Genomic DNA, 57,671 nt, shown 5'->3' with positions numbered 1-57,671 from the left:
TTTTCTGGTGCTTCATTAAAGTAATAACGAATTGCATCGCAAATTCGGCGTGAAGCCTGACCGTCACCATAAGGATTGGACGCGCGAGACATTTTCTTATGTTCGTCAGTATTAGACAACAATAAGTCCGCCATGTTGAAAATGTTGTCTTCATCAGTACCAGCAAGCTTTAGCGTGCCTGCCTCAATGCCTTCTGGACGTTCAGTCGTATCACGCAGCACAAGAACAGGTACACCTAACGAGGGTGCTTCTTCCTGCACGCCTCCTGAATCCGTTAAGATTAAGTGCGCGTTTGATGCGAAGTTATGGAAATCGATAACTTCAAGCGGTTCGATTAGCTGAATGCGGTCGTGATCGCCGAGCCATTTTTTCGCTGCTTCCTGAACAACTGGGTTCAAGTGTACAGGGTAAACGACTTCAACATCTTCATGTGCATCGGCAATGCGGCGTATCGCTCGGAACATTTGGTCCATGTTTTCACCGAGATTTTCACGACGGTGTGCTGTCATCAGGACCAGTCGCTTGCCTTCAGCTTTTTGCAAGACATCATGCTGATAGTCTTCTGAAACCGTTGTTTGAAGCGCATCAATTGCTGTATTACCCGTAATAAAGATATTTTCCTCATCTTTATTTTCTTGCATTAAATTGTTTTTCGATTGAGTTGTTGGTGCGAAGTGTAGGTCAGCAATAACACCAGTTGCCTGACGGTTAATTTCCTCAGGGAACGGCGAATATTTATTCCATGTGCGAAGACCTGCCTCCACATGCCCAACTGGAATCTCATTGTAAAATGCAGCCAGACTGGCAGCGAACGTTGTCGTCGTATCACCATGCACGAGCACGATATCTGGTTTGGCTTCTTTCATTACTTCATCTAAACCTTCAAGCGCACGCGTCGTAATTTGAGCGAGCGACTGTTTTTTCTTCATAATATTTAAATCATGATCAGGTTCAATTCCAAAAATGTTTAAAACTTGATCGAGCATTTCTCGGTGCTGTGCGGTTACTGTTACAATCGGCTCAAATTCTTCCGATCGTTTTTGTAACTCAAGAACAAGCGGCGCCATTTTAATCGCCTCTGGTCTTGTCCCAAATATCGTCATGACTTTAAGTTTTCGCAAGCTATTCACCTCTAGCTCAAATTATTTAGTGCCAAATAAGCGGTCACCTGCGTCACCTAGACCAGGAATGATGTAACCTTTTTCGTTAAGTTTTTCATCAAGACCAGCAACATAGATGTTAATGTCAGGGTGAGCTTCTTTAACAGCTTCAACGCCTTCAGGTGCTGCAATTAAGCACATTAGACTAATCTGTTTTGCTCCACGATTTTTAATCGAGTTGATGGCTTCAATCGCTGAACCACCCGTTGCAAGCATCGGGTCCGTTACAATTAGTTCACGTTCTTCAATATCTGATGGTAATTTAACGTAATACTCAACAGGCTTTAATGTTTCCGGATCACGGTACAGACCGACATGTCCAATTTTAGCAGCTGGAATAAGTTTCACAATTCCATCTACCATACCTAAACCTGCGCGTAAAATCGGAATAACACCTAGTTTTTTACCAGCTAAAACTTTTGATTTAGCAGTTGCTACCGGTGTTTCGACTTCCACATCTTCTAATGGAAGTTCACGAGTGATCTCGTACATCATAAGCGTCGCAACTTCATCCACTAGTTCACGAAACGCCTTTGTTCCTGTGTTTTTATCACGAATGATCGTTAATTTGTGTTGGATTAAAGGATGATCAAATACATATACTTTTCCCACGAGCCAATCTCTCCTTTATTAAATATCTATTGAATTGTAGCGAAATATCTCGTTCGATGCAACAGAAATCGAGCGATTGTTGATGAAATGAAATAAAAGTTTTGTTAAAAGTCCGGAAAACGCTTTAACTTGTCCGGAAAAATGATGTTTTTAAGTTGTTTCGACAAGGTTCGACCCTAGTTAGCGCCTGAAAACGTCCGGAAACATCAGAAAAAGGTCCGGAAAACCGTAAACTAAGTACGGTAAAATTCCTCACCCACTTTAATTTACCCTAATCACATGAAAAAAGTAGCGGGAGTCCGCTACTTTACTTTTATTTGTACATTGGGAATTGATCCGCTAGCTTCTCCACGCGTGCTTTTGCTTCTTCAAGCTTAGCTTCATCTTCATGATTCTTAAGCGTGAACGCGATAATTGAAGCTACTTCGTCCATTTCTTCCGCTCCGAAACCACGAGTCGTAACAGCTGCAGTACCGATGCGGATACCGCTTGTAACGAAAGGACTTTCTGGATCAAAAGGAATCGTGTTTTTATTTGTTGTTACACCGACATCGTCTAATGCTTTTTCAGCCACTTTACCTGTTAAGTTTAGGGGACGAAGGTCGAGTAATAATAGGTGATTGTCTGTTCCACCTGAAACGAGACGAACGCCTTCTTTAGTTAATGACTCGCCTAAGCGCTTAGCATTGTCGATGATTTTTTGTGCGTAATCTTTGAATGATGGTTCGAGTGCTTCTTTAAAAGCAACGCCTTTAGCAGCAATCACGTGCATTAATGGGCCGCCTTGCATACCTGGGAATACGTTACTATTAATTTTCTTCGCAAACTCTTCACCGCATAAAATCATACCACCACGAGGACCGCGTAAAGTTTTATGAGTTGTTGTTGTCACGAAATGCGCATGAGGTACTGGGCTTTGATGAAGACCTGCCGCTACTAGACCTGCGATATGTGCCATGTCGACTAGTAAATACGCGCCAACCTCATCAGCGATTTCACGGAACTTTTTAAAATCAATCGCACGAGGGTACGCTGAAGCACCAGCTACGATTAATTTTGGCTTTACTTCTTTCGCTTTAGCTAAAACTTTTTCATAGTCTAACTGCTCAGAACCTTCTTCAACGCCGTAGTCCACTACGTTATAAAGCTTTCCACTGAAGTTAACTGGGCTACCATGCGTTAAGTGTCCACCGTGGTTTAGGTTCATACCAAGGATCGTGTCACCAGGCTTTAATACTGTAAAATAAACAGCCATGTTCGCCTGAGCGCCAGAGTGCGGTTGAACGTTGGCATGTTCAGCGCCGAAAAGTTTCTTCGCGCGGTCACGAGCTAAATTTTCCGCAATATCAACATATTCACAACCACCGTAGTAACGGCGACCTGGATAACCTTCTGCATATTTGTTCGTTAATACAGAGCCAGCCGCTTCCATAACAGCTTCTGATACGAAGTTTTCTGATGCAATGAGTTCAATTTTATCGTGCTGACGGCCTTTTTCTTTATTGATCGCCTCCAGCATTTCCGAATCGACTTCGTGCAATTGGTTTGATAGATGAGTCATAGAGAAAGCCTCCTTATGTATAAAAATTAATAGATTTACCTAAGCTTGAGCGGTTTATTTTTGATACATCGCACGCTCGCCACCGATTAATTTCGGACGCGTGTATGCAAAATTCGCATGTGCAGCACCGACTGAATTTTGTTTAAATCTGAGTGGAACTGCCACTTGTTTTAAGTGCATGCCGATTAATGTATCGCCAAGGTCCATTCCATAATCCGCTCGAATGGTTTCAACTAGCACCGGGTCATCAAAACTTTTATAAGCATGCCAGGCCATCGAACCTCCAGCTTTAGGGTGCGGAACTGCATTGACCTCGTCCAACCCTATCCGTTCTTGAACATGACGTTCAACGACGATTGCCCGATTCAAATGTTCACAACATTGAAAGGCAAGCTCAACCCCTGTGTCTTTTTGAAACGCTTTCAATTCATCGTAAATAGCTTCAGCAATCTCAGTACTGCCTGAGGTTCCTATTCGTTCACCTGCAATCTCACTCGTGGAGCAGCCAAGGATAAATAGGCGCTTCGGCTTTACGATTTGTTCTTCTTTCCACTGATTCATTATAACATGAATTTCTTCTTGAATCTGCTCGATTTTCAAAATGAATACCCCTTTTTTTATAGTAAAAATTTATTTATACCGATGTGATTTTACTTTCAGTGGTTCAAAAAATACCTGCTCCTCCCCGGAACAGGTATCGTTTTTATTGTTCTTCATATGCAATAATTTTATTTACGCGCTTCTCGTGGCGGCCGCCATCGAATTCAGACTCCAAGAAAGCTTTCGTGATTTCACGAGCCAGGCCAGGTCCGATTACACGCTCACCCATCGCTAGCATGTTAGCGTTGTTGTGTTGACGTGACATTTTGGCACTAAATACATCATGAGCTAAAGCACAACGAATGCCTTTTACTTTATTAGCAGACATCGAAATTCCAATTCCTGTTCCGCAGATTAAAATTCCATAGTCGAATTCACCTTTGGCAACACGCTCTGCTGGAGGAATTCCGAAATCCGGGTAGTCCACTGACTCTTCACAAGTGCAACCCATATCTTCATAATCAATATTCATCTCTTCTAGTAATGATCCAACTTCTTTACGAAGATTCACGCCGCCGTGGTCTGAACTTAAAATAACCTTCATGTTTAACCCTCCTATTTGTCTTTCAAACGATCGATATATATTTCTATCTCTTCAAGTGTTAGTTTATACGTTTCTATTGATGTCCCGATCGGATCCGCAATATCTGGATTAGGATCATCCATTTCTAAACGCGTGTACTCTTTTAAAGTGAAAACTTTATCTCGGTAACGCGGATAGTCCATTTCAATGTTTAGTTTATGATGTGATGTCATCGTTAAAACGACATCCGCCCACTCTAATAACGTTTCAGTTAATGGCTGAGATTTATGATCGAAGCCTTCTACCCCTTTTTCTCTAAGCGCATCAATTGCTTTAGGGTTAGCTTCTTGTCCCATACCTGCCATCAGACCAGCGGATTGAACTTCTAAATCATTACGCTTATGTCTTAAGGTTGCTTCAGCCATAGGGCTTCTACATGTATTCCCTGTACAAACGAATAATACTCGCTCCAATCGCGAACCCTCCTAGTTGCCACATTCATAAGGAAAACTTGACTGCTGCAAGTTCTGAAGGCGACTCTTTCTTTAAAAAAACTTGTCAATTGAACTATATCATAAGAGAGGGTTAAAGTGGTAGTTTTTCACACTCACTTTAGGGGGAAATTCTGTATGTTATATGAGGTTTCGCTCTATAAGGAAATTCAATTATTCTATGAGAAAATTCACTGGTCCTATGAGGGATTGCATGCCAGCTATAAGAACTTTTCAATCTTCTATGAGAACTTTTGCACATGCTACGAGAACTTCCGAGCTTTTTATGGGAACTCTAGCATCTTCTTCAAGGACTTTCAGAATCAGTCAGCATAAAGGCACAAAAAAATGCCTGGCACGCAGGCACTTTAATATTATAAGACCATTTTCAATCCAAGAAAAATTAGCACGATCCCACCGAGGGCTTCGGAATATTTTCCTAAGAGGGTTTGTCCACGTCTGGCTAAAATAATTCCGAGTGACGATAAAAACATACTCATGATGCCGAACATTATGATAATAGCAACTTGGTTTAAGCCGAACATTCCAAGACTTAAACCGACTGAAAAGCTGTCTAAGCTGACTGTAAATGCAAGGATGGTTATGGCTGGTAAGTGTAAATTCCGCGTCATATTTTTCTCTAATAATGTGGCGATGATCATTTGAGCACCGATAAAAATTAAAATCCATCCGCCGACCAGTTGAGCAATCACACCTAATTTGTGTGAGAGGAAGTGGCCGAGCGTTACACCAGCGAGTGGCATGATGACATGGAATAATCCAACTAATAAGATAAATCCTGCAATGATTCGCAACCTTACATTCATAAGGCCAATCGATAAAGCCACAGAAAAGGCGTCCATTCCAATTGCTACGGATAATAACACAATAGGGATAATGCTTTCATAAAAAATAGTCACGAGCGTTCCTCCTATGCCTTGGACATGCTAATTAAATTTATGCATGTCCAACACATATTAGAAGTAACTCGTGACTTTTTATTCGATGATTTCAGTTGCGGCGCGCTCTAATCGATTCATGAGCGCCTCACCGATTCCTTCTTTAGAAAAACTTTCAGCTAAAACAACATCGACATCCATCGTATCGATCTCTCGCAGTAATTCATATAGCTTGCTCGTCATTTCTTCCGGCTGACTTCGAGAGCCCAGAATTAAGGCATCTTTTATACCTAATTCCTGTGCTCGTTCCTTGCTGATGAGGAACTGCACCTTTCTTCCACCGCCTGCAGCCTGTTCTGCCACCTGCCGCATACGGGCCTCTCCACCAAGGACGATCCATATCGGGGCGTCAGGTGCATAGTGTTTGTACTTCATCCCTGGCGATCGGGGGGCTTCCCCTTTTTCCAAAACTGAAGAAGCGACATCGACAGGTCCAATCATTGCTTCAAGCTCTGCTTTCGTTACGCCGCCTGGTCTTAAAATCATTGGGGTGGCGAGCGTGCAATCGAGTACGGTCGACTCAACGCCGACACCGGTTGGACCGCCATCGACGATTCCGGCTATGCGTCCGTTTAAGTCGTGATAGACGTGGTCTGCGGTTGTCGGGCTTGGTTTGCCTGAACGGTTAGCGCTTGGTGCGGCTACTGGCAGCTTAGATGCTTGGAGCAGGGAGAGCGCATGTGGATGATCGGGCATGCGCATCCCCACGGTATCAAGTCCTGCTGTCACATTGGGTGCGAGTGTTCCGTTCGATGGCAGAATAATCGTAAGCGGGCCGGGCCAAAAGGCATCCATGAGCTGATCGGCTTTTGGCGGGACGTCACTTACGTATTGTTTTAGCACATCGCGGGTGCCAATATGTACGATGAGTGGGTTGTCAGATGGTCTTCCTTTAGCGCGAAAGATGTCTTGAACGGCTTGTTCGTTCGTCGCATCGGCACCCAGGCCGTACACGGTTTCTGTTGGAAAAGAGACGAGCTTTCCAAGTTTTAAAAGCTCAGCCGCTTCTTGTATATGTTTATTTGAATTCTTCCATATTTTTGTTTGTTGCTCAGCCATACGTGATCTCCTTTAGTTGTGTTCGTGTCTAAATGTTATTATATCACGCTCTTGGTAAAGTATGTTGCTATAAATGACGAATGAACCAATCGACATCGCTCGGTTCATGAACGGGTGGTTCAAACGTTTCTTCAAAGCGATTCATTTGGAGTAGTGGGGATGTCGATGAGTCTTGGACGTGGACAAATAGTTCTTTGAATTTTTGATCCTTGGCTTTTTCTGCAACCCAGTCGAACACCATTACGAGAATAGCTGGATTGGTTTGTTCGCTCATGACGAGGCGACGCAGCCAGACTTTTTTATCGTTAATCGGGTACAACACAAAAAATCCGAGATGCTTGCCGTCCAGTTCAAGAAAGTATCCGTGATCTTTCACCCAAGGTTCGTTGAAAAGTTCTTCCTTATCCTTCTCCTGTTTAAAAAACGAATCGTAATCTTCTTTAGTCTGTTCTTTAACCGGTGTAATCGTAATCATCGTCTCACTCTCCTCAAATCTAGTTTCTCTATGAATTTATGTGCGAGGATGTGAAAATATGATATTTTTAATAGAAAAATTATTGGAGAGTTTGAGTTAGTGGCCGATTCTTAAATTTTAGTGTCCAATACTGCAGCTTAGTGGCCGATATTTGAAAATTAGTGGCCGATTCTATTAAAATTTCCCATAAAAAATCCCGCACCGGGGGAGACGCGGGTCTATGCTTTAAATACGTTTTTAATCCATTCCCATAAGAAAAATTTCACTTCAACGTCTTCTTCTGTTTCATCTGCTAACGCAGGTTCGGCATTTTCATGGTCGAGCACGGTTGCGCCGTTTGAAAAATCTACGAAACATAATGGCGGGAATAACACGCACCACCAGTTGTCACCCATGCCTTCGCCGATGGTAATGAGGATTGCCTCATATGTTCCAGCTGGATACACGTAGCGATCATAGATTTTGTCCGGAAATTCTACTTCACCATAATTGACCGTGAAGTCTTGGTCACCCACTGTTTCTGCAACAATGTCTTCTATTTGATCCATATTATTGTTAATAATTTTTCGCGCCTCTTCAATTGAAGTGAGGTCTTCTACCCACTTAGTAATCTCAGCGTTCACACGATCACGAACCTCGCGTTTGAGTTCTTGATCTTTATCACTATTTGAGTTCGCTAAAATCCTTAGGCGAATCGCTTCATCTGGTATGACCTGATAACCTTGTTGAGGCTTTGGCTCCGCTACTGCTTGCGAATAAAAAAATTGAACCCCAATTATAAGTGCTAAACTGATTAATACGTATCTCATCTCTATCAACCTTTCTCGTAATCTATTAACTTACAAGCATTATGAACAGAGTTAATAGATTTTATACATGAATTTGTAGAAAAGTTGGTTGAGTTTTTGGAAAGGAATGGTATGATATATTTTAAAACTTAATAAGGGGGAGTTATTATGTTTGTGTACAAAATTGATGAAGAGCTTTCGTTGAAGCTGGTGAATCACAGCGATGCAGAGGAACTTTTTCAGTTAACGGATGGGTCTCGTGACCATTTGCGTGCTTGGCTGCCTTGGATCGATAAAACGACGGAGGTAACGCACACGAAAGACTATATTAAAATGAGTAAAAAAATGTACGCAGAAGATAAAGGGCTGAACTGTGTTGTGCTATATCGCGGTGAGATTTGCGGTGTCGCAGGTTTTAATGAATTGGACTGGACTAATAAAATCGCTTATATTGGGTACTGGCTTGGTGAAGGGTTTACTGGAAAAGGGATTATGACCCGCGCGGCCGGGGCGTTAACTGATTACGCGATTGGTGAGCTTGGCATGAATAAAGTTGATATTCGTGCGGCTGAGGGGAATTCGGCGAGCCGTGGTGTACCTGAGCGACTAGGGTTTACTCAAGAAGGCAGAATTCGTTGTGCTGAATGGCTCTATGACCATTATGTGGATCATATCGTTTATGGCATGCTGAAAAATGAATGGAAGAAATAATAGGTGGAGAGTCCTTTTGGTTGGCAGGGCTCTTTATTTATTGGAAAATTTCATTAATCTGGAGGGCAACTCCATTAATTTGGAACTTAACTCTATTAATATGTTGGGAAACTTCATTAAAAAGAGCTTTAACTTCATTATTCGATGCATCAACTTCATATAAATACAAATGGAAGCGCATGCGTTTAATTCTTAAGAAAACTGCGTTATTCCGCTCGACAACTCCATTAATAAAGAACCCCACTTGATTAATCCGGGGGACAACTCCATTAATACGAATCTGAACTTCATTAATCGTGTCATTTACTTCATTAAACCAAAAATATAGCCCTGCTCTCTTAATTTGAGCAGGGCTTCATTCTAATTTTTCCATAATAGGATGCGGTTTTTGCCGTTGATGTCTTTAATAACTTCAATATTAGCTTTCGGACATACCTCGAGAATTATATTCGGCACGCTTTCGCCTTGATCGTGGCCGATTTCGAAGGCGACTAATCTCGGTAACTTCGCAAACTGCATGACCTGATTAACAATGGCTCGATAGGCTGCAAGGCCATTTTCATCCGCAAATAACGCTGACTCTGGGTCGTGCATCACGGTCTCTGATAAGGCTACACGCTCACGCTCTGGAATGTACGGTGGATTCGAGACGATGATGTCTGGTGACACTTGGCCAAGTACAGGCTTTAAAAAACTGCCTTCTAAAAATTCCACTTCTGTTTCGTGTCGCTGCGCATTACGTGAAGCGGCTTCCAATGCCGCACGACTAATATCCGTTGCCAGCACACGTGTAGATGGCAGCACTTTTTTCAAGGTTACTGCTATAATCCCGCTTCCGGTTCCCACATCAACCACAGTGTCGCCATCACGAACCCATGGGCGTACGGCTTCAATGAGCTCCTCTGTTTCAGGGCGTGGGATTAGCACATTTTTATCCACTAAAAACTCAAGCCCGTAAAACGACGCCACGCCTGTGAAATGCTCAAGAGGCTTGCCTGATTCAGCGTGCTCAACGATCCAGCCTTCAAACTGAGTCCACACTTCGTCACTCAACTTTTCCCGCTGTATCAACAAAAAGTCTGCCAAACCAACATCCAACAAATGTTGAAGCATCAAATCAGCGACGCGTGGTTCTCGATTATGTTTTTTTAAAAAAGAAGAAGCCCAGACACGGGCCTCTTTTACAGTCTTACTCACATTATTCACCGACTTCTTCAAGTTTCTTCGTTTGCTCTTCAATGATTAAGGCATCGATGACTTCTTCAAGTTTACCTTCCATGATTTGGTCTAGTTTGTTAATCGTTAGACCGATACGGTGGTCTGTCACACGGCTCTGTGGATAGTTATACGTACGGATTCGCTCAGAACGGTCACCTGTACCTACCGCTGACTTACGGTTTTCATCGTACTCGGCCTGTGCTTCTTTTTGGAACTTTTCATAAACACGTGCACGTAGTACTTTCATCGCTTTTTCTTTGTTTTTAATCTGTGATTTTTCATCCTGACACGACACGACAACGCCTGTAGGTTCGTGTGTTAAACGAACGGCTGACATCGTCGTATTTACACTCTGCCCACCAGGACCTGATGATGCGAATGTGTCAACACGGATATCTTTTTCATTAATATCGACTTCAACTTCTTCTGCTTCAGGTAAAACGGCTACGGTTGCAGTCGACGTATGGATACGTCCACCTGATTCTGTTTCAGGGACACGTTGCACACGGTGCGCACCATTTTCGTACTTCAGTTTTGAGTAAGCACCTCGACCGTTGATCATGAAGATGATTTCTTTGTAACCACCCATGTCTGCTTCGTGGTACTCAATAACTTCAGTTTTCCAGCCTTGGCTTTCAGCATAACGCGAATACATACGGTATAAGTTTGCAGCGAATAATGCCGCTTCCTCTCCACCAGCAGCTCCACGAATTTCGAAAATAACGTTCTTTTCGTCGTTTGGATCTTTTGGAATTAATAAAAGCTTCATCTCTTGTTCAAGCTCGCTCATTTCCGGCTCAAGCTCTTCTAATTCTTCACGTGCCATTTCGCGTAAATCATTGTCAGATTCATCTTCTAAAATGGCTTTTGCATCTTCAATGGATTCTTTAACTTCTTTATAACGGCGGTATTTTTCAACAACCTCTATTAAGTCAGATTGTTCTTTTGAATACTCGCGTAATTTATTTGAATCGTTGATGACTTCTGGGTCCATCAACAGCTCCGTTAATTTGTTATAACGGTCTTCAATATGTTGTAGTTTATCAAACATTCACGTACACCTCTGCTTTATCTGTCATACTCCACATTATATCATATCACAAATCTTGAATTCATATGAAAAAAGCTTAAATGCTCCAGCATTTAAGCTTTCATTTTTAAATTAATAACTTGCACGTTCGGTATAAACACGCTTTGTTGAACGGGGATGGTTAGGTACTTCATGGTGATGACGGCAACGTGGCTCGTAAGACTCTGAAGCGCCAACTAAAATAATTGGGTCATCATACGACGCTGGTTCGCCATCGATTAATCGCTGTGTTCTGCTTGCCGGCGAGCCGCATACTGGGCAGATTGCGTTTAATTTCGTGACATTCTCACTAAATGCCATTAAAGGAGGCATCGGTCCAAATGGCTCTCCACGAAAATCCTGATCAAGTCCCGCAGCAATCACACGAATACCTCGGTCCGCTAAGTTTTGAGCAACAGTTACAATGTCTTCGTCAAAAAATTGAGCTTCATCAATTCCTACGATGTCAATATCTTCTGTAATGTACTGTTCAATATCGCTTGAATGCTCAATTGGGCGAGCTAAAACGGAATCTCCACTATGTGATACGACCGATTCATCGTCATAACGGTTGTCCAATGCTGGTTTAAAAACGAGTACCTTTTGGTTACCGTAAGTGGCACGGCGTACTCGACGAATGAGTTCTTCTGACTTCCCTGAAAACATGCTTCCACAAATGACTTCTAACCAGCCTTTGTGTTCCATCACATACATCATGAACGGCACCTCTTCTTTTTATATGGTCTATCATCTATTTCGTTATTATAGCAAAATCTTGAAGGGTCATATGTACTATTTTCCCTTGAAACTTAATATACATTTCGAAAACCGCTCCGCTATATCTTACGAGTGTTGTGCTTCCTCGCGCTAGCGACTTTAGGTTTTTCCACTCAACATTTTTCATTGGAGATTTTGCGGATTTCAATCAATATTAATTCAAATTTTTATTAAATTAAAAAAGCTGACCGCACACCCTGAGCCACCAATAGTAAGGTTATATCTTATTATAACGATTACGATGGTGTTCAGCGGGTGTGAACGGCCAGCCTCATTTTTAAAACATCCTAAATTAGTTAAGGTTGTATTTCTTCTTGAATCGGTCTACACGGCCACCAACTTTGTCAGCTTTTTGCTTACCTGTGTAGAACGGGTGAGAAGCTGAACTGATTTCAACACGGATTAATGGGTACGTGTTACCGTCTTCCCATTCGATTGTTTCTTCAGATTCTAAAGTAGAACCAGTTAAGAATTTGAAATCAGAGCTTGTGTCTAAGAATACAACACTACGGTATTCTGGATGGGTGTTTTGTTTCATGTTATTACTCTCCTTCTTGCCCTGAATCCTGTGGAAACAGAGTTAATTTCACCGTCCGTTGACGGGAGCACTTTCTTTTCATACAGAGAGATTATATCAACTGACACAAGTTTTTGCAAGAAGTTTTTCTAAACGGAATCTTGCGTATTACTTGCGGCCGCCTTTCATCTCATCATCCATGACTTTGAAAAATTCTGTGTTCGTTTTCGATTGTCTTAAACGACGTAAGAAGCGTTCTAAGAAATCATTTTGATCCTGCATCGTTTTGCGGATTGCCCACATTTTATCCAGCTGTTCTTTTGGTAGTAAAAGTTCTTCTTTTCGTGTACCGGATTTCAGTACATCGATTGCTGGGAAGATTCGGCGGTTCGCTAAATGACGATCCAAGTGAAGCTCCATGTTACCCGTACCTTTGAACTCTTCATATATCACGTCATCCATACGTGAGCCTGTATCAACTAATGCCGTTGCAAGTACCGTTAAGCTTCCACCTTCTTCAATGTTACGAGCCGCACCGAAGAATCGTTTCGGACGGTGGAATGACGCCGGGTCGATACCACCTGATAATGTACGGCCGCTTGGCGGGATAACTAAGTTGTATGCACGCGCTAGTCGTGTGATTGAATCTAAAAGAATCACAACATCTTGCTTGTGCTCAACAAGGCGCATCGCACGCTCTAATACAAGTTCAGACACTTTGATATGGTTTTCCGGTACTTCATCGAAAGTCGAACTGACTACGTCAACATCATCGGCAACTGAACGTTCGATGTCCGTTACTTCTTCCGGACGCTCATCGATTAATAGGATGATCAGCTTTGTGTCAGGGTGATTTTCAGTAATGCTATTCGCGACCTCTTTAAGTACAGTTGTTTTACCTGCTTTTGGAGGCGCAACAACAAGACCACGCTGACCAAAACCCACCGGTGACATCATATCAATGATCCGCGTTGATAGCATATTACTTTTCGTTTCTAATGTCATTTTACGATCAGGGTAAAGTGCCGTTAGACCAGGGAAGTGAATACGTTCCTTGGCGCTTTCCGGATCGTCACCGTTTACAGCATCTACGTGTAGAAGCCCGAAGTAACGCTCGTTTTCTTTCGGCGGGCGTGCTTTACCTGAGACCAAGTCACCATTTCTTAAGTCAAATCGGCGAATCTGAGATGCCGATATGTAAATATCCTCAGGGCTCGGCGCATAGTTAATCGGGCGTAAAAATCCAAACCCTTCATTCGGGATAATTTCTAATACACCATCGACGAACATTTTGCCGTCTTTTTCAGCCTGCGCTTTTAAGATCGCAAAAATCAATTCTTTTTTATTTAATTTTGCATAATAAGAAACACCAAAATCACGCGCAAGAGCATATAACTCCTTCAACGTCTTTGTTTCTAATTCCGCAATTGTTAACGTTTGTCCAGCCACAAAAACACCACTCTTTTATTTATTTGTTTTCTTTTTGAATTTTTGGATTAAAATTGGAATGTCTCATGAAGTGAGAAAAGGAAACTGAGGTTGGCTTACCCCTTCATTCTATCCTTTTTTGTGGAGAGATACAAGTGAGGATTTGGAATTTGTGGTGGGTAGGTTGATTTTGTTAACTTTCCGGACAAATTTTTCGGCTTTCCGGAGGTTCTTGGATGGATTAGCAGATCGAACCTTGTCGAAACCCCTTAAAGACGGCCTCTTTCCGGAGTTTAGAATTTGTTTTCCGGACGTTTGAAGTGTTTTTCAAGATAATTCAATAGATATTCAAAGTCAGTTTGATAATCGAAGTCTAAATAATATACTAAACTGCGTCCAGTACCCTCTTTTCTAACCGACCACTTATCTAACAGTCTTTTTACATAATCTGCATTATTTTCGTTGAGCCATTGGCGAGCTTGTTCATTCGTAATTTTGGGTCCAAATATAAGAAAGTAGTCTTTTAGCGCTCGAATAGGTGCTTCATGATCGGTAAACCCACATTCAGCGCAAATCCAATGGTGCCTTTGACGTTTAACCGTCTTCTTTAAACATTGAGAGCAGATCACTCCAGGTTTAAAGTCTTCCTTATTCATACCGTACTTTTTGAAAAGTTCTTGGTCCAATGGATTACTTTCTTCAGTCAATTGATTGATTAATTTATTTGTTAGTATTTTTGAAGGATGGTTTTGATATTTCTCTTGTAACTCTTTATATTTTTGAGCTAGCTTATAACCGTATATTATTCTTGGATCTACTGGGCTTTGACCGCGTTCAAGTATCGCATGCTTATTAACAAAACAAACCAAGGTTTCTATAGGTATCTTGTAACCGCGCTCATTTAACCAAATTTCAAGTAAGCGTTTATGTCGATTTACTTGTTCAATAGGATCTTGATAGACCTTTTCTTTACCTTGATATTTCTGATACATGGCTCCAAATTCATGATCAAATCGAATGTTTCCACTAGTATTTTTCACATCTATTATCGATAAGAATTGGTCAGTAATCATTAAAACATCGATTTCAAAATTTTGACCTTTTGTAAATAGTCTAGCGTTATGAAACACTTTATAGTTTTTATTAATAATATTGTACATAAAATACTTAATTGACTTTTCCCCTCTATAGCCTGATATATATTTAGCAAGGTCTTGTTTGATTGATTGTTGGTTAATATGATTGGCGTCCATGTTAAAGTTAAAAGCAATTGTTCGCAGAAGAGATATTGGTACTTCTAATGATTGCCCCATAGTTTCACCATCTTTCAATTATGATACTTTATAGATACCTTAAAACCTAAGAATTGTAAAACAGCAGAAAATAGTCGTATCACTAGTTGAAAATGGGATTTTCAATAAAATTTCTCAACAATCTTTTATGAAATTTCACTGTTTTTAAAATTAGAGTATAATTTTCCGGACAAATTTTTACGCTTTCCGGAGGTTTTTAAAAAGTTTAGCTGGTCGAATCTTGTCGATAAACCTTAAAATGATCTTTTTTCCGGAGCTTATAATTGGTTTTCCGGACATTTTAATCAAAGTTCCGGCACCATTAAAAAAAAACAGGCGCTTCTCCAGCGCCTGTTTTCCTATAATTAATCCGTAAACACTAAGTTTGGTTTTTGTTTTAGGCTGTGTTTGCCGTCGATAAAGCGGACGGTGCCTGATTTTGCTCGCATAACGATGGTTTCTGTGGTTGCTTTGTTGCCTTTGAATTGAACGCCTTTTAATAGCTCGCCGTCTGTGATTCCGGTGGCTGCGAAGATCGCGTCATCGCCGCCGCATAGGTCGTCCATCGTTAAGACTTTATTAACGTCTTCAATCCCCATTTTGTGACAGCGTGCAATTTGTTCATCGTTCTTAGGCATTAAGCGTCCTTGAAGTTCGCCGCCTAGACATTTCAATCCAACCGCAGCTAGAACGCCTTCAGGTGCGCCGCCTTCTCCAAACAGGATATCAACACCAGTATGGTCGAACGCTGTGTTAATCGCACCGGCAACGTCGCCTTCAGGAATTAACTTAATACGGGCACCAGCCGCACGAATTTCATCAATGATTTCTTGGTGACGTGGGCGATTCAATACAACCGCTACTACGTCTTCAACATCTTTACCCTTCGCCTCGGCAACTGCTTTTAAGTTGTCTGTAACAGAAGCGTCAATGTCAATCTTACCAACTGCTTCAGGGCCGACAGCGATTTTCTGCATGTACATGTCTGGTGCGTGGAGCATTTTTCCACGATCAGCTATTGCTACAACAGCTAAAGCGTTCCATGAACCTTCAGCCACGATGTTCGTTCCTTCGACAGGGTCAACTGCAATGTCAACGCTCGGACCGTTTTCACGATCATTCCCCAACTCTTCACCTATGTAAAGCATCGGAGCTTCGTCTCGTTCACCTTCCCCGATTACGACACGACCGTTCATTGGAATCGTATCAAAAACTGTACGCATTGCTTCTGTTGCCGCATTATCTGCCTCTTCTTTTTCCCCACGTCCCATCCAACGTGCTGAAGCAAGTGCTGCCGCTTCAGTAACTCGGACGACTTCCATTGATAAACTTCTTTCCATTGTTCAATGCTCCTCCCCTAGTGTCACCTAAGAATTCTGATATTGTTTAACTTCTTCTTCTGTTAAATCTTCACGCCAAACCTTTGCACCTAAGTTTTTCAATTTATCCATTAAATGCGCATAACCACGGTCAATGTGCTCGACACCTACAATTTCTGTTACGCCGTTTGCCATTAACCCGGCAACGACTAGCGATGCACCAGCTCGTAAATCAGTTGCACGAACTTTTGCACCTTCTAAATCTGCAGGTCCCGTGATGACTGCTGCGCTTCCTTCGACTTTAATTTTTGCATTCATTCGACGGAGCTCATCAACATGCTTAAAGCGTGCTGAATAAATGGTATCCGTCACGATGCTCGTTCCAGTTGCCTGAGTTAAAAGCGCTGTAAACGGCTGCTGCAGGTCTGTTGGAAAACCTGGATAAACAAGCGTCTTTATATCCACACTAGATAATGTTTGGTCGGTCGTTACAATTAAACGATCGTCATCTTCAACAATTTTAACTCCCATTTCACGAAGCTTCGCCGTCAGCGATTCTAAGTGAATTGGAATGACATTATCTATGACAACCTCCCGCCCCATTGAAGCTGCGATAATCGTATAAGTTCCAGCTTCGATTCGGTCAGGAATGATGGTGTGCTGACATCCAGAAAGATGATCGACACCTTCAATACGGATAACATCAGTACCGGCACCTTTAATATTCGCGCCCATGCTGTTCAACAAGGTAGCTACATCGATGATTTCGGGTTCTTTGGCTGCATTTTCAATAACCGTTTTTCCTTTTGCACGAACAGCTGCAAGCATAATATTGATCGTTGCGCCCACACTAACGACATCAAGATAAATTTTTGCTCCTGTTAATTCTTCTGCACGCAAATAAATTGCGCCTTGCTCGTTTGTCACTTGTGCACCTAATGCTTCAAAACCTTTGATGTGCTGGTCAATCGGACGCGGGCCTAAGTTACAACCGCCTGGCATACCAATAACGGCTTTCTTAAAACGTCCAAGCATAGCGCCCATAAAATAATATGACGCTCTTAACTTCTTCACACGACCATTAGGTAATGGCATTGATACCATATTTGATGAGTCGATCGTTACATCTTCACCGTTCTGCTCAACTTTACCCCCGATATCTGACAGCAGGTCTTTCAGTATTTGAATGTCAGAGATATCTGGAAGACCTTCTAACGTCACTTCGCCTTCAGCTAAAATCGTTGCCGGGAGTAGGGCAACTGCACTATTTTTAGCTCCACTTACACGAACTTCGCCACGTAAATTGTGTCCACCTTCGATGAGTAATTTTTCCATTTAGTAATACTCCTCTTAAATTAGTCTATCTTTATTATGTGAAAAACGTCTGAAATCATGCTTTAAAATCCAATCTTACTTGTTCGCTTCTTCCCAATCAGCTAGGAACTTCTCGATACCTTTATCTGTTAAAGGGTGTCGCACTAACTGTTTGATGACTTTCATCGGAATCGTTGCAATGTGTGCACCGTGTAATGCCGCTTCATGAACGTGCATCGGGTGACGTACACTTGCTGCAATAATTTGTGATTCAATACCATGACGGTCGAAAATTTCAGCGATCTCAGCAATTAAATTCATGCCATTTTGACCAATATCATCTAGACGGCCTAAGAATGGTGATACATAAGTTGCTCCAGCACGCGCCGCTAATAATGCTTGGTTTGCTGAGAAGATAAGCGTTACATTTGTTTTAACACCTTGATCAGTTAGTTGCTTACAAGCTTTAAGCCCTTCTAGAGTCATTGGAAGCTTAATTGTAATATTAGGTGCAATCTCCACTAATTGTGCAGCTTCTTTTAACATCCCTTCAGCGTCTTCAGAAATAACTTCAGCACTTACTGAACCTTCTTTTACCACTGATGTAATTTCTTTCAAACGATCATGGAATGATACGTTTTCTTTCGCCACTAATGAAGGGTTTGTTGTAACCCCAGCTAAAATTCCAAGGCTATGAGCCTCTTTAATCTCATCAATATTCGCCGTATCAATAAAAAAATTCATAAATTTTTCCTCCTAATTGTATAATTCTGGCTACAATATACACGAAAAGGCCAACCCAACTAGCAATGGATTAGCCACTTCTATCTTTAATTATGCTTTTTGCGAAGAACCAAATTCGCGCATTTTACCCATGACTGTTTCCTTAATTTTATCGCGACCTGGTCCTAAATACTTACGCGGATCATATAAGTCCGGCTTTTCATTTAAAACTTCACGCACGACTTTCGCTTGTGCGATTTGGCTTTCAGTATTAACATTAATTTTTGCCGTACCTAAAGAAATGGCACGTTGAATATCTTTTGTTGGGATACCTGTTCCACCATGAAGTACTAATGGCAAACCGGTTAGTTGTTGAACTTCTTCCATGCGATCAAAACCTAAGTTGGGTTCCCCTTTATAAGGACCATGAACAGAACCTAGTGCCGGCGCAAAGCAATCAACACCTGTTTCACGAACTAACTGATCACATTCAGATGGAATCGCATACGCTGCTTCTGCATCATCAACAATGATATCATCTTCCTGCCCACCAATTCGGCCTAATTCTGCTTCTACAGAAACTCCGTGAATATGAGCAAGTTCTACAACTTTTTTAGTTAATGCGATATTCTCTTCTAATGGAAAATGAGAACCGTCAATCATAACTGATGTGAATCCAGCATGAATCGCTTCTGCACACTTTTCAAAACTAGAACCATGATCTAAATGAATAGCCACTGGTACTGTTGTGTTATATGCTTCCATTAACGACTTAACGATCGCTACTGTTACCTTAAAACCTCCACAATATTTCGCTGCTCCTTCAGAAACACCGATTATTACTGGAGATTGCTCTTCTTCAGCCGCTTGTAAAATGGCTTGTACATATTCTAAGTTGTTTAAATTAAATTGCCCAACAGCATAGCCTTCATCTTTACCTTTGTTGAGCATTTCTGTCATTGATACTAATGGCACTAATGGTTCCTCCTTTAGTCGAATTCACACCTATTATAAGGATACCAAGTGGCATTAGAATTCGCAACTGTCTCTGTCATTAAAAGTAAAAAATCACTGCTCATGATGAACAGTGATTTTTAAAATCTATTGTTGTACTTTAACGTCATTTAAAATGTCTTTAACTTGATCCACCGTAAATGGTTTTTCTAGAACTTGATAAACCATATTCTCCCCTAAGTTTGACTCAATTTCTTCCTTAGCCATACCGCTGATGAGCACAACAGGAATATCAAGTGAAGCTTCTTTCAACTTTTCAACTACATGATCACCACGAATCGGTTGAATTAAATAATCTAGAAAAATTAATTGTGGCGGTTCATTAATTGCTCGCTTTAAAGCATTTTCCGAGTTATCAAACATTGTGACTTTAAAATCTTCCTGTCCAATAATTTCGGAAAGTAACAACCGGATCCCCACCTCATCATCTACAACAAACACCTCACCCATATCCTTCCCCCCCTCTCCTGTCTGACTTGTTCTTTATAAGTCGTCTACTCTAACTCTAACAAATTAAGGGAGTTAATCAATCGGATATTTTGTCGAATGTGAAAAATTTTCCTCTTTTGTGTCCATTCATGTAAGTTGTTGATGAAAATGGGAAGTCTCGATCACTTAATATTTTTACTTAATGCTATGACCAATAAAATCTCTAAATAATGGCTGCGGACGCGTTGGTCGTGACTTGAACTCAGGGTGGAACTGCGACGCTACAAACCACGGATGATCTGTAAGTTCAATGATTTCGATTAAGCGATCATCAGGGCTTTTTCCTGAGAATACAAAGCCTTGCTCTTCCATTTGTTGACGATATTCATTGTTGAATTCATAACGATGGCGGTGTCGTTCATAAACAACCTCATCTCCATAAGCTTCGTGTGCTTTCGTACCCTCTTGTAAACGGCAAGCATATACGCCAAGGCGAAGTGTACCACCAAGGTCCTCAACATCCTTTTGTTCTGGTAAAAGGTCAATAATTGGATGTGGAGTTGTTGGATTAATTTCTGCCGAATGAGCACCTTCCAGACCCAATACGTTACGGGCAAATTCAACTGTCGCAAGCTGCATGCCAAGACAAATGCCTAAGAATGGAATCTTGTTTTCTCTTGCAAAGGTAATCGCCGCAATTTTTCCTTCAATCGCACGGTCACCGAATCCTCCCGGAACTAAAATCCCATCAACATCGCCTAAAATATCTTCAGCGTTATGTTCATTTAACTCCTCAGAACTCACCCATTTTACATTAACATCAGCATCGTGAGCAAAACCAGCATGTTTTAATGCTTCAACAACTGAAATGTAAGCATCTTGTAAAGCTACATACTTACCTACTAATGCAATTGTTGTTGTTTTAGAAAGGTTTTTCACTTGATTAATAAGCTCGTCCCATTCTTCCATATTGGCATCCTGGCAATTAATGTGGAAGTGGTCACATGCTAATTGATCAAGACCTTGATTTTGCATTTCAAGTGCCACTTCATATAAAACGTCACAATCACGCGCTTCAATAACCGCGTTTTCGTTTATATCACAGAACAAAGCAATTTTTTCTTTCATATCTTTGCTGATCGCCATTTCAGTTCTTAACACTATCACATCTGGTTGAATACCCAATGAACGCAGCTCTTTAACCGAGTGCTGGGTTGGTTTTGTTTTTAATTCACCTGCTGCTTTAATATAAGGAACGAGTGTACAGTGAATGTACATGACATTCTCACGGCCAAGGTCACTTTTCAGCTGACGAATCGCTTCTAAGAACGGTAAGCTTTCGATATCCCCAACTGTACCACCGATTTCTGTAATCACGACATCAGCGTTTGTTTCTTTTCCTGCTTGGAATACTTTATTTTTGATTTCGTTTGTAATGTGAGGGATAACCTGCACTGTTCCACCCAGGTAATCTCCACGGCGTTCTTTACGAATCACTGACGAATAGATTTTACCTGTTGTGATATTGCTGTATTTGTTTAAATTAATATCGATAAAACGCTCATAGTGTCCTAAGTCCAGGTCGGTTTCTGCACCGTCTTCTGTAACGAATACTTCACCGTGCTGATAAGGACTCATTGTACCTGGGTCCACGTTTAAATAAGGGTCAAATTTTTGAATCGTTACATTTAACCCGCGATTTTTAAGTAGTCTTCCTAATGATGCTGCAGTGATTCCTTTTCCCAAAGATGAAACCACTCCACCTGTGACGAAAATGTATTTTGTCATTTGATATCCTGCCTTTCTGATGTGTAATTTATTAGGGGAGTTTTTAAATAGTTTTCCTTATAAGTGCATTAATATTTTTATTTTTGACGCTGTTAAAGTTGAGTGTAATTAATTGCGGCTACAGGCGGACGCTATAGAAGACCTGGACGCTCAAGTGTCGACGTTGGCCACAGGACGTGGCCGTAGTTAGTCGACCAGGAGTCGCCGCCTTTCGCTCAATCAATGTGCTATTTTAAGATACAAAAAGTTTTCAACTTATAGAGTCATTCTTACATATCACAATTTAATACAGAGCTATAAAAACAAAAAAAGCTCCCGAACCAAGTCGGGAGCTTTGGATTTTTTGAGAGCCCACATAAAATCTTAAGGTTTTAACATAAGGAAGTCAAGCGAAACTTTATAAATCTTCCTCATCGTCATCTTCAGCTAGATCATCATCGTCTTCAACGTCATCATCGAATATTTCATCGTCATCTTCTTCGATATCATTGTCGAAATCATCTTCTACTAATTCCGGTTCAACTTCTTCTTCAACCAACTCTTCTTTTTTCTTTTTCTTCTTCTTTTTCTTCTTAGGCTTTTCTTCTGTAAATGAAATCGTATCATCTTCTTGCTGGTCAAATGGATACCATTTTTTTAGTCCCCACATGTTTGAACCAACAGACATGAAACGCCCATCGATGTTTAAGTCAGTATAGAATTGCACGATAAATTCTTCTTTTTGTGCTTGTGTATATTCTTTCGCTTCTGCGATTAAGTCGAATACTTCATTGAAGTTCATCGCTTTCTTTTCTTCGGCTAAAATGTCATAGGCAATCTCAACCATTGAAACTTCTTTTAGCTGATCTTTCGTATAATTTTCCAACGTCACTTCCAGCACTCCTTTACCCAATAAAGGTGTCGCCATTTTTGACTGGCGAAAGCCTTAGATTCTAAAACCAAAATAATTGCTATTTTTCTAGTTTACAGAATACCACAATGGTTAGTCAATTCAAGTATTTTTTTATTTTTTTATAGACGTGTTTCATTCTAGACAAAATTGTTGATTTTTATTCTAAAAGTCCGGATATCGTCAACAAAGGTCCGGAAAAATGCTTTTATTAAGTTGTTTCGACAAGTTTCGACCCTCGATATGTGTGAACAGGGTCCGGAAACTAGAAAAATAACTCCGGAAAACACACATTTGTGTCCGGTTGTGATAACCAAAGAAAAAAGTCTTCGCGCAAAAAACGCGAAGACTTCCTTTCTTACATATTTCTGCGGTATTGTCCGCCAACTTCGTAAAGTGCGTTTGTGATTTGACCAAGACTTGCTACTTTAACAGTCTCCATTAATTCAGCAAAAATATTACCGTTTGAAGCTGCAACTTCTTTTAGTCGTTTAAGTGCCGCTTCTGTTTCGTCACTATTACGACCTTGGAAGTCACGCAGGTTCTTAATCTGTTGTTGTTTTTCCTCTTGAGAGGCACGCGCAATTTCCATTGAGTTGATCTCATCTTCTGATGGCGGGTTAGGGTTCACGTATGTGTTTACCCCAACGATTGGTAAGTCTCCAGAGTGTTTCTTACCTTCATAGTAAAGTGATTCCTCCTGGATTTTACCGCGCTGATATTGACGTTCCATTGCACCTAATACACCACCACGATCATTGATGCGTTCGAACTCCTGAAGAACGGCTTCTTCTACAAGGTCTGTTAATTCTTCTAAAATGAATGAACCTTGTAGTGAGTTTTCGTTCTTCGTTAAGCCGAATTCTTTGTTAATGATCATTTGAATCGCCATCGCACGACGAACGGATTCTTCAGTTGGTGTCGTAATCGCTTCGTCATAAGCATTCGTATGAAGCGAGTTCGTGTTGTCCTGAATCGCAATTAACGCTTGAAGCGTCGTACGGATATCATTAAAGTCCACTTCTTGTGCGTGCAGGGAACGGCCAGAAGTTTGAATGTGATATTTCAGCTTTTGACTGCGTTCGTTTGCACCATACTTATCACGCATTGCAACTGACCATATTCGGCGAGCGACACGGCCAATCACCGTATACTCAGGATCTAGTCCGTTCGAGAAAAAGAACGATAAGTTTGGTGCGAACTTATTAATATCCATGCCACGGCTTAAGTAGTATTCAACATACGTAAAGCCGTTTGCCAGTGTAAATGCCAACTGACTGATTGGGTTCGCACCTGCTTCAGCAATGTGATAACCAGAGATTGAAACTGAGTAATAATTACGCACTTCTTGATTGATGAAGTACTCTTGAATATCACCCATCATACGTAAAGCAAATTCTGTTGAGAAGATACACGTATTCTGACCTTGGTCTTCTTTTAAGATATCTGCTTGAACCGTACCACGAACAACCGAAATCGTTTCTGTTTTGATTTGTTCGTATTCATCACGGTTTGGCTCGCGGCCATTTTCGTCTTTAAACTTCGCCACCTGCTGATCAATTGCTGTGTTAAAGTACATCGCTAATATGATCGGTGCTGGGCCGTTAATCGTCATCGAAACGGATGTCATCGGGTCAACTAAATCGAAACCATCGTAAAGTTTTTTCATATCATCCAGTGTACAAATACTTACACCAGACTCCCCAACTTTTCCGTAAATGTCAGGACGTTCATCCGGGTCTTCCCCATATAATGTTACTGAATCAAACGCTGTACTTAAGCGCTTAGCCGCTTCATTTTTCGATAAATAATGGAAACGGCGATTTGTACGCTCAGGCGTTCCTTCACCGGCAAACTGGCGTGTTGGGTCTTCACCTTTACGCTTGAACGGGAAGACCCCTGCAGTGAATGGGAATGCACCTGGCACGTTTTCCATGAGCATCCAGTGTAATCGATCGCCCCAGTCGCGGTATTTAGGTAACGCGACTTTTGGAATTTTAAGTCCTGATAAACTTTCAGTGTTAAGGTCCACTGTGAATTCTTTATCACGAACCTTGTATGATAATTGATCCTTTGTATACGTTTCTTTTAGTTCATCAAATTTTTCAAGCTTTTCTTTGTTGTCTGGCTCAAGCTCTTTTTCGTACTTTTCGATGAGCTGCTTCAGTTCTTCAACTTCACCAAGCTCTTCCTCAGTTCCTTTTAGCTGATAAAGCTTACGCGCAATGTCACTTTGTTTCTTCGCATCTTCTTTATACCCTTCAACCGTCTGTACAATATCGCGTAAATATTGGCGTCGTTCAGGAGGGATAATTAAGTTCTGCTTTTCAACAATCTTAATTTTCGTATCAAACGGTACTGAAGCATTCCAACCATAACGGTCATTTACCGTTTCAATGATCGACGCAAATAATGTGTTCGTTCCTGGGTCATTGAACTGAGATGCAATCGTTCCGAACACTGGGAATGTCTCCGGATCATCGTGGAACAGCATACGACTGCGGCTGTACTGTTTGCGCACTTGTTGAAATGCATCTTCAGAACCCTTTTGTTCGAACTTGTTAATAACGATAAAGTCCGCAAAATCAATCATGTCGATTTTCTCAAGCTGTGTCGGTGCACCGAATTCAGCTGTCATCACGTACATCGATAGATCTGTGATTTCTGTAATTTCAGCATCACCTTGACCGATCCCGCTCGTTTCAACCACGATAAAGTCAAAGTCAGCCGCTTTCACTACGCGAATCGCATCTAGAATCGCCTGTGACAACTCACTTTTTGACTGACGAGTTGCAAGTGAACGCATATACACTCGTTCATTAAAAATCGCATTCATACGAATACGGTCACCAAGTAGCGCCCCGCCTGTTTTCTTCTTCGTCGGGTCAACTGATAAAATCGCAATCTTCTTATCAGGCACTTCGTTTACAAAACGGCGCACGAGCTCATCAGTTAATGAACTTTTACCTGCACCACCTGTTCCTGTAATCCCTAAAACAGGTACGTCTTCACGCGTGATTTTTAGTAGATCTTGTAGTTTTTCACTTGAAACATCTTCGTTTTCCACATGCGAAATCAGACGCGCAATCGCTTGATAGTCGCCATCTTTAGCTTTTTTCGCATCCGTTTCTAATTCAAGTGGTGTCGGGTGATCACATTCTTCTAACATGTTGTTGATCATCCCTTGTAGACCGATTTCACGACCATCATCTGGTGAGAAAATACGCGCCACACCATGGTCATGGAGCTCTTTAATCTCACGAGGTAAAATAACCCCGCCACCGCCACCATAAACGCGAATGTGACCGGCACCTTTTTCATTTAATAAATCAACCATGTATTTAAAATATTCCACGTGTCCGCCTTGATATGACGAAATCGCAATCCCCTGCACATCCTCTTGAATCGCAGCACTCACGACTTCTTCTACTGAACGGTTATGCCCAAGGTGAATCACTTCCGCACCGCTTGCTTGTAAAATTCGACGCATGATATTAATGGATGCATCATGACCATCAAACAAACTTGACGCCGTCACAAAGCGAACAGGGTGTTTGACTTTGTATGTTTCCTGTTGTTGCATAAGTTTAACCTCCTCTACTGAATGGCTCGTTTGCCGAGCTGTGTTTGTAATAACTCAAATTGTAAATCTGTATATTCTTCTAATGTAAATTCTTTTTGTAAAATCCAACGTCTGAAGCCCCACATCTGGCCCTGAATAAAAATATTATTCGAGATCAGGCTGAGTTCTTTTTCAGTCAAAGATGGATAGCTATCTTGAATCACTCGCTCTAAGAGCTGGAGCATCTCTTTTTCCTTACCTAAAACATACTCCTGCGCATCTTTCGGTAACGCTTTAAGCTCCTGATAAAGCACGAGCACTTCATCCTGCATATCATCCATCAATTGAAAATAAGATTTCACCGCTTCATGGAGAGCTTCACGCGTGGACTCCTGAATGTTAATTACAGACTCCATACGTGCTTTTACTTCATCATAAATCGCATCGCATACTAAAAATAGGACGTCTTCTTTTTTTCGAATATATTCATACAACGTCCCAATCGAAAAACCAGCCGCTTTAGCGATTTCTCTAGTTGTCGCACGGTGAAACCCTTTTTGTTTAAAAAGCGAGACCGCACCTTTTTGCAGTTCTTCACGACGTTGTTTAATCAAATTTTCATCTTTAATTGATGAGTCAATGGGTTTAACCATCCGCTCCACCTACTTTGTACCATTCCGATAGCCATTTTTCAGCTAAATGATAAGGATCATCTACTTGCTTGAGCTCTTCTTTTTTGACCGGGTCTTTTTCGATAAACTGGTGCACATCTTTCCAAAGAGCCTCTTGAATCAACTCATAAACCTCGTATTGCAGCTGCTCGTTCCGTTTCGATTGACCTGCTTCAGTTTCAAGGAGATAGTTACGGTGTTTTTGAAACGATTCAAATAGCTCATCGAAACCAAAATTCTCATTCACACTCGTCTCTAAGATTAATGGCTCAAATCCTCGATGACCAGCAATGTGAATAAGATCTTTTAACGTATTCTTGAGCTTTTTGACTCCTGGAAGATCTGCTTTATTTAAAATGAAAAGATCAGCAATCTCCATAATCCCAGCTTTAAATATTTGTAAAATATCACCGCTATTTGGTGTCAGCATCACGGCTGTCGTATCTGCCACCTTCATAATATCAAGCTCCGACTGACCCACGCCGACTGTCTCAACCAAAATATAATCAAAACCATACGCATCACACGCACGAATCGCATCTTTCGTCGCACGCGCTAGACCGCCGAGACTGCCACGCGTCGCCATGCTTCGGATAAAAACTTCCTGATCCGTAAAATGCTTATGCATCCGAACGCGGTCGCCAAGGAGTGCCCCGCCACTAAAAGGGCTCGTCGGATCAACTGCGATGACCGCAACCGTCTTGCCTTTTTCACGCAACAATGTAATCAAACGGTCAACAAGCGAACTTTTCCCCGCACCCGGCGAACCGGTAATTCCGATATAATGTGCATGTTTTTTACGCGCGTTGAGCTCACTCATCAAGCTAAGCTTCTCTAGATGATCATTTTCAATGAGAGTTATCGCTCGCGCTAGAGCTCGCTGATCCTGATTAGAAATGCGTTCAGCCAGTTGATCCATGTCGAGTTCATCCTTTCTGTGGGTTCTATTGGGCTCTATACCGAATTTATTTGCTTATTCACTGGCTTTATTTGCTTTTTTCGCCAACTTATTTGCTTCTTTTCAAAATTTATTTGCCTATCTCGAAAAAATATTTGCCTCTTCCAAAAATTTATTTGCCTATTTCGTCACCATACGCCCAATGACTAAGCGCTGTATTTCTTGTGTACCTTCGTAAATCTGAGTGATTTTAGCATCACGCATGAAACGCTCAACCGGGTAGTCTTTCGTATAGCCGTAACCGCCGTAAACTTGAACCGCTTCAACCGTTACTTTCATCGCTGTATCACCAGCGTATAACTTAGCCATAGCTGATTCCTTTTGATACGGCAGGCCTTCCGACTCGTTGTAAGCTGCTTGGTATGTCAGTAAACGAGATGCTTCAACCTGAGTCGCCATGTCAGCTAACTTGAATGAAATACCTTGATTCTTCGCGATCGGCTTACCGAACTGTTCACGCTCTTTCGCATAATCAGTTGCCGCATCTAACGCACCTTGCGCAATACCAACTGCTTGAGCAGCGATACCGTTTCGCCCACCATCAAGTGTCGTCATCGCGATTTTGAATCCGTCACCTTCAGCACCAAGCATGTTTTCTTTCGGCACACGGCAGTTTTCAAAAATTAGCTCTGTCGTAGGAGACGAACGGATTCCCAACTTCTGCTCTTTTTTACCGAATGTGAATCCATCCGTACCTTTTTCAACGATAAATGCTGAGATGCCTTTATGTTTCGCATCATGATCCGTTTTGGCGAAAACAACGTATATATCAGCCACGCCACCGTTTGTGATCCATACTTTGCTTCCATTTAAAATATAATCGTCGCCATCTGCCTTCGCAGTTGTACGCATCGAAGCTACGTCACTTCCTGCGCCAGGCTCTGATAATGCATAAGCACCAAGCGCTTCACCAGTTGCTAGACGCTGTAAGAAGTTTTTCTTTTGATCTTCATTACCGTAAGTATAAATCGGCCAGCTCGCTAGTGAAATGTGCGCTGATAAAGTTACACCAGTTGATGCACATACGCGTGATAACTCTTCAACCGCAATCGCGTAGCTGACAAAGTCCGAACCAATCCCGCCATACTCTTCAGGCCAAGGAATTCCTGTCAGACCTAACTCCGCCATTTGGTCAAAAATCACACGGTCAAAACGCTCTTCTTCATCACGCTCTGCCGCTGTCGGTGCGACTTCGTTTTCCGCAAAGTCACGCACCATTTTTCGTAACATCGTTTGTTCTTCTGTTAATTGAAAATTCATGTTTGGTTCCCCCTATTTCAATAGTTGTCGACTAATCACTAGATTTTGAATTTCAGTTGTTCCTTCGTAAATTTGAGTAATCTTCGCATCTCGCATATAGCGCTCAACCGGATAATCTTTCGTATAACCATAACCGCCATAAACTTGAACAGCCTCAATCGAAACATCCATCGCCGTTTGTGACGCGAACTTTTTTGCCATAGATGCTTCTTTCGCACAATCCACACCCGCTTCATGCATAGAAGCTGCGTTATAGATTAATAGTTTCGATCCTTCAACCGTCGTCGCCATATCCGCTAGCTTGAACGAGATCCCCTGATTATGCGCAATCGGCTTACCAAACTGTTCGCGCTCCTTCGCATAACCTGTTGCTGCATCAAGCGCAGCTTCAGCGATACCTAATGCTTGAGCACCAATACCAATTCGGCCAATATTCAAGTTCGCAAGCGCAATTTTGTACCCTTCGCCCTCTTGACCAAGAAGTTGCCCAACCGGTACTCGACAATTATCAAATGTTAAAGGCACAGTCGCCGATCCATGAAGCCCCATTTTCTTTTCAGGCTTACCAACTTCAAAACCAGGCGTATCTTTTTCTACAATAAACGCCGAAACGCCTCTACTACCAGCATCCGCATCAGTTTTCGCAAACACAATATACGTATCCGCATAACCGCCATTGGTAATGAAAATTTTAGAGCCGTTTAACACGTACTCATCGCCATCTTTAACTGCACGTGTTTTAAGCGACCCTGCGTCACTACCTGCACCATGCTCAGTTAACGCAAACGCACCTAAGTACTCGCCAGACGCCAACTTCGGAATGTAATGCTTTTTCTGCTCATCCGTTCCAAATCGTAAAATTGGGAATGTCCCAACCGAAGTGTGAACAGATAATATGACACCTAACGTTGCGCTCACTTTTGACAGCTCATGAATCGCAATAATATAAGACACATAGTCCATCCCAGCGCCACCATACTCTTCTGGCACCGGAATTCCTAATAAACCAAGCTCGCCCATTTTCCCAATCAATTCTTCAGGAAAACGGTCCTCAGTTTCCATTCGTTCAACCGCAGGAGCTACTTCATTCTGCGCAAAGTCACGCACCATTTTACGCATCATATCCTGCTCTTCAGTAAAATTTAAGTTCATCGTGATGCTCCCCCTTATTCGTACACGTAAAAGCCGCGCCCAGATTTCTTACCTAACCAGCCAGCACTTACATACTTCTTCAGTAACGGGCACGGACGATACTTGCTGTCGCCAAACCCTTCATATAACACTTCCATAATGTATAAGCACGTATCAAGGCCGATAAAATCAGCTAACGTCAACGGTCCCATCGGATGATTCATACCGAGCTTCATCACTTCATCAATCGCTTCTGGCTCAGCCACACCCTCGTATACTGTGTAGATTGCTTCGTTAATCATCGGCATTAGAATACGGTTCGAAACGAAACCAGGATAGTCGTTTACTTCAACTGGCGTCTTACCTAAAGCTTTCGCCGCCTCTTCAATCGTTGCATACGTTTCATCCGACGTCTGAATCGCACGAATCACCTCTACAAGCTTCATCACCGGTACCGGATTCATGAAGTGCATCCCGATGACTTGATCCGGACGATCAGTCACCGCCGCAATATCCGTAATTGGTAGCGATGACGTGTTCGTAGCTAGAATCGCATGTTTCGGTGTAATTTGATCAAGCTGCTGGAAGACTTTCGTTTTCACGTCCATGTTCTCAACAACCGCTTCAATCACTAAATCACGATCACTCGCATCGTTTAATGATGAGGTCGTTTGCACGCGGTTAAGCGTCGCCGTTTTCTCATCTTCAGTCATGCGGCCCTTTTCCACGTTACGAGACAGAATTTTTTCCATATGTGCAAGACCTTTTTGCAAAGCCTCTTCAGATAAATCGTTAAGTTTTACATCGAAGCCTGACTGGGCGAAAACCTGTGCGATACCAGATCCCATTTGTCCAGCTCCAATGACCATTACGTTTTTGATTGTCATGTTATTCCTTCCCTTCTTTTCTTTTTATTTGAAAAATTGGTTGAGTTCACGCTCGTTATAGTGTTTGTAATTGATTCGCTTTCCGAAGAACAGGACGTTCAAGTGTCGGCGTTGGCCACAGGACGTGGCTGCCTTTAGCCGACCGCAGACTCGCATTGAGCCTCCTCGGACTTCACTTACGTATGTGCGCCTGCGTCTTCTAGTAACGCTTCGATGCAAGCTTCCTCGGCGCAAGGGTTCAAAGAAGTCTATTCAAGTAGAACCCTTCCTGCGGGGTCTCAATTGTCTCGTTTTTCTGCAGGAGTCTCATCAGTTTCAAACACTTACCAATAACTACTAACCTTCCACGCTTCACATGTCACTTACTAAAACACTAACGAAAGCTGCTAGAGTGCTAGAATTTCGTGACTGCGAGCGGGCCAGTTTGTTACTGCTTCGGTACTTCGATTAATAGTGCGTCACCTTGGCCGCCACCTGAACAAATAGAAGCAATACCAATACCGCCGCCACGTCGTTTTAATTCGTAAGCTAGTGTTAACACGATACGCGCACCACTTGCTCCAATTGGGTGACCAAGTGCTACCGCACCACCGTTCACATTCACTTTTTCTGGGTCTAATCCAGCAATTTTCCCACTCGCTAGAGATACCGCCGCGAATGCTTCATTCACTTCAAATAGATCGATATCATCAATGCTGTAATCCGTTTTTTCTAGTAATTTATTAATCACGATACCAGGAGTCTCTGGGAAGCGTTCAGCCTCAACAGCTACTTCTTCGTGACCGATCACGTAAGCTAACGGCTCTTGACCTGTCGACTTAGCTTTTTTTTCAGACATTAATACCATTGCTGCTGCACCGTCATTCACACCTGGTGCGTTCCCTGCTGTAATCGTTCCATCTTTATCAAATGCCGGACGAAGTTTTGCAAGTTTTTCAGCTGTTGTACCTGCACGAGGTGCTTCATCCGTATCAACAACTACCGGATCACCTTTACGCTGAGGTACTTCAACTGGTACGATTTCTTCTGCTAGTTTTCCATCTTCAATCGCTTTAAGAGCGCGCTCATGACTTGCTGCTGCCCAGTTGTCCTGAGCCTCACGAGATAGCTCAAATTTGTTAGCCGTGCGATTACCATAAGTACCCATGTGTACACTTTCAAATGAGCATGTTAAACCGTCATGAACCATCATATCTACAACTTTATTATCACCCATACGCATGCCCCAACGAGCATTTGGCATGAAGTATGGCGCATTACTCATGCTTTCCATACCACCGGCAACAATAGTATCTTCTTCACCTAAACGAATCATCATGTCGCCTAAAGCAACACTACGCATACCTGATGCACATACTTTATTAATCGTTTCCGTTTTTGTCTCCCAAGGAATATCTGCATAACGCATCGCTTGTCTTGAAGGAAGCTGTCCTTGACCACCTTGAAGAACCGTCCCCATGATTACTTCTTGTACATCCTTACCTTCAACCGACGCACGCTTAAGCGCCTCTTTAATTGCAATGCCCCCTAATTGAGCTGCTGTTAGTGGAGCTAATCCTCCACCAAATTTACCGAAAGGCGTTCTTGCACCTGCTACAATAACTGTTTTACCCACAGTAATTCCTCCCTTTTTCTCGTCTTTGTAAACGCTAACATAATTATAACATATTTCCGACTGAACGCTCGCTCAATAAGTTGAATTTTTCTGATAAAGTGAGGTAAATATTAATCTACAAGAACTTTTCATCAATCTATGGGGACTATCACGTGACCTACAAGGAGTTTTCTTACTTCTATAAGAAATTCTTGTCGTTCTATGAGAAGTTTCCATTATTCTATAAGAACTTTATATCGCTCTACGAGAAATTAGTATTGGTCTACCTGAAATTCTTGTCTCTCTATAGGAGCTTTTTATCAATCTATAAGGTACCCATCTAATAGAAATGCATTTAGAGATTCGTGTTTTTGTTAATAAACCTGTACCTCAATTAATATGATTAACTATAGACATGCATTGAAGAGGTGGAACTATGAGGAGAAGAGGAAATGCCAAAGGGATATTAATTTTAGGCGGGGCTTTAGCAGTTATTATTCTATTAATCATCAGTTTGTTTAATGGTCGAAAGTCCCCTGAAGAGCAAGCAGCTGAGGCTGTCCATCAATTTTACACCTATGAGCAAGACGGTACTTTTTCTGAATCATGGGAGATGTTCCACCCATTAATGCAGCAAAAGTTTGATAAAGGGTACTATATCCAAGATCGAGCACATGTATTTATGAACCATTTTGGTGTGACCACTTATTCATATACATTAAGTGAGCCTACCAAAGTTACGAATTGGGCGATGGAAGACGGTGCCGAACCACTTGAGCAAGCAATTAAATTTGCAATCTATAAAACTTATAAAGGTAAATATGGTAATTTTACTATCGTTCAGGATGTGTATGCTACCGAACTACAAGGTAAGTGGCGAATTCTTTGGGACTATAATAAATGAGCTTAAGGAATACCCTAAGCTCATCTAATTAAAATTTTATTTTTATCCCTGATGGGTCTTCTACTGTATAAAGACCACCACTTAATTCTATGTCTAACCGCTTTCTAATTTCTTTTCGTTCTTCTTTAGTCATTTGAATAGAATACCAATTCAACCCTATTTCATTGTTATGCTTCTTTTCTCCATTACGACTATTCCACACATTTAAACCAATATGGTGATGATAGTGGTTGTCAGCCATAAATAAAGCTTGGGGCCCATACTCAGCAACAATGTCAAAGCCCAACTTTTCGTAAAAAGGGCGGACTTCCTCTAAGTTATGAACTTGTAAGTGAATATGACCAATGACTGTATTTTCAGGGAACCCTTTCCACCCAGTTTCAGACCTTTCTTGTAAAAGTCCTTCAACATCTAATGGTACTGAATCCATCACCACATGATCATTCTTCCACTTCCATTCTTCGTGGGGGCGGTCTCGATAAATTTCTATACCATTTCCGTCCGGATCCTGTAAGTACAATGCTTCTGAAACGAGATGATCTGATGCACCTTGGATTGGTATTTGGTTTTTCCATAAGTAATAGACTACATTGGCTAAATCTGTTTTAGATGGTACAAGGAATGCTACATGGAATAATCCAGTTTTTGAACGGTCTAGTGGTACAACATTTTCAGGTTGCACTAGTTCTACTGCAGGGGTTTGATTATCAAAAGACAAAGTTGCTTTATGGTCTTCTTCATTTAATAATTTCATCCCTAACTTATTAATATAAAATTCTTTAGATCGTGTTATATCTGAAACGTTTAATGAGATTTGTTCAATATATTTTGTTGGCAGTTTATGATATGACATAAAATCACTCACTTTCTCAATTAATAATTCAATTTTAACATACTACATAATATTATGTAAGTTAATTACTTAAAGTAAGTGAAAATATATAAAACAGACCCAAGAGTAATCTCTTGAGCCTGTTTATCTTAAAATTAGTCTTGGCTAGTAACACCTAACTCGTATAGGTATACTCCAGAACCAACTGAGATATCGTAGTTAGCGATACGCTCGTTAACTGGGATTAGAACTGAACGGTAAAGAGTTGGGAATACAGGAATCTCTTCAACCATTAGTTTCTGCCAGTCACTGTAAACTTGCTGACGGTATTCAGTATCGAATGCTTCGTCAGAAAGACCCTTTTCTAGAAGTTCAGTGTTTTCTTCGCTCTCGTAACGAGGGAAGTTGAACATAGCTGTTGGACCATATAAACCACTAGGGTCTACATCATAACCAACACCCCATGCACCCATGTAAACATCTACTGCAGGGTCATCGTTACCACCGTTACCTACACGGTCATAGAAAGTGTTGAACTCAAGTAGACGACCATCTAATAGGCCAACGTTTAAGCCAACAGCTTGCCATTGTTGTAGGTAGTACTGTGCTAATGGTTCTGCAACGTCTCCACCAGACATAGCAGCGAAGTTAATTTCTAACGGTTCGCCATCTGGAGTTTCACGGAAACCATCGCCATCAGTATCTTTATATCCAGCGTCATCTAAGATTTGCTTAGCTTTTTCTGGATCATAAGTTGGTACTTCGATTGAATCATCATGATATGCTGGGTGAGATGGTGCAATTAGAGTTGTACCAGCCCAACGTAGGCCATTGTAGAACTTTTCACCAACTGCATTGTTATCTACCGCATACCACATAGCGCGACGTAGTTCAACGTCACCCATTTTCATTTCGTCTGGCTTATAGTTTACGCGACTTTCTTCTTTGTTCCAGTCACCTAATTTGAAACCAATGTAAGTATAAGCAAGATCAATATCACCTAACCACTCAATACCTTCCATGTTTGAGTTGTCTGGGAACTGATCAACCGGGAAGCTATCTACTAAGTCAACTTCTCCAGTTTCTAAAGCGTTAGCTACTGTAGATGAGCTGATTACTTTTAGAGTAACTTTGTCTAAGTTCGGCTCGCCTCTCCAGTAGTCTTCGTTCTTAACGTAAGTTACAGATTCACCTGGTGTAATGCTATCAACTTTGTACGGACCGAAACCAATTGGGTTTTGACGTACAGCGTCAGAAGAAGCCATATCAGCTACTGCCATATCACCAAAGATATGCTTAGCTAAAGGATAACCCCAGATACCACCAGTTAATAGTGATGGAGTTAAACGCTCATAGTTAAAAGTAATTGTTTTCTCGTCTTCTACAACGATACCTGAAATAGTATCAGCATTACCATCACGGTAGTCTTGCATACCTTCTAGTAATGTGAAACCTACTGTGCTACCACGAGGACCTTGATAATCCGGGTGTGAAATTACTTCATACGCGAATTTCCAGTCTTCAGCAGTTACAGGCTCACCATCATGCCAATTTACATTGTCACGAATAGTGAAAGTAATTGAACTTTCTTCTTCATTAACTTCATATTCAGCTGCACCATCACTAGTGATCGTGTAGTTCTCATCGTAAGTTAATAGAGACTCGTCAAACCATTGGATAACCATCGCATCTGGGTTACCAGAATAGAAGTTCCAGTTTAACGTACCTTCAAACGCAGTATCAGAAACTAAACCGTAAGTGATTTCTCCACCGTCGATTAGTTCTCCGTCATTTGAAGTTGAAGTACTGAAGTCCTCAATGCTGTAAAGACCGTCAGTGTCTTCTTCTTTCTTATCGTCACTGCTTTCACCATCATCTTCTGAACCATCATCTGATCCATCATCTGTAGTGTCTTCAGTGTTATCTTCTCCTCCATCATCTGGAGTGTCACTTCCTTCGTCGCTATTACAAGCGGCGATAAGAAGCATTGAAGCGAGCATTAAGACAAATAGAAACTTGCCTAATAATGATTTGCTCATAATTAATAACCTCCCCCTAATTTTTGTTCAGCCTTGTGACTGATAAGTTATTATATACTCAACACTGATTCATTCAGTGTAGGTACCAAAAGTATTATGCTCTTCTTTGACGAGCATCTGCTGCACGTTTAAGTGCTTCACCTACGTTACGTACAGATAGCATTAATAATAAAATTAATACTGCTGCTGGTAACCAGATCCACCAACGCTCTTCAAGCGTGATTGGATTAGTTGTATAACTTAATAATGTACCTAAACTCGGCGTATCTTTAGGGAACCCGAATCCTAAGAAAGATAGTCCGGACTCAATTCCAATATTGGCAGCTAAGTTTAGTGTCATTGTTACTACAATTAACGATGTAATATTAGGTAATACCTGTTTAAAAATAATTTTAGTATGTGATGACCCTAATGTTCTGGAAGCTTGTGCGTAATCTAACTCTTTCTCCTGCAAAGCTTTTGAACGTATGAGTCGAGCTATACCCATCCATAAGAATGCGGTCATGATTAATGAGAATGTCCAGATACTGTATTTCGGAACAATTGCTACGAATACAATAACTAACATAATGAATGGTAAAACCATAAAGAAATCAACTACACGCATTAATGCGTTATCAATATGACCTCCGAAGTAACCAGAGACAACTCCGAATACTACTCCGATAATACCTGATAATAAAGTTACTAGAAATCCAATAGCCAGGGAGTTTCTAGTTCCAATCATTAATTGTCCAAAAATATCACGTCCACCCTGGTCTGTACCTAATAGAAATTCATCGGAAGGTGGTTGATAAATGTTAAATGGATCTACTCTTGTTACTTCTGCTTTGTCTAATATTTCTGATGCGCCAAATACGACTACAGTTATTAAAACAAAGAATATTAGTGACACTAGAGCTAATTTATCTTTTAGAATTTCTCTCCAAAATATTCTAAAACCTGATGGACTTTTTTGTTCTTGTTTTTCCTCTTGTTGTTCTTTAACAGCTTTTTCAATATCACCCTGTGTTTGTTTTTGAGACACTTTGCTCACCCCCATTGATGTCTGCTATTTTATTTAATACGTATACGTGGATCGACAACACTTAAGATAATATCTGATAATAAAGCACCTAAAATAGCCAGGATACCAGATAATAGTACTAAAGCAGTTACAACTGAATAGTCTCGAAGCATGATTGATTCAATAAATAAATTCCCCATGCCTGGATAACTGAATATTTGTTCAATGAAAATACTTCCATTAATCAAGTTAATAATTTCATATCCGAAGAATGCTGCAATTGGTAGAATTGAGTTTCTAAAGATATGACGATTATACACTCGTCTTTCAGGTGCACCCTTTGCACGTGCTGTAATAATAAAGTCACGTTGTTTGGTATCAATAATTTCACTTCGTAAATATTGCACAGTACCAACTGTACCTATAAGAGCAATAGACAACGAAGGTAATAATAAGTGATGTAATTTACTTAGGATGTATTCGAATGTTCCTGGTTCTAATCCCGGCTCTACTGAACCACCAGTTGGGAACCAACCTAACATGAATCCGAAAATCCAAAGTGCAACTAAACCGAAAATGAAGACTGGCGTTGCAAATCCTAAATAAGTATAACCAGTAATTAATTGGTCAATTAAGCGGTCATTGTAACGACCACTAACAATACCTAAAGGTAGTCCAATTGCATAGATCATAATGGTTGATACTAGTGATAACCAAAATGTATTAATAACTCGCTGCCAGATTAATTCTGTCACCGGCATTTGGTATTTGAAAGATTGGCCAAAGTCACCTTGTACAACTCCGGCTAACCAATCTCTATATTGAATATACCACGGGTTGTTCAAACCTAGTTTTTCTCTCATTTCAGCGATACGTTCCTGGCTTAGAGTTGGATCGATTAAACCTGTTAACGCATCACCTGGCATCATTTTAGCTAAGATAAACACTATAGCACTTAATAGAATAATTTGAGGTGTTGTTATTAATAAACGTCTAACTGTAAATTTCCACATTTTTAAATCAACCTCTCTCTGGTAACGCTACTCGATGTGTATCGGTAATTGGTTTTAATTGATATGCCAAGCCATCTTCGTCGAAATAGTCGTTGTATGAGTTCGTAAACTCATCTTTAACTTGTTCACGGAACTTAAAGTTGTCTTGACGTCTTTTCGGATCAATATCCGGAATAGCGGCTACTAGACGTTTTGTATAAATATGTTGAGGGTCGTTAAAAATCTCTTCCTTTGTCCCTTCTTCAACATAACGTCCGTTATACATAATTCCTATTCGGTCACACATATGTTTAACAACACCTAAATCGTGGGAAATAAATAAGTAAGTTAAATTTAATTCTTCCTGCAATTCTTGCATAAAGTTTAATACCTGTGCTTGTACTGAAACGTCCAATGCCGACACAGGCTCATCCATAATAATCAGCTTTGGTTTCAAAGCAATTGCGCGTGCAACACCGATACGTTGGCGTTGACCACCTGAGAATTCGTGTGGATATTTTAAGATACTTTCAGGAGAAAGTCCTACTTGTGATAAAAGTTCTTGCACACGTCTCTTCTCCTCTTGCTTCGAGAGTTTTTCATAATTTCGTATAGGTTCAGCAATGATATCAAAAACACGTTTACGAGGATTCAAACTTGAATAAGGGTCTTGGAATATCATTTGAATATCACGGCGGATATTTACTTTACTACCCTTGTTTAATAGTTCATTCTCAAAGTAAATTTCACCATCAGTAATATTATTTAAGCCCATTACAGCTTTACCAGTTGTCGTTTTTCCAGAACCTGACTCACCAACTAGTCCATAAGTTTCACCTTGTCTAATTTCAAAGTTTACTCCATCAACGGCTCTAATGGCATCAATTTTTCTATTTAAAATTCCACCTCTAATTGGGAAGTGAACTTTAAGATCATTAACTTTTAGCAACGTCATGGTTCTGATCCTCCTTGCTCTCGTCTGGGAAGTAGAAATGCTTATAGCACGTACATCGAACAAAATGACCTGGACTTATCTCATGTAAAGTCGGTTGTTCTTCGTGTGCATCTTCTTCAATCCAAGGAATACGTGCACTAAATCGACAACCTTCACGCGGCAAATGCTTAAGCGACGGTACAATACCATGAATGACGTGAAGTTTATCTTGAGCATCGTCAAGTAGTGGAATTGAACTTAATAATGATCGCGTATATGGATGCTGTGGATTATTAAATAATGTATCTACATCTGCAATTTCCACTATTTCGCCTGCGTACATAACAGCAACGCGGTCTGCCATTTCAGCAACAACACCTAAGTCGTGAGTAATAAGTACTACTCCAGAGTTCAAGTCATCTTTTAACTCGCGCATTAAATCAAGGATTTGTGCTTGAATGGTAACGTCTAATGCCGTTGTAGGCTCGTCTGCAATAAGTAGTTCTGGCTGATTAGCGATAGCAATCGCGATGATCACACGCTGTCTCATACCACCAGACAACTCATGTGGAAATTGATTATAAACGTGTTTTGGTCTAGGTATTTCTACACGTTCTAATAGTTCGATTATGTACTTTTTACGTTGAGATTTTGGCATATTACTCTTATGCAAAATCAATACTTCATCAATTTGTCTACCGACTTCCATTAATGGGTTTAAGGCTGTTAATGGATCCTGGAAGATCATTGACAATTCATTACCGCGGAACTTGTTCATTTCTTTAGTCGGTAAGTTGGCAATGTTCTTACCTTTAAAGAAAATGTCCCCTTCAATCTTTGCACGGTTGTGTAGTCCCATAACTGAGAATGCTAACGCACTTTTACCTGAGCCAGATTCCCCAACGATGGCTAGGACTTCATTCTCATTTACGTTTAGGGATACATCGTCAACCGCTGCGTAATACTTTTCCCCTATTCTGAAGGACGTCTTCAGATTTTTAATCTCTAATAATGGATTACTCAACTCGATCACCCTATTGTTATATTTTCTCGATGACCTTCTCAAAGGGTTAAAATAGAATTAATTTTCTAATAATTTAAAATTAAAAAAATTAAAACTCCATTATATTTTATTTACAAAACCCGTATGTAAGTCTTTTCGAGAATCCCCTAATTTTTTCAGATAAGTTTAACATCTTTTATTTTAAGAAACTAATCATCAAAATGCAACATGTTTTTTAAATTTTTCTAAAAATAGCAATATAAAAAAATGGAAATTTAACAATTTTATAATAAAATTGAAAACCTCCTGACAACATGTATCAGGAGGTTAAATTACTTATGCTGGCTGATCAATCTTGGCTGGTTCACCGAATATTGATCGTTCAAGCACCTCGGCAACATCTTGTGTTGTAACATCTTCCTCTACTTCTTTCGCTTTTGTACCATCTGTTAACATGGTTAAGCAATATGGACAAGCACTTGAGATCGTATTTGGAGTCACTTCCAATGCTTGCTCTGTACGTGCAACGTTGACGCGGTTACCTGTTTTTTCCTCAGACCACATCATACCGCCACCAGCACCACAGCACATTCCGTTTTCTTTGTTTCGCTCAATTTCAACGTACTGAACACCAGGTATAGATTCCAGAATTGTACGTGGTGGGTTATATACATCATTGTAGCGCCCTAAATAACAAGAATCATGGTAAGTAATCTTCTCATTGATTGCTTGTTCAGGTTTTAATCGACCTTCTTCCAATAGTTCAGCTAACAATTCTGTATGGTGATACACTTCACCTTCAAATCCGAAATCAGGGTATTCATTTTTGAAAATATTATAAGCGTGTGGATCGATCGTTACGATTTTTGTCACTTCATTTTTCTCAAACTCTTTAATATTCTTCTCTGCTAACTCTTGGAACAAGAACTCATTACCTAATCGACGGGCTGTATCACCAGAGTTACGCTCTTTATTACCTAAAATAGCGAATTTAACGCCTGCTTTATTCATTAAACGCGCGAAGGCTAAAGCAATCTTTTGGCTTCGGTTATCATAAGACCCCATTGAAGAAACCCAGAATAAGTATTCGAACTCTTCGCCTTCCTTCTTCATTTCTTTCACAGTTGGAATGCGTAGCGTCTCGTCAACTTCCCTCCAGTTTTCACGGTCTTTCTTAGAAAGTCCCCATGGATTACCTTGACGCTCAATGTTCATCATGGCACGTTGAGCTTCAGGATCCATTTTACCTTCAGTCATCACTAAATAACGACGTAAATCTATAATTGTATCAACATGTTGGTTCATAACCGGACATGCGTCTTCACAGTTACGGCAAGTTGTACATGCCCAAAGTTCTTCTTCGGTAACAACATCACCGATCAAATCTTTTTCCATTACTTGCTGAGCAAGCGAGCCATTCGGGTCTGCAGCGACCTGGTTCCCTTGTGTACCTGCAAAAGCATATGATGGCACCCAAGCAGATTTTCCAGTAACTGCTGCCCCTTTTTCTGTTAAGTGATCACGTAATTTAACAATGATGTCCATTGGAGACAGCATCTTACCTGAACCCGATGCCGGACAGACATTTGTACAGCGCCCGCACTCAACACAAGCATATAAATCTAATAGCTGAAGTTGGTCTAAATCTTCAACTTTTCCAACCCCAAACGTTGGTTCTTCATCAGATTCTTCCATTTCATCAATATCAAAATCAATTTTCTTAAGCTTACCGTGCTTTTTGTCTTTCGTTAAAAAGACGTTAGCAGGCCCGGCAATTAAGTGTGCGTGTTTGGATTGTGGTACGTAAATCAAGAAACTTAATAACGCAAATAAGTGAATCCACCACATGACATAGAAGACCGTTGCAGCTGCAGTGGTACCCATCCACCCAAATAGCAGGGCAAACATGGATGCGACTGGTTCGGTCCAAGTTAATTCATGACCATGCCAAACAATTCCTGCACCATTTCCCATTAATACTGATAACATCAATGTACCAATAAAAATGAGTACAAGCCCAGCTTTAAATCCACGTTTTAAACGAACTAGCTTTTCAATATAACGACGGTAAAACGCCCATACGACTGCGACTAAAATCGTTAGTGTTACTAGCTCCTGAAAAAATGTGAAACCAGGATATAAGAAACCTAACGGTAAGTGCGAATCAGGTGCTAGACCTTTCCATATGAAATCAATTGCACCAAATTGTACGAGTAAGAACCCGTAAAACATCATGACGTGTATAGCGCCTGATTTTTTATCTTTTAATAATTTTTTCTGACCAAATACAAAGGTGATTATATCTCTCACGCGTTGTTTCATGTCTTGGTCGAAATCAACTTTTTTCCCCATCTTGATGTAAGCAATACGCGTGCGAACAATCTGTACAAACAGGAAAATAGCGTAAGCGGTTACACCAATAAAGGCAATCCAGTTAATTAGTAATAATGTGTCCATTCTTTTCCCCCCGTAACCGTAGTCTATAAATATCATATATCATGAAAAGTTTAAATTCCATGAAAATTCTTTTTGTTATCTTTTATTATACAATGAGTGAGCATTCAGTCAATGTTAAATATCGACATTTTCCATCGTATAAGGACTTATAAATTATTACATACTACTTGAGAAAGGGGAGCTATCTGTGTGGGTCTTCGCTGTCATCATTTTATTGTTGGTAATATTTTTATTAGTTCAATCAAAACCTGAAGAGATGTCGCCAAAGACTTATCCGGCTCGTACAGCTCAAATTGATTTTTTCAATAACGGTAAACATTTGTACAAAACTTATTTCAAAGATATCCAAAATGCCAAACACTACGTATGTGTTTCTTTTTTTATTGTAAAAGACGATGAATTCAGTCATAAATTCTTTAATCTTTTGGCGCGCACTAGCGAGCGTGGCGTAAACGTTTATTTACTTATTGACCGGCTAGGCTCATTTTCTGTTAAACATAAAGATATTCGTTTACTAGAACAAGCAGGTGTTCATTTTACTTATAGTAAAAAACTCGATTGGAGAAGGCTTTTTTATTCAATCAACCATCGTAATCATCGCAAAATTTCTATTATTGACGGGAAGGCCGGTTACATTGGTGGGTACAATATAGGGGATGAATACATTAATGACCATTCCAAATTTTCGTTATGGCGTGACTATCACTTAAGGGTTAGTGGGGAAATCATACAGGATCTTTTAGATTTATTTTGTCATGATTGGGAAAAAAATACTGAAGATGTGCTGAACCTCCCTATTAAAAATAGTGAACCTGGAGATGTATCATGTCACTTGATCCCTTCATCTAATAATTCACTCGAACATACGTTTATTGATCTAATTGATAAAGCTAAAACGCATATCTCGATCGGATCACCATACTTCATTCCAAGCGAAAAAATCATGCAGCTAATTGAGCAAAAATTAAAAGAAAATGTTAAAGTGTCGATCCTTTATCCACACAAATCAGACCATCCACTCGTTAAAGAAGCCTCGCTACCGTACTTAATACGAATGCATGAAGCTGGTGCTGAGGTGAAATTATTTACTAACGGATTTTACCATGCGAAGGCGTTGTTTATTGACCAGAAAGTGTGTGATATCGGGACAGCTAACTTTGATAGACGAAGTTTATATATTAACGAAGAGGTCAATCTTATTATTCTTGATGAAAAGGTAACCCGGCACATATACAGTTTCTTTGAAGAAGATATGAAAGATTCGATGCCGTTTTATGATGATTGGATTAAGCAACCTAATACTTATCGGTTATGGCTTAGTAAATTTTTCGCCAGATTGTTTCACCGACTCTTATAATGTCGTTTAAAATTAAATGGCATTATTTTTTTGCCAAAAAGAGGTTGCGTTTGAGCTTAAAAACGAATATTATAATAACTGTTGTCATAAATGTTCGTTTTTAAGGGGTGGAGAAATTGGATTTTCAACTTAAAGAAAGACAAACGACGATTAAAACTGAAATTATTGCTGGTATCACGACTTTTCTAACGATGGTTTACATCGCTTTTGTTAATCCATCAATATTAGGAGACGCCGGCGTTCCATTTGAACAAGTTTACATCGCGACAATTATCGCAACAGTCGTAGGTACATTGTGGATGGCTTTATTTGCGAATTACCCAATTGCGGTTGCTCCAGGCATGGGCCTAAATGCGTACTTTGCTTATTCAGTGGTTGCAAATAATCCAGATATTAATTACAGTATTGCTTTCGCAGCAGTATTTGTTTCAGGTTTACTTTTTATTCTATTATCTGTTACACCATTACGACGAATATTAATTGAGGCAATTCCGGAAAATCTCAAATACGGTATTACTGCCGGAATCGGCTTATTCATCTCATTTATTGGTTTTCGTTTAACTGGAATTATTGCTGATGATCCTGTGAACTTAGTGAAGTTAGGAGATTTAAGCAGCCCTTCAGCAATGCTTGCTATCGCCGGGTTAGCTATAACTATTGTATTGATGGCCCTCAAAGTAAAAGGCGCTATTTTTTACGGAATCGTATTAACTGGTGCTATTGCTTTCTTTACAGGTGAGCTTAAGTTTGACCAAGGCGTTATGTCGGTCCCTTCATTTGAACACGGCTTGGCTGTGTTTAACCCTATAACTGCTATAGGTGATGTCATTCAATACAGCTTATATACAGTAGTCTTTTCCTTTTTATTAGTTACTTTATTTGATACGACCGGCACAATGGTTGGTGTTGCTCAACAAGCGGGTTTAATGAAAGGCAAAAAATTTCCTCGAGTCAAGCAAGCACTTTTAGCCGACTCTGTCGGTACTACGGTCGGCGCTATGTTCGGGACAAGCCCAACAAGTGCTTATATTGAATCATCTTCAGGTGTTGCTGCGGGTGGTCGTACGGGGATTACAACATTAGTCGTTGCTATTTTATTCATCCTGGTGTTATTCTTCTCGCCTTTAGTTGAAGCTGTCGCTAGTTTATCAGCTATTACAGCACCTGCACTCATTATTGTAGGTAGCTTTATGATGGCGAATATCGCTAAAATCGATTGGAATCAACTAGATGAGGCATTCCCAGCTTTCTTAATCATACTAATCATGCCTTTAACGTCTAGTATCGCAACTGGTATCGCGTTTGGATTCATTGCATACCCTGTGATGAAACTGGCTATGGGTAAAGCCAAACAAGTTCACTGGTTACTTTATATTTTCGCAGTGTTGTTTATTTATCAGTTGGTGTTTTTACCGCATTAAAAAGTCCGGAAGTATGGGCGGAAAGTCCAGAAAAAGGTGATTTTTAAGACTTTTCGACACGATTCGACCCTGGTTAGACGAAAAAAAGGTCCGGAAAAGATCTTAATATCATATAAAAAATCCTCATTTACGCGATTTGTAAATGAGGATTTTCTATATGTTTAATGCTTCTTCATTTCATCAATAAATGTCCACGCTTCTTTAAAATCTTCATCTGTGTAATTCTGCTTACTTTTAACAGTTAAAACCTTTTGTTCAACTTCTTCTTTGGAAAAGTTATCGAAGAAGAGCATCGTTGAGACCAGCTCTAAAAACTTTGAACTTTGATCGTTCATTTTATAAATTAAACCCGACATATTTGGCGTGTTTATGTTAGAGTCATCTAAAAAGCTTGTCCCATTATCCGTTAACGTATAACGATACTGATAATACCCTTTTTCCTTCTCTTTTTCTTCCACTAAAAATCCTAAATTACATAGTTCCTCTATGCGAGTTGATAGTTCCTCTGAATAAGGTCCGTAAAAATGAAAGGAATATCGCTCTGAAAAATCAAAGCCTGATTTTTTCAATATATACACCATTTTTTGTAGACGTTTTCGCCCAACAACTTCCTGCGCCTGTTCGAAAAACGCCATCAGTTTTGCGTGATCTTCTAACATTTGCTCAGCCCCTATCCCTTTAATATTTCTTTAATCCGTTGTTTGATGTCACTGTCTTCGGGTAGTTGATCCACTAAATCCTCTGCAAAATATAGCTTATGGTCGGTACGTTTTTTACCTGAAATAGCTTCAACAATATCCGATTGGCGAGAGAGCTCTTTTAATTCTCCGTTCGGCATTTGTAGTAAGATCGGCAGTCGCTCCTCATCTTCCCCTTGGCGATAAAAATCATAAGGCAAATCAGATGATGAATCGACTTCCAAATAATAGGCAGGGTCAATGCCCGATTTAATAAAACAATCTTTTAAATCCATCAATTCTCGGTACTGGTGACCAGGGTTAAATTCAATATATTTATATAAATCCCGATCGACAAAACGACGACATAAGTCTGCTAGAATCGCATCGTCTTCTTCTTGCCAAATATGAAAATAGTAAAACGCCACATTTTCATCCAGTTTCAAATAATCCTCTAATGAAACTTCTTTTTCAAAGAAACTAATAAAATGAGTTGGCGCTAACTTAAATTTAAAGTCAGAATGGTATAATTCCTTAGCGCGATGCAAAATCTTCGTTAAGATCACTTCAGCACTTCTGGTTACTGGATGAAAATAGACCTGCCAGTACATTTGATAACGGCTCATAATGTAATCTTCTACCGCATGCATACCACTCTCTTTAATCACAGCTTGGTCTTCCATTGGTCGCATCACACGAAGAATCCGTTCCATATCAAAATGTCCATAGCTCACACCTGTAAAAAAAGCGTCTCGTTGTAAGTAATCCATGCGATCCGCATCAATCTGACTGGAAATCAAACTCACCACAAGTTTGTTTGGATATGTTTTATGTATCACATCCGCTACATCCTGAGGAAAGTTCTGATCGACTTTAGATAACACTTCATTTACTTTAGTATCACCGAGAATAACTTCACGCGTAAAGTCTTCATGATCTAAGTCGAAAACTTTCTCAAATGAATGAGAAAATGGACCATGTCCCAAATCATGCAAAAGCGCTGCGCACAAACATAGCAATCGTTCTTCATGACTCCAATTCGGCTGACCTTTGAAGTTTTCAACAATACGTCTAATAATTTCATAAACTCCTAATGAATGACTAAAGCGACTATGCTCCGCCCCATGGAAGGTTAAATAAGTTGTTCCTAACTGTTTAATCCGCCTTAAACGTTGAAATTCCGGAGTTCCTATCAAATCCCAGATAACGCGGTCGCGAACGTGTATGTACCGATGAACTGGATCTTTAAATACTTTTTCTTCGCTTAATTGTTCATTGCGATATGACATTTTTTCCGACCTTTCTAAATATATATCATTCATTATAACGATTTTTGTTTTGAATTACATCCTCTTAATTAATAATTTTTGTATTAAGTTTTTTCGTAAATGTGGAAAAATTAAGCCCCCGTGCCGTTTCCAGCCAGGAGCTAATTTTTTTAATTTTCTGCTTTTGCATATTTAACATTTTGGATTCCATCAATTAATAAAACAAAGAATGCGATCCAGTGGAGAACCATTCCTAGGAATGGAATAAACGCCAAAATGGATACGGCTATTCCTGTAATTGCACCCCACTTAGCATGGCCAAAATAAATAGATAGTATTAAAATAGCGATATAAAATAATAGCATGAACAGTAGTGCGCCCCATCCACTAGAAAGAATAAAGACTCCACCTACAAATGGAATCCCTAAGAAAAACTCAATGCCTGATGCTATTAGCTTCAAAATACCTGTTAACATTTAATCCACATCCCTTTCTTCCAATTAATTCTATTATAATATTTTTATGGCATTTTCGCCATTTATACACGAATACTTTCTTACTAGCTCAAAATCGATTAAACTACTATATGTAAACTTTGATATAAGGACCGATTATAATGAAGCATTCTTTATTGGATTTTAAATATATTAGAAAAATAGATCATAGTAACGCGACCAAAGCTAAAATTATTGAATCATTCGCTACTGATGACGCTTTATGTTTAACTGCCAGCCATGAAAAGGAAACCGCGATCCGTTACTGGGTACACGAGCCTACAGTTGTATTGGGAATTCCCGATAGCCGTTTGCCTTATTTAGATGAAGGTATTCGTTTCTTAGAAGAACAGGGGTACGAGGTCATCGTCCGTAACTCTGGTGGACTGGCTGTCGTTCTAGATGAGGGAGTATTAAACATCTCTCTTGTTTTTCCTGATGCCAAAGACTTTGATATTCATGATGGCTACGACGCGATGGTTGATTTTATTCAATGGTTATTTGAAGAAGAAAATTTACCTATTAAAGCTTATGAAATCGAACAATCTTACTGTCCTGGCAGCTATGATTTAAGCATTGAGGGTAAAAAATTTGCCGGCATATCACAACGTCGTGTCAAAAATGGATCAGCCGTTCAAATATATTTAGACGTTGAAGGCAAAGGTGAAGAACGCGCCCAATTACTTAAAACGTTTTATGACTATGCTTTAAAAGGTGAACCAACTAAGTTCAAATATCCTTCGATTGACCCAAGTGTCATGTCATCGCTTGAACAATTATTTAAAAAACCATTAAACGTTCAGCAGGTTATTGATCGAATCGAGAAAAAGTTATCAAAACGTGGCGTTAATATTGATAACCGAGAGTTATCTGCTCAAGAACAAGACTGGTTTCAAAACCGACTTGAGTTAATGCAGGAACGAAATAAGAGAGTTTATAAAGATTAAAAGAAGATGAGACATAAGTTTTTATTGGTATAAAACCCGTACTCTGATTAAAGCTTAATCATCATAGTACGGGTTTACTTTATCGCTCCGTCAAAATACTTCGCTTTCCGCAGGCACGGCTTCAACTTCCTAAAACTCACATCCGTTCGTTTTAGGTGATTTTCAGCTCGTGCTGTTCCTGCGAAGCACCGGACGTTCAAGTGTCGGCGTTGGGCATAGGACGTGCCCGCTTTTAGCCGACCAGGAGTCTACGTATTTTGACTACGCTAAGCGAAGCTTCGATAATAACATTCGCCTTTCACACCTGTCACTTACTTTTTGTCCCAGCCTCTTTTATTTATACCAACTCACGATTCCAATGGCGGTGTTCTGCGATAGCGGCAACGAATTCTTTAACAAATGATTTCTTGTCTTCATTCGTCACAACACCAACGCCATCATGAAGGAAGTATAGTGAATCTTGCTTGAACTTTTTGTCCATCGATGGGCTGCCCACGATGTAAAGCGCATCAAATAAAACAGAGTCACTTGTTAGAAGTGAATGGTCTGCTTCTACTTCACCATTTTCACCCTTAACTGTTCTAGCTGTTCATCTTTACGGTTCTTATCGCTCAACCTAATACCTCCTTGGAATTTATAATGTGTTGATATCTTCCCGTCTTGCCCTCTCCATAAACAACCTCTCAACAAAATAATACTTTTTTCTTAATAAACGTTATAATTCTAATTCCGTATAAAAAAGAACAACATTTTCCGGAGGTTTTCTTTGGCTTTCCGGAGGTTTTCAAGACGTTTAAGGGAACGAATTCTGTCGAATCAACTTAAAAACATCTTCTTTCCGGAGCTTTAAATAGGTTTTTCGGAAATTTCAATCTAAAAACAAGGGTTTAAATACCACAAACTAATAAAAAGGCACATTTTTATACTTTTTCTTTTTGAAGATTCGTAACAAAACATTCACCACTTATCTTTTAACGATTTGTAAGCCATATGATATAGTTGTAATTGGAAAAGGAATAGAACACAAGGAGTGAATCCAATGCCCGAAGCAGTAGAAACATTTGATGGTTGGTATTGTTTACATGATTTTCGCCAAATTGATTGGACAGCTTGGAAATTAGCTTCTCAGGAAGAACGCAACCAGGCGTTAAATGAATTCAATGCACTTCTTTCAAGCTGGGAAGACATTGAAGCGAATAGAAATGGAAGTGTTGGTTTATACCAAATCATCGGTCAAAAAGCGGACCTTTTAATCATGAACCTTCGTCCAACGATGGATGAATTAACAGATTTAGAAACTGAATTTAATAAAACTAAGTTAGCGGAATTTTTAATTCCTGCTTATTCGTATGTTTCAGTTGTTGAGTTATCAGCTTATATGGCAAAAGGTAAGGACCCTAATACAGACCCAGAATTCCAGGCTCGATTAAAGCCGGTATTACCTAAATGGGATCATATTTGTTTTTACCCAATGGATCGTAAAAAAGATGCCGTTAACAACTGGTATATGGAAGAAAAAGATGAACGCGGCCGCCTGATGTACGAGCATGGTATGACAGGCCGTAAATATGCAGGTAAGGTTCGCCAAATCATTACTGGAAGTATCGGGTTTGACGATTGGGAATGGGGCGTGACATTATACGCTCACGAAATGCTTCAATTCAAGAAGCTCATTTACGAAATGCGGTTTGATGAAGTGAGCGCACGTTTTGCGGAGTTCGGAGAGTTCTACGTAGGTCATCGCAAAACAAAAGAAGATTTAGAAAAAATTATGGCTGTTTAGCCTTAACTATGAACTGAGTCACTTAGGTGGCTCAGTTTTTTTGTGTTCATAAATAAAAACTTTGGTCAATCCTCCAAATCTCCCCCCCTCCTCACATTAATCATTTTTTAGTCAAATGTACTAAAAAGTACAAGCCTATTAATCAACTTTTACCCAAATACACATATAAATGAACTAGTGATTGTTATGAACTACAAGAATGCTTGCAAATGGCTTGCCTAGAAAGAGGTGGTATTAATTGGCGGTTATTGCTTATAACGAAGCCCAACTCCGTGAACTGGCAAGGCTTATGAGAGCAGAAGCTGAAGGTGATGGGAAGCTCGGAATGATGTTAGTTGGAAACGTTGGTGTCAACCGGGTTTTAGTCGAATGTCTAGACTTCTCTGGGATTGATACTCTTTCAGATATGATTTATCAATCACCAGGTGGATTTGAAGCTACAACACAGTCTTACTTCTATCAACGAGCTCGTCCTAAAGATATACGGTTAGCACGACGGGCGGTAAATGGTCAAAGGTGGGAGCCTGCCACCAATTCATTATGGTTCTATCGACCAGAAGCAGAATGTCGCCCTCAATGGTTTGGGCAATGGAATGTTGGGCGCTTTAAATCTCACTGTTTCTATGCTCCGACACCTTCAGAGTGTCCAGAAGCATTTTAATTAATAGATTAACTATAGGAGGTTGATGATCGTTGGATTCATCAAAAGGTAAACAGCAAGGCGGAAAAATGCCAGATAAAAAATCTTTCAACAACCCCAGTAACATGAAAGGTCCTTCTGGTAAATGGCCAGGCGGGCAAAACAAATGGTCTGGAAGTGGAGGTAAAAAAATGTCTTTACCCGGTAAAGGTTCAGGTGGTAAGTTTGGCGGAGGCCAAGGTTATCCAGGTATGGGTGGCAGCTCACAAGGCGGGCCTATGCAAGGGATGATGCCAGGAATGATGCAAGGTGGCGGTTCTGGAATGGGTGGCCAACAAGGCGGAATGATGCCAGGGATGGTTCAAGGCATGCAAGGGGGCATGATGCCAGGAATGCAGCAAGGCGGCCAAGGTATGATGGGTGGTCAACAAGGGGGGCCAATGCAGGGCATGATGCCTAACATGGGACCAATGCAACAAGGCCAAGGCCCTTATCAAGGCGGTATGCAAGGTGGTCAAGGTCAAGTGCAAGGGCAGCAGGTTCAAATTCCTATTGGTGGAGGCGGACCAATTGGTCGTGAACAATCTTACATCGAAAATATACTGAGGTTAAATACAGGTAAGCCAGTAAAGGTTTATATGACTTTTGAAGGCCAAAAACAACAAATTTTTGAAGGAATTCTGCGAGAAGCTGGTAAGGATCACATCGTCGTCTCTGATCCTGAAAGCGGGAATTGGTATTTGCTACTTATGATTTACCTCGATTATGTTGTGTTCGATGAAGAAATAAATTATCAATATCCGTTTGGATAAATAATAAAAAAGCTTTGACCCATCATTAGGTCAAAGCTTTTTTATTTTACATTTTTTCAGGTGCATTAACACCAACTAGAGCTAATGCATCTTTGATTACTGTTCTTACAGCTTTCATTAGAGCCACTCGTGCTTGAGTTAATTCTTTATTATCTAAGTCAATAACTTTTTCAGCATTATAAAAACTGTGCAGGTCAGAAGCTAAATCAAACACATATTGCGGAATGCGGTGAGGTGTACGTTTGTCCGCCGCGTCTGCAACAACTTGTGGGTAGTCACCTAAGCGTTTGAGTAAGTCCACCTCTTTTTCCGATTGAAGTAAAGAAGTGTCAGCTTTAGCATTAAGGTCGATACCTTTTTCTTCAGCCTGGCGTAGCATGCTGCAAATACGTGCATGTGCGTATTGAACATAATAAACAGGATTTTCATTAGATTGTGATTTGGCTAAATCCATATCAAAGTCTAGATGAGCATCATTCGAACGCATAATGAAGAAATAACGTGTGGCATCAAGACCAACCTCTTGAATTAATTCCTTCATCGTGACCGCCTTACCCGTACGTTTACTCATTTTGACCTTTTCACCATTTTCAAACAGGTTGACCATTTGAGCAATTTTTACATCTAGTGTGCCCTTAGGATGACCTAACGCTTGAATTGCAGCCTGCATACGAGGAATATAACCATGGTGGTCAGCTCCCCATATGTTAATTAACTCATCGAAACCACGTTCAATCTTATTTTCATGGTAAGCAATATCAGGCGTTAAATAAGTGTATGAGCCGTCTTGCTTAACAAGTACACGGTCTTTATCATCGCCGAATTTAGTTGATTGGAACCAGGTCGCACCATCAGCTTCATAAACAAAGCCTTTATCTCGAAGCTTCTCCACCGTTTTTTCAACTAAACCTTTTTCATATAAAGAGGTTTCTGAGAACCAAGAATCAAATGTCACGCGATAGTTTTCAAGATCTGTTTCAATACGTTCGAGTAAATGCTTAAGACCATATGAGCGGAATTCTTGCAGGCGTTCTTCTTCCTCTAAATCTGCAAAACGTTTTCCATGTTCATCAACAAGCGCTTGCGCTAAATCAATAATATCTTGACCATGGTAGCCATCTTCTGGCATATCTAAGTCTTTGCCAAGGGCTTGAAAGTATCGGGCATTAATTGAAAGAGCTAAGTTATCAATTTGGTTACCGGCATCATTGATGTAATATTCACGCTCAATATCATAACCTGCTTTTTCCATTACGTTACCTAAAGCGTCACCAAATGCCGCACCACGAGCGTGACCTAAGTGAAGCGTACCAGTTGGGTTTGCTGAGACAAACTCAATTTGAATACGTTTGCCACCACTGGCGTTTGTTTTTCCGTACGCTTCTTGTTGCTCTAGGATCGTATCTACAACACTTGTTAGATTCGATTGATCTAAGAAGAAGTTAATAAAGCCTGGACCTGCTATCTCAACTTTATTCACAGAAGCTTTTTCAGCATTCAGTTTTTCTACTAATTCTTCAGCAATTTGGCGTGGAGCTTTTTTTGCAATACGTGCTAGCTGCATTGCCATATTTGTCGCATAATCACCATGGGCCTTATCTTTTGGTGTTTCTAATATAACCTCTGGCATTTCTTCTGTTGAAGCTAATCCCGCTTCTATTACGGCTTGTTCTATCTCCTGCTTTAGCGTTTGTTCTATCTGTCCTACGATACTCATTAAGCTTCCTCCTCCTCTTGAAACTGTAGTTCAAATACGTGACGACGTGGTTCTTGATCATTCAACATCACGTCGTAATTTATATAAAGTTTTCCTGATTTGTTACCTATACCTTTAATAAATTGCATTCGGTGTGTGGTTGTTTCCATCCGAAATTTACCATAAGGGTGTGTATAAACGCATTCTGTACTATGTCCAATACGGAAAACCTGGTGCATTTGTAATTGACCTTCACGTTTAATCGATATACGGTCTTCTTGGATTACAATTGTTGTATACACTTCACCTAAGTCTTCCATTTGTTCATCATATTTTATCATATGAATGTGACCTTTATGAATATAAGAGCCATGCTCTGTACGTGTAATGTTCTCATTACCATTCGTATCTTCTATTTCCGTATCTATTTTTATATGAACAGGAATTTGTTCTTTAGACAAAGCGATCTTCCTTTCTATCTTAACCAAATATATAAAAGAACCCTATATATTTTGACATAAAATAACCTTTTTGTTTAGTTTAAAAGTTTATTATACACCAATTTACCTACTGAAACGACCTCTATATTTTAAAAGTAAACAACGTTTAAATTCTTGGCAATATTTACATACTAAATAGAAAGTATGTCTGATTGTAAAGATGTCCAATTAAACATCAAAGTAGGAGAGATAATCATGATAAAAAAGTTTTTTAATACCTTTTTATTTGCGATCGCATTCGCCATATCAACAGGTTTAGTCATTTTAGTATACTCAGTCATGCAGGGGCCTCCTGAATACAGTTTAGACGAAAACACTGTTATATATGGGCAAAATGGGGAAGTCGTTTCAGTTGAAAGAGGTGTCCAAAACCGGTTTTGGGTTGAATTAGATGATATCTCTCCTCATCTTATTGACGCTTTTATTTCAGCTGAAGATGCACATTTTTACGATCACTTCGGTTTTGATCTTAAACGAATAGCTGGTGCAGTGTATCATAATATTCTGGCTTTCGATAAAGTTCAAGGTGCAAGTACGATTACACAACAATATGCCAGGAATATTTATCTGACACACCAAAAATCCTGGGAGCGAAAAATCCATGAAGCATTAATCGCTCTTAGGCTCGAAATTTTCCAGGATAAAGAAGAGATTCTTGAGGGTTACTTAAACACTATTTATTTTGGACACGGACAATACGGTGTACAAGCAGCAAGTCGGTTTTATTTTGATAAGGATGCTGATGAACTTGCTTTAGAAGAAGCCGCATTACTCACTGCAATCCCAAAAGGACCATCTGTTTATTCGCCTTTAATTTCGTATGAGAATGCCATCAATAGACAAGAGTGGATTCTAGAGCGTATGAATGAAACGAATAAAATTAGTGAAGCTGCGATGAACCAGGCAAAACGTGTTGATCTAAGGATAGCTGTTACCGCTTCAGAACAGCAGCCTGAAGTCGGCCAATATTTTACCGATTTTGCTATGAATCAAGCTGCGGACATTTTGGGTATCGACCGGCAAAAATTAGATGGAAAAGGCTATCAAGTTCACACAACCCTAAACCATCAAGCACAGGAAAAGCTTGAACAGACTGTCCAAGAACAAATGCCAAGTGATTCCGAGTTACAGATTGGTGCTGTGACCATTGAACCACGTACAGGAAAAATAGTTGCCTTACAAGGAGGAAGAAGTTTTGATGAATCACCATTTAACAGGGTTACTCAAGCCGAACGCATGACAGGCTCAACATTTAAACCTTTTTTATATTACGCGGCACTTGTTTATGGTTTTACACCGTCAACCACTTTAGATAGTCGCCCTACGACCTTTTCTCTTGAGAACGGTGAAATATACTCACCATCTAATTACAGTGATACTTACGCTAACCGTCCAGTTACATTAGCTCAAGCTGTAGCTGTGTCCGATAATATTTATGCTATTAAAACAAATCAATATATAGGCCCAGAAAATTTAGTTCAAGCTGCCGATGCTTTTGGTCTGGATGCCGAATTGCCCCCTGTCTTATCACTAGCTTTAGGTACGGCATCCGTTTCAGTGTTAGAAATGGCTGAGGCATATAGTGTGCTTGCCAATCAAGGTTGGTCAGTCAACCCTTACGTTATCGAAAAAATCGTTGACCGTGATGGTAATATTGTTTACCAACATCAAGCTGAGACGCCGCAACGTCGACTTGAGGAAAACCATGCGTTTGTCCTTACTCATTTGCTAACGGGAATGTTTGACTCTCGAATGAATGATTATATGTATGTCACTGGCGCGTCAATCGCTCAACGATTAACGCATCAATACGCAGGGAAATCGGGTACGACACCGAACGATAGTTGGATGATTGGATTCTCTCCACATTATACTACTGCGATTTGGACAGGCTTTGACGATAATAGGGAAATTGAACGCATTCAAGAGAATCGTGCAGCAAAAGAAATTTGGGCAACTTACATGGAACGTTTACATGAAAATATTCCATTACAAACCTTCCAAGTGCCCACTGGAGTCATTGGACTTCAAGTCGACCCCTTTTCTGGTAAATTAGAAGGGCCTGCTTGCGAAGAGAAAACACGATTAACTTATTATATTAAAGGTACTGAACCAAAAGAGGTCTGTGGAAAATGATTATAAATATAAATGGGGCTGACCTATATTGGCCAGCCCCATTTATTTGTCCTAATAAACATGCGATATAAAACCCATGTTTGATTTCATTTTACAAAGTATTTGTCTAACTTACAATCTAAACATTAAATGTTCACAATGTATTCAAAAATTATGCGAAAGATTGTTTTAATTCACCAGTTGAATTGTTCCAATATTCCTCGTTAAATTCTTTTAAAAATTCACCGAGCAATTTCTTAGAATGATCATCCATTTGATCCACAATTATTTTACCTTTAAGTGATTTATCCATACGGTTAACGTGCTCAGCTAGAATTTTAAAGCCACGACGCGCTTCACGGTCAACCTCTAAAAAGCTTGCAGCAACTCCATGATAATACGGACCTTGTTCATGGCGTTCAACGGTTACCCATACAATCCAATAAGGCTTACCATTTGGAACTTCTTCTTTATCAGTGACGAACTTAATTCGTTTTTCCACTTCACTACGCGCATGCATCGCACCCATATCGACCCAAACTTTATCTTCATTGGGATCCACGATTAAAGGTGACATGTTTTCTAAACTAAATGAGCCACCGCCACTATAACCTGGGTGACCATCTATTGGGTCGTCCTTCATAATGGTAAATTGATTACTTTTTTTGTTTTCTTTATCATCAAACGAATTCATCGCAAAACCTCCTGTTACATACTCTATGTCTATTTTGCCACAAAGCGGTCAAAATTCTCAAATGGCATGATTAATATGACTTAATGTTCATAAGTAAAAGTTATTTCAATGATACTATCCGCTATTTTTGGGGTCCTATCCGCAAGTCTGAAGGTTCTATCCGCTAGTTTCAAACTTCTATCCGCTATATCGATCGGTCTATTGAGGGTTAGTATAAAAAGTGGACACACCAACTGGCGAAATGTTTACAATGGAAATAACATTTTTAAAGGACGTGTTTACAATGGGTAAAAAGCAAAATAATTATCCCAAAGAGCTAAG

Annotated in this window: 53 protein-coding genes (1 of these 53 running past the window's edge); 9 read left to right on the top strand and 44 right to left on the bottom strand. The window is 40.2% G+C overall.

Annotated features, from left to right (window positions below; genetic code table 11):
- The 10 genes from wecB to spoIIR form a co-directional block, all read right to left on the bottom strand.
- On the bottom strand, positions 1 to 1,103 hold the 5' portion of the coding sequence (wecB, locus tag E3U55_RS11030) for a non-hydrolyzing UDP-N-acetylglucosamine 2-epimerase (protein WP_134340540.1). Its footprint begins 19 nt before the window's first position; only the first 1,103 of its 1,122 coding nucleotides appear in the window; its start codon is at positions 1,101 to 1,103; the stop codon falls past the left edge of the window.
- A 39-nt stretch (positions 1,104 to 1,142) separates the two neighbouring features.
- Complete coding sequence (upp, locus tag E3U55_RS11025; protein ID WP_134340491.1) at positions 1,143 to 1,772, bottom strand: uracil phosphoribosyltransferase; 630 nt, start codon at positions 1,770 to 1,772, stop codon at positions 1,143 to 1,145.
- Positions 1,773 to 2,085: 313 nt separating this feature from the next.
- Positions 2,086 to 3,333, bottom strand: a complete 1,248-nt coding sequence (locus tag E3U55_RS11020; protein WP_134340490.1) for a serine hydroxymethyltransferase — start codon at positions 3,331 to 3,333, stop codon at positions 2,086 to 2,088.
- 54 nt (positions 3,334 to 3,387) lie between these two features.
- Complete coding sequence (locus E3U55_RS11015) at positions 3,388 to 3,927, bottom strand: TIGR01440 family protein (protein WP_134340539.1); 540 nt, start codon at positions 3,925 to 3,927, stop codon at positions 3,388 to 3,390.
- Positions 3,928 to 4,036: 109 nt separating this feature from the next.
- Entirely contained in the window at positions 4,037 to 4,477 is a 441-nt protein-coding gene (rpiB, locus tag E3U55_RS11010; RefSeq protein WP_134340489.1) for a ribose 5-phosphate isomerase B, read from the bottom strand.
- Between the two features lie 11 nt (positions 4,478 to 4,488).
- Positions 4,489 to 4,929 carry a low molecular weight protein arginine phosphatase gene (locus E3U55_RS11005; RefSeq protein ID WP_134340488.1) on the bottom strand — a complete coding sequence of 147 codons (441 nt, stop codon included), beginning with the start codon at positions 4,927 to 4,929 and terminating at the stop codon, positions 4,489 to 4,491.
- A gap of 392 nt (positions 4,930 to 5,321) precedes the next feature.
- The gene (locus tag E3U55_RS11000) at positions 5,322 to 5,867 is read right to left on the bottom strand and encodes a manganese efflux pump MntP (protein WP_134340487.1); all 546 of its coding nucleotides are present in this window, start codon (positions 5,865 to 5,867) and stop codon (positions 5,322 to 5,324) included.
- A gap of 78 nt (positions 5,868 to 5,945) precedes the next feature.
- Positions 5,946 to 6,965: an L-threonylcarbamoyladenylate synthase gene (locus E3U55_RS10995; RefSeq protein ID WP_134340486.1), complete on the bottom strand. Its 1,020-nt coding sequence runs from the start codon at positions 6,963 to 6,965 to the stop codon at positions 5,946 to 5,948.
- A 67-nt stretch (positions 6,966 to 7,032) separates the two neighbouring features.
- Entirely contained in the window at positions 7,033 to 7,440 is a 408-nt protein-coding gene (locus tag E3U55_RS10990; RefSeq protein WP_134340485.1) for a hypothetical protein, read from the bottom strand.
- Between the two features lie 218 nt (positions 7,441 to 7,658).
- Positions 7,659 to 8,249, bottom strand: coding sequence for a stage II sporulation protein R (gene spoIIR, locus E3U55_RS10985; protein WP_134340484.1), 591 nt, complete (start codon positions 8,247 to 8,249; stop codon positions 7,659 to 7,661).
- A gap of 147 nt (positions 8,250 to 8,396) precedes the next feature.
- On the opposite strand from spoIIR, the gene E3U55_RS10980 reads away from it, so the two are divergent.
- A complete protein-coding gene (locus tag E3U55_RS10980) occupies positions 8,397 to 8,939 on the top strand; it encodes a GNAT family N-acetyltransferase (protein WP_134340483.1) in 543 nt (180 codons plus the stop codon).
- Positions 8,940 to 9,299: 360 nt separating this feature from the next.
- Here E3U55_RS10980 and prmC read toward each other — a convergent pair whose 3' ends face one another.
- From prmC to E3U55_RS10880, 20 genes are all read right to left on the bottom strand, one after another.
- Entirely contained in the window at positions 9,300 to 10,136 is an 837-nt protein-coding gene (gene prmC, locus E3U55_RS10975; RefSeq protein ID WP_134340482.1) for a peptide chain release factor N(5)-glutamine methyltransferase, read from the bottom strand.
- Position 10,137: 1 nt separating this feature from the next.
- The gene (prfA, locus tag E3U55_RS10970) at positions 10,138 to 11,208 is read right to left on the bottom strand and encodes a peptide chain release factor 1 (RefSeq protein ID WP_134340481.1); all 1,071 of its coding nucleotides are present in this window, start codon (positions 11,206 to 11,208) and stop codon (positions 10,138 to 10,140) included.
- Between the two features lie 111 nt (positions 11,209 to 11,319).
- A complete protein-coding gene (locus E3U55_RS10965; protein ID WP_134340538.1) occupies positions 11,320 to 11,940 on the bottom strand; it encodes a thymidine kinase in 621 nt (206 codons plus the stop codon).
- Between the two features lie 355 nt (positions 11,941 to 12,295).
- Entirely contained in the window at positions 12,296 to 12,541 is a 246-nt protein-coding gene (locus E3U55_RS10960; protein WP_134340480.1) for a type B 50S ribosomal protein L31, read from the bottom strand.
- A gap of 147 nt (positions 12,542 to 12,688) precedes the next feature.
- Complete coding sequence (gene rho / locus E3U55_RS10955; protein WP_134340479.1) at positions 12,689 to 13,969, bottom strand: transcription termination factor Rho; 1,281 nt, start codon at positions 13,967 to 13,969, stop codon at positions 12,689 to 12,691.
- A gap of 272 nt (positions 13,970 to 14,241) precedes the next feature.
- Positions 14,242 to 15,261 (bottom strand): nuclease-related domain-containing protein, encoded by a 1,020-nt coding sequence (locus tag E3U55_RS10950; protein WP_134340478.1) that lies wholly within the window; start codon positions 15,259 to 15,261, stop codon positions 14,242 to 14,244.
- 344 nt (positions 15,262 to 15,605) lie between these two features.
- The gene (gene glpX / locus E3U55_RS10945; protein WP_134340477.1) at positions 15,606 to 16,580 is read right to left on the bottom strand and encodes a class II fructose-bisphosphatase; all 975 of its coding nucleotides are present in this window, start codon (positions 16,578 to 16,580) and stop codon (positions 15,606 to 15,608) included.
- Positions 16,581 to 16,607: 27 nt separating this feature from the next.
- Positions 16,608 to 17,894, bottom strand: a complete 1,287-nt coding sequence (locus E3U55_RS10940; RefSeq protein ID WP_134340476.1) for a UDP-N-acetylglucosamine 1-carboxyvinyltransferase — start codon at positions 17,892 to 17,894, stop codon at positions 16,608 to 16,610.
- Between the two features lie 75 nt (positions 17,895 to 17,969).
- Positions 17,970 to 18,617, bottom strand: a complete 648-nt coding sequence (gene fsa, locus E3U55_RS10935) for a fructose-6-phosphate aldolase (protein ID WP_134340475.1) — start codon at positions 18,615 to 18,617, stop codon at positions 17,970 to 17,972.
- A gap of 90 nt (positions 18,618 to 18,707) precedes the next feature.
- Positions 18,708 to 19,571, bottom strand: coding sequence for a class II fructose-1,6-bisphosphate aldolase (fba, locus tag E3U55_RS10930; protein ID WP_134340474.1), 864 nt, complete (start codon positions 19,569 to 19,571; stop codon positions 18,708 to 18,710).
- 126 nt (positions 19,572 to 19,697) lie between these two features.
- A complete protein-coding gene (locus tag E3U55_RS10925; RefSeq protein ID WP_134340473.1) occupies positions 19,698 to 20,060 on the bottom strand; it encodes a response regulator in 363 nt (120 codons plus the stop codon).
- 174 nt (positions 20,061 to 20,234) lie between these two features.
- A complete protein-coding gene (locus E3U55_RS10920) occupies positions 20,235 to 21,827 on the bottom strand; it encodes a CTP synthase (RefSeq protein WP_134340472.1) in 1,593 nt (530 codons plus the stop codon).
- Positions 21,828 to 22,224: 397 nt separating this feature from the next.
- Complete coding sequence (rpoE, locus tag E3U55_RS10915) at positions 22,225 to 22,698, bottom strand: DNA-directed RNA polymerase subunit delta (protein WP_134340471.1); 474 nt, start codon at positions 22,696 to 22,698, stop codon at positions 22,225 to 22,227.
- Positions 22,699 to 23,074: 376 nt separating this feature from the next.
- The gene (gene icmF / locus E3U55_RS10910) at positions 23,075 to 26,299 is read right to left on the bottom strand and encodes a fused isobutyryl-CoA mutase/GTPase IcmF (RefSeq protein WP_134340470.1); all 3,225 of its coding nucleotides are present in this window, start codon (positions 26,297 to 26,299) and stop codon (positions 23,075 to 23,077) included.
- Positions 26,300 to 26,313: 14 nt separating this feature from the next.
- Positions 26,314 to 26,931, bottom strand: coding sequence for a TetR/AcrR family transcriptional regulator (locus E3U55_RS10905; protein WP_134340469.1), 618 nt, complete (start codon positions 26,929 to 26,931; stop codon positions 26,314 to 26,316).
- Positions 26,924 to 27,868: a methylmalonyl Co-A mutase-associated GTPase MeaB gene (meaB, locus tag E3U55_RS10900; protein WP_134340468.1), complete on the bottom strand. Its 945-nt coding sequence runs from the start codon at positions 27,866 to 27,868 to the stop codon at positions 26,924 to 26,926. Before meaB ends, E3U55_RS10905 begins: the two co-directional genes overlap by 8 nt.
- A 159-nt stretch (positions 27,869 to 28,027) precedes the next feature.
- Positions 28,028 to 29,167 carry an acyl-CoA dehydrogenase gene (locus tag E3U55_RS10895; RefSeq protein ID WP_134340467.1) on the bottom strand — a complete coding sequence of 380 codons (1,140 nt, stop codon included), beginning with the start codon at positions 29,165 to 29,167 and terminating at the stop codon, positions 28,028 to 28,030.
- A 12-nt stretch (positions 29,168 to 29,179) separates the two neighbouring features.
- Positions 29,180 to 30,319, bottom strand: a complete 1,140-nt coding sequence (locus E3U55_RS10890; protein ID WP_134340466.1) for an acyl-CoA dehydrogenase — start codon at positions 30,317 to 30,319, stop codon at positions 29,180 to 29,182.
- 14 nt (positions 30,320 to 30,333) lie between these two features.
- A complete protein-coding gene (locus tag E3U55_RS10885) occupies positions 30,334 to 31,185 on the bottom strand; it encodes a 3-hydroxybutyryl-CoA dehydrogenase (RefSeq protein WP_134340465.1) in 852 nt (283 codons plus the stop codon).
- A 427-nt stretch (positions 31,186 to 31,612) separates the two neighbouring features.
- Positions 31,613 to 32,800 carry an acetyl-CoA C-acetyltransferase gene (locus tag E3U55_RS10880; RefSeq protein ID WP_134340464.1) on the bottom strand — a complete coding sequence of 396 codons (1,188 nt, stop codon included), beginning with the start codon at positions 32,798 to 32,800 and terminating at the stop codon, positions 31,613 to 31,615.
- Positions 32,801 to 33,215: 415 nt separating this feature from the next.
- On the opposite strand from E3U55_RS10880, the gene E3U55_RS10875 reads away from it, so the two are divergent.
- On the top strand, positions 33,216 to 33,683 hold the full coding sequence (locus tag E3U55_RS10875; protein ID WP_134340463.1) for a hypothetical protein: 468 nt from the start codon (positions 33,216 to 33,218) through the stop codon (positions 33,681 to 33,683).
- A gap of 28 nt (positions 33,684 to 33,711) precedes the next feature.
- Here E3U55_RS10875 and E3U55_RS10870 read toward each other — a convergent pair whose 3' ends face one another.
- The 7 genes from E3U55_RS10870 to E3U55_RS10840 form a co-directional block, all read right to left on the bottom strand.
- The gene (locus E3U55_RS10870; RefSeq protein ID WP_134340462.1) at positions 33,712 to 34,536 is read right to left on the bottom strand and encodes a VOC family protein; all 825 of its coding nucleotides are present in this window, start codon (positions 34,534 to 34,536) and stop codon (positions 33,712 to 33,714) included.
- A gap of 134 nt (positions 34,537 to 34,670) precedes the next feature.
- On the bottom strand, positions 34,671 to 36,554 hold the full coding sequence (gene opp4A, locus E3U55_RS10865; RefSeq protein ID WP_134340461.1) for an oligopeptide ABC transporter substrate-binding protein: 1,884 nt from the start codon (positions 36,552 to 36,554) through the stop codon (positions 34,671 to 34,673).
- A gap of 94 nt (positions 36,555 to 36,648) precedes the next feature.
- The gene (locus tag E3U55_RS10860; protein ID WP_323740413.1) at positions 36,649 to 37,581 is read right to left on the bottom strand and encodes an ABC transporter permease; all 933 of its coding nucleotides are present in this window, start codon (positions 37,579 to 37,581) and stop codon (positions 36,649 to 36,651) included.
- Between the two features lie 29 nt (positions 37,582 to 37,610).
- Complete coding sequence (opp4B, locus tag E3U55_RS10855) at positions 37,611 to 38,573, bottom strand: oligopeptide ABC transporter permease (protein ID WP_134340459.1); 963 nt, start codon at positions 38,571 to 38,573, stop codon at positions 37,611 to 37,613.
- Between the two features lie 7 nt (positions 38,574 to 38,580).
- On the bottom strand, positions 38,581 to 39,507 hold the full coding sequence (locus tag E3U55_RS10850; protein ID WP_134340458.1) for an ABC transporter ATP-binding protein: 927 nt from the start codon (positions 39,505 to 39,507) through the stop codon (positions 38,581 to 38,583).
- Positions 39,488 to 40,510, bottom strand: a complete 1,023-nt coding sequence (locus tag E3U55_RS10845; protein WP_134340457.1) for an ABC transporter ATP-binding protein — start codon at positions 40,508 to 40,510, stop codon at positions 39,488 to 39,490. Before E3U55_RS10845 ends, E3U55_RS10850 begins: the two co-directional genes overlap by 20 nt.
- 315 nt (positions 40,511 to 40,825) lie before the next feature.
- Positions 40,826 to 42,946, bottom strand: a complete 2,121-nt coding sequence (locus E3U55_RS10840) for a (Fe-S)-binding protein (RefSeq protein WP_134340456.1) — start codon at positions 42,944 to 42,946, stop codon at positions 40,826 to 40,828.
- Between the two features lie 187 nt (positions 42,947 to 43,133).
- Here E3U55_RS10840 and E3U55_RS10835 point away from each other — a divergent pair, with 187 nt between their 5' ends.
- Entirely contained in the window at positions 43,134 to 44,303 is a 1,170-nt protein-coding gene (locus E3U55_RS10835) for a phospholipase D-like domain-containing protein (RefSeq protein ID WP_134340455.1), read from the top strand.
- 116 nt (positions 44,304 to 44,419) lie between these two features.
- On the top strand, positions 44,420 to 45,724 hold the full coding sequence (locus E3U55_RS10830; RefSeq protein ID WP_228547542.1) for an NCS2 family permease: 1,305 nt from the start codon (positions 44,420 to 44,422) through the stop codon (positions 45,722 to 45,724).
- 161 nt (positions 45,725 to 45,885) lie between these two features.
- Here the strand turns inward: E3U55_RS10830 and E3U55_RS10825 are convergent, their stop codons facing one another.
- The 3 genes from E3U55_RS10825 to E3U55_RS10815 all read right to left on the bottom strand — a co-directional run bounded on the left by E3U55_RS10825 (position 45,886) and on the right by E3U55_RS10815 (position 48,145).
- Positions 45,886 to 46,383 carry a YwgA family protein gene (locus E3U55_RS10825; RefSeq protein WP_134340454.1) on the bottom strand — a complete coding sequence of 166 codons (498 nt, stop codon included), beginning with the start codon at positions 46,381 to 46,383 and terminating at the stop codon, positions 45,886 to 45,888.
- Positions 46,384 to 46,394: 11 nt separating this feature from the next.
- On the bottom strand, positions 46,395 to 47,690 hold the full coding sequence (locus E3U55_RS10820) for an HD domain-containing protein (RefSeq protein ID WP_134340453.1): 1,296 nt from the start codon (positions 47,688 to 47,690) through the stop codon (positions 46,395 to 46,397).
- A gap of 149 nt (positions 47,691 to 47,839) precedes the next feature.
- Positions 47,840 to 48,145 (bottom strand): hypothetical protein, encoded by a 306-nt coding sequence (locus tag E3U55_RS10815; protein WP_134340452.1) that lies wholly within the window; start codon positions 48,143 to 48,145, stop codon positions 47,840 to 47,842.
- A gap of 140 nt (positions 48,146 to 48,285) precedes the next feature.
- Here E3U55_RS10815 and E3U55_RS10810 point away from each other — a divergent pair, with 140 nt between their 5' ends.
- Entirely contained in the window at positions 48,286 to 49,110 is an 825-nt protein-coding gene (locus E3U55_RS10810; protein ID WP_134340451.1) for a lipoate--protein ligase family protein, read from the top strand.
- Between the two features lie 337 nt (positions 49,111 to 49,447).
- Here E3U55_RS10810 and E3U55_RS17375 read toward each other — a convergent pair whose 3' ends face one another.
- A complete protein-coding gene (locus tag E3U55_RS17375; protein WP_153801936.1) occupies positions 49,448 to 49,591 on the bottom strand; it encodes a hypothetical protein in 144 nt (47 codons plus the stop codon).
- 558 nt (positions 49,592 to 50,149) lie between these two features.
- Here E3U55_RS17375 and hemQ point away from each other — a divergent pair.
- From hemQ to gerQ, 3 genes are all read left to right on the top strand, one after another.
- A complete protein-coding gene (gene hemQ, locus E3U55_RS10805; protein ID WP_134340450.1) occupies positions 50,150 to 50,893 on the top strand; it encodes a hydrogen peroxide-dependent heme synthase in 744 nt (247 codons plus the stop codon).
- A gap of 238 nt (positions 50,894 to 51,131) precedes the next feature.
- Entirely contained in the window at positions 51,132 to 51,554 is a 423-nt protein-coding gene (locus E3U55_RS10800; RefSeq protein WP_134340449.1) for a cell wall hydrolase, read from the top strand.
- 32 nt (positions 51,555 to 51,586) lie between these two features.
- The gene (gene gerQ, locus E3U55_RS17980) at positions 51,587 to 52,345 is read left to right on the top strand and encodes a spore coat protein GerQ (protein WP_407644115.1); all 759 of its coding nucleotides are present in this window, start codon (positions 51,587 to 51,589) and stop codon (positions 52,343 to 52,345) included.
- A gap of 46 nt (positions 52,346 to 52,391) precedes the next feature.
- On the opposite strand, the gene argS is transcribed toward gerQ, so the two are convergent.
- Complete coding sequence (argS, locus tag E3U55_RS10790) at positions 52,392 to 54,062, bottom strand: arginine--tRNA ligase (protein WP_134340448.1); 1,671 nt, start codon at positions 54,060 to 54,062, stop codon at positions 52,392 to 52,394.
- Positions 54,062 to 54,502: a DUF1934 domain-containing protein gene (locus E3U55_RS10785; RefSeq protein ID WP_194840889.1), complete on the bottom strand. Its 441-nt coding sequence runs from the start codon at positions 54,500 to 54,502 to the stop codon at positions 54,062 to 54,064. The genes argS and E3U55_RS10785 overlap by 1 nt, the downstream gene beginning before the upstream one ends.
- 234 nt (positions 54,503 to 54,736) lie before the next feature.
- Between E3U55_RS10785 and E3U55_RS10780 the strand changes: the two genes are divergently transcribed.
- Positions 54,737 to 56,677: a transglycosylase domain-containing protein gene (locus tag E3U55_RS10780; protein ID WP_194840888.1), complete on the top strand. Its 1,941-nt coding sequence runs from the start codon at positions 54,737 to 54,739 to the stop codon at positions 56,675 to 56,677.
- Positions 56,678 to 56,828: 151 nt separating this feature from the next.
- On the opposite strand, the gene E3U55_RS10775 is transcribed toward E3U55_RS10780, so the two are convergent.
- Entirely contained in the window at positions 56,829 to 57,350 is a 522-nt protein-coding gene (locus E3U55_RS10775; protein WP_134340445.1) for a YwhD family protein, read from the bottom strand.
- Between the last annotated feature and the right edge of the window lie 321 nt (positions 57,351 to 57,671).

This window comes from Filobacillus milosensis, assembly GCF_004402015.1.
Taxonomy (GTDB): Bacteria; Bacillota; Bacilli; order Bacillales; family Alkalibacillaceae; genus Filobacillus; species Filobacillus milosensis.
Note: the sequence above shows the minus strand (reverse complement) of the source record. Positions and strands in the feature narration are given on the sequence as shown.

What these genes read in the sequence shown, in the direction of transcription:
- E3U55_RS11020 (WP_134340490.1), bottom strand. Translation starts at nt 3,333, where the DNA reads ATGACTCATCTATCAAACCAATTGCACGAAGTCGATTCGGAAATGCTG.
- rpiB (WP_134340489.1), bottom strand. Translation starts at nt 4,477, where the DNA reads ATGAAGGTTATTTTAAGTTCAGACCACGGCGGCGTGAATCTTCGTAAA.
- E3U55_RS10995 (WP_134340486.1), bottom strand. Translation starts at nt 6,965, where the DNA reads ATGGCTGAGCAACAAACAAAAATATGGAAGAATTCAAATAAACATATA.
- E3U55_RS10990 (WP_134340485.1), bottom strand. Translation starts at nt 7,440, where the DNA reads ATGATTACGATTACACCGGTTAAAGAACAGACTAAAGAAGATTACGAT.
- spoIIR (WP_134340484.1), bottom strand. Translation starts at nt 8,249, where the DNA reads ATGAGATACGTATTAATCAGTTTAGCACTTATAATTGGGGTTCAATTT.
- E3U55_RS10980 (WP_134340483.1), top strand. Translation starts at nt 8,397, where the DNA reads ATGTTTGTGTACAAAATTGATGAAGAGCTTTCGTTGAAGCTGGTGAAT.
- prfA (WP_134340481.1), bottom strand. Translation starts at nt 11,208, where the DNA reads ATGTTTGATAAACTACAACATATTGAAGACCGTTATAACAAATTAACG.
- E3U55_RS10965 (WP_134340538.1), bottom strand. Translation starts at nt 11,940, where the DNA reads ATGTATGTGATGGAACACAAAGGCTGGTTAGAAGTCATTTGTGGAAGC.
- E3U55_RS10960 (WP_134340480.1), bottom strand. Translation starts at nt 12,541, where the DNA reads ATGAAACAAAACACCCATCCAGAATACCGTAGTGTTGTATTCTTAGAC.
- E3U55_RS10950 (WP_134340478.1), bottom strand. Translation starts at nt 15,261, where the DNA reads ATGGGGCAATCATTAGAAGTACCAATATCTCTTCTGCGAACAATTGCT.
- glpX (WP_134340477.1), bottom strand. Translation starts at nt 16,580, where the DNA reads ATGGAAAGAAGTTTATCAATGGAAGTCGTCCGAGTTACTGAAGCGGCA.
- E3U55_RS10940 (WP_134340476.1), bottom strand. Translation starts at nt 17,894, where the DNA reads ATGGAAAAATTACTCATCGAAGGTGGACACAATTTACGTGGCGAAGTT.
- fsa (WP_134340475.1), bottom strand. Translation starts at nt 18,617, where the DNA reads ATGAATTTTTTTATTGATACGGCGAATATTGATGAGATTAAAGAGGCT.
- E3U55_RS10925 (WP_134340473.1), bottom strand. Translation starts at nt 20,060, where the DNA reads ATGGGTGAGGTGTTTGTTGTAGATGATGAGGTGGGGATCCGGTTGTTA.
- E3U55_RS10920 (WP_134340472.1), bottom strand. Translation starts at nt 21,827, where the DNA reads ATGACAAAATACATTTTCGTCACAGGTGGAGTGGTTTCATCTTTGGGA.
- icmF (WP_134340470.1), bottom strand. Translation starts at nt 26,299, where the DNA reads ATGCAACAACAGGAAACATACAAAGTCAAACACCCTGTTCGCTTTGTG.
- E3U55_RS10905 (WP_134340469.1), bottom strand. Translation starts at nt 26,931, where the DNA reads ATGGTTAAACCCATTGACTCATCAATTAAAGATGAAAATTTGATTAAA.
- meaB (WP_134340468.1), bottom strand. Translation starts at nt 27,868, where the DNA reads ATGGATCAACTGGCTGAACGCATTTCTAATCAGGATCAGCGAGCTCTA.
- E3U55_RS10895 (WP_134340467.1), bottom strand. Translation starts at nt 29,167, where the DNA reads ATGAATTTTCAATTAACAGAAGAACAAACGATGTTACGAAAAATGGTG.
- E3U55_RS10890 (WP_134340466.1), bottom strand. Translation starts at nt 30,319, where the DNA reads ATGAACTTAAATTTTACTGAAGAGCAGGATATGATGCGTAAAATGGTG.
- E3U55_RS10885 (WP_134340465.1), bottom strand. Translation starts at nt 31,185, where the DNA reads ATGACAATCAAAAACGTAATGGTCATTGGAGCTGGACAAATGGGATCT.
- E3U55_RS10875 (WP_134340463.1), top strand. Translation starts at nt 33,216, where the DNA reads ATGAGGAGAAGAGGAAATGCCAAAGGGATATTAATTTTAGGCGGGGCT.
- E3U55_RS10870 (WP_134340462.1), bottom strand. Translation starts at nt 34,536, where the DNA reads ATGTCATATCATAAACTGCCAACAAAATATATTGAACAAATCTCATTA.
- opp4A (WP_134340461.1), bottom strand. Translation starts at nt 36,554, where the DNA reads ATGAGCAAATCATTATTAGGCAAGTTTCTATTTGTCTTAATGCTCGCT.
- opp4B (WP_134340459.1), bottom strand. Translation starts at nt 38,573, where the DNA reads ATGTGGAAATTTACAGTTAGACGTTTATTAATAACAACACCTCAAATT.
- E3U55_RS10850 (WP_134340458.1), bottom strand. Translation starts at nt 39,507, where the DNA reads ATGACGTTGCTAAAAGTTAATGATCTTAAAGTTCACTTCCCAATTAGA.
- E3U55_RS10840 (WP_134340456.1), bottom strand. Translation starts at nt 42,946, where the DNA reads ATGGACACATTATTACTAATTAACTGGATTGCCTTTATTGGTGTAACC.
- E3U55_RS10825 (WP_134340454.1), bottom strand. Translation starts at nt 46,383, where the DNA reads ATGTTAGAAGATCACGCAAAACTGATGGCGTTTTTCGAACAGGCGCAG.
- E3U55_RS10820 (WP_134340453.1), bottom strand. Translation starts at nt 47,690, where the DNA reads ATGTCATATCGCAATGAACAATTAAGCGAAGAAAAAGTATTTAAAGAT.
- E3U55_RS10815 (WP_134340452.1), bottom strand. Translation starts at nt 48,145, where the DNA reads ATGTTAACAGGTATTTTGAAGCTAATAGCATCAGGCATTGAGTTTTTC.
- E3U55_RS10810 (WP_134340451.1), top strand. Translation starts at nt 48,286, where the DNA reads ATGAAGCATTCTTTATTGGATTTTAAATATATTAGAAAAATAGATCAT.
- E3U55_RS17375 (WP_153801936.1), bottom strand. Translation starts at nt 49,591, where the DNA reads ATGGACAAAAAGTTCAAGCAAGATTCACTATACTTCCTTCATGATGGC.
- hemQ (WP_134340450.1), top strand. Translation starts at nt 50,150, where the DNA reads ATGCCCGAAGCAGTAGAAACATTTGATGGTTGGTATTGTTTACATGAT.
- argS (WP_134340448.1), bottom strand. Translation starts at nt 54,062, where the DNA reads ATGAGTATCGTAGGACAGATAGAACAAACGCTAAAGCAGGAGATAGAA.
- E3U55_RS10780 (WP_194840888.1), top strand. Translation starts at nt 54,737, where the DNA reads ATGATAAAAAAGTTTTTTAATACCTTTTTATTTGCGATCGCATTCGCC.
- E3U55_RS10775 (WP_134340445.1), bottom strand. Translation starts at nt 57,350, where the DNA reads ATGAATTCGTTTGATGATAAAGAAAACAAAAAAAGTAATCAATTTACC.